Raw genomic sequence first — 55,312 nt, forward strand, 5'->3', positions numbered from 1 at the left:
ACGGCAACTACGACCCCGCGAACCGGCCGGCCGACGGCCAGCGGATCGAGTACATCGTCATCCACGACACCGAAAGCGTGCCCAGCAGCACGGCGAGCCCGTACGACCAGGCCATCGCCGCCTTCCAGAACCCGGCGACGCAGTCGAGCGCGCACTACGTGATCCGCTCGTCCGACGGCCAGGTGACGCAGATGGTGCCCACGAAGGACATCGCCTACCACGCCGCCAACTGGACGGTGAACGAGCACTCGATCGGCATCGAGCACGAGGGCGTCGCGGCGCAGGGCGGCACCTGGTACACCGAGCAGATGTACCGCGCGTCCGCGCAGCTGGTGAAGTACCTCGCGGCGAAGTACCACATCCCGCTGGACCGGGAGCACATCCTCGGCCACGAGGACATCTCCCGCGAACGCACCAGGAACTTCGCGGCCGCGCACTGGGACCCGGGCCCCTACTGGGACTGGAACCACTACATGGGCCTGCTCGGCGCGCCGAGCAGGCCCACCGGTTCCCCGGCCGGCCAGGTCGTCACGATCAAACCCGACTACGCGACGAACCAGCCGCCGATGACCACCTGCACCGGCACCACCTGCACGCCGCTGCCGGCCCACGGCACGAACTTCGTCCCGCTGCACACCGCACCGGACGCCGCTTCGCCGTTGCTCACCGACCCCGTCGTGCACCCGGACGGCTCGCCCGGCACGACCGCGATCGACGACTGGGGCGACAAAGCGGTCGCGGGCCGCTCCTACGTGCTCGCCGGTGAGCAGGACGGCTGGACGGCGATCTGGTACGGCGGCCAGAAGGCGTGGTTCGAGAACCCGGGGCACCGGGCGACCGTGCCCGCGCACGCCCGGCGGGTGACCGCGGCCACTTCGGTGCCGTTGTACGGGCGGGCCTTCCCCGAGCAGTCCGAGTACCCGGCCGAGATCCCGTTCGACGCGGTCTGGACGGTCGCCCCGATCCCGTGGACGCTGCCCGCGGGCCAGAGCTACGTCGTCACCGGCGAGTTCACGGCGGAGAACTACTACGCCCGCTTCGACCCGGCGGGCGTGCCGGCCAACCACACCCTGGTCACCGGCGCCACGAAGTACCTCCAGCTCTCCTACAACCACCGGGTCGTCTACGTGAAGGCCGCCGACGTGCAACCCTGCTGACCTGCGCGGGTATCGTGAGGGCGTGACGGACAAGCCCCGCATTCCGAACGTGCTCGCCGCCCGCTACGCCTCGGCGGAGCTGGTCTCGCTCTGGTCCCCGGAGCGGAAGGTCGTCCTGGAGCGAGAGCTCTGGATCGCCGTCCTCAAGGCGCAGAAGGACCTCGGCGTCGCCGTCCCCGACGGCGTCGTCGAGGCCTACCAGCGGGTCGTCGACGACGTGCGGCTGGACTCGATCGCGGAGCGCGAGCGCGTCACCCGCCACGACGTCAAGGCGCGGATCGAGGAGTTCAGCGACCTCGCCGGGCAGGAGCACATCCACAAGGGCATGACCTCGCGCGACCTCACCGAGAACGTCGAGCAGCTGCAGCTGCTCCGCTCGCTGGAGCTCGTGCGCACCCGCGTCGCCGCCGTCCTGGCGCGGCTGGCCACCCTCGCCGTCGAGCACGCCGACACCGTGATGGCCGGGCGCTCGCACAACGTCGCCGCGCAGGCCACCACCCTCGGCAAGCGGTTCGCGAGCGCGGCCGACGAGCTGCTGGTCGCCTTCGAGCGGCTCGACAACCTCATCGAGCGCTACCCGCTGCGCGGCATCAAGGGCCCGGTCGGCACCGCGCAGGACATGCTCGACCTGCTCGGCGACGAGTCCACTTTGGACCAGCTCGAGGACCGCGTCATGCAGCACCTCGGCTTCAACCGGCGGTTCGTCAGCGTCGGCCAGGTGTACCCGCGCTCGCTCGACTTCGACGTGCTGTCCACTGTGGTCCAGCTCGCCGCGGCGCCGTCGAGCCTGGCCAAGACGATCCGGCTGATGGCGGGCCACGAGCTCGTCACCGAGGGCTTCAAGCCCGGTCAGGTGGGCTCGTCGGCCATGCCGCACAAGATGAACACCCGCTCGTGCGAGCGCGTGAACGGCCTGGCCGTCGTGCTGCGCGGCTACCTGTCGATGATCGGCGAGCTGGCCGGCGACCAGTGGAACGAGGGCGACGTCTCCGACTCGGTCGTCCGCCGGGTCGCGCTGCCGGACGCGTTCTTCGCGCTCGACGGCCTGCTGGAGACGTTCCTCACGGTGCTCGCCGAGTTCGGCGCCTTCCCGGCGGTGATCGAGCGTGAGCTCGATCGCTACCTGCCGTTCCTCACCACGACGAAGGTGCTCATGGCGTCGGTCCGCGCGGGTGTCGGGCGTGAGACGGCCCACGAAGCGATCAAGGAGCACGCGGTCGCCGTCGCGCTCGAGATGCGCGAAGGCCGTGCCGAGAACGACCTCCTCGACCGGTTCGCCGCCGACGAGCGCATCCCGCTCGACCGCGGTGAGCTGGACAAACTCCTCGCCGACCGGATCTCGTTCACCGGCACGGCCGGGCGGCAGGTCACGCAGGTGGCCGAGCGCGTCACCCGCGTCCTCGAGCGGTTCCCCGAGGCGGCGGGCTACGTCCCGCAGCCGATCCTGTGAGCTGACCCACCCGTCCACGGAGTGGAACGAATCCACACGAACGGGCGAAATCCCTAATCTCGATCGCACGAAACCGGAGCGTCAGGACGTCTACCCAGTGACCTGACGTGCTTTCCTCGCGCCTTGCGCGCCAACCTCTGGAAGAAGCGATGAGATCCACGCTGTCGAAAATCGCCGCGGTCGTCACCGCGGGCGCGCTGACGCTGACCCTGGCCGCCTGCGGTAGCTCGGGCACCTCGGGCTCTTCGGGCACGTCGGCCGCGGGGCAGACCCTCCGCGTCGGAACGCTGAGCGACGCCCCGCCGTCGATCTACCTGGAAAACGGCCGGTTCACCGGCTACGACAACGAGCTGCTGCGCGACATCGCCAAGCGCGAAGGCTTCGAGGTCGAGTTCGTCGGCACCGAGTTCTCCAGCCTGCTCGCCGGCGTCGCGGGCGGCAAGTTCGACATCGGCAGCTCGACGATCTCCAGCACCGAGGCGCGGAAGAAGACCGTCGCCTTCTCCAACGGCTACAACACCGGCTTCACCACGGTCGTCACGGCGAAGGGCGCGAACCTCAAGGAGGCCGGCGCGCTGGGCGGGAAGCGCCTGGGCGTGGTCCAGGGTTCGGTGCAGGACGAGTTCGCGGGCAAGGTCGCCGGGGCCCAGGTCGTCCGCTTCCCGGACTACAACGCCGGCTTCGCGCAGCTGAAGAACGGCACGCTGGACGGCTGGGTCGTGCCGCAGGACATCGGCCAGAAGTACCTGGACCAGAACCCGGGTGTGCCGCTGGAGCTCGGCTACACCGTCGAGGACAAGGACACGCCGTCGGCGTTCGCGGTGGCCAAGAAGAACACCGACCTGCTGAACAAGCTCAACGACGGGCTGGCGAAGGCGATCGCGGACGGCACGGTCGCCCGGATCTACGCGCAGTTCTACAAGAACACCCCGCTGTCGAAACAGCTCCAGCAGGGCGGCCCCGGCCTGCCCGTGAAGAACCTGGGTGCGTGACATGAAGAAGCTGATCGTCACCGTACTGGCCGCCGTCCTGACCCTGACCGCCTGCGGTGGTGGCTCGGACAGCGCTTCCTCCGCCACCCTGCGGGTCGGCACGCTGAGCGACGCGCCGCCGAACATCTACCTCAAGGACGGCAACTACACCGGCTTCGACAACGAGCTGCTCAAGGCCATCGCGGCCAAGCAGAACCTGAAGCTGGAGTTCGCCGCCACCGACTTCTCGGCGCTGCTCGGGCAGGTCGCGTCGGGCCGCTACGACATCGCCAGCTCGGCGATCGCGCAGACCGACGAGCGGAAGAAGACGGTCGACTTCTCCGCGGCCTACGACTTCGAGACGATGAGCATCCAGGCCAAGCAGGGCACGCCGGTCACCGACGAGAAGGGGCTGGCCGGCAAGCGCGTCGCCGTCATCCAGGCCACCGTCGGCGACCACTGGCTGACCAGCACGGTCCCGACGGCGCAGGCCGTGCGGTTCCCCGACTACGCCGCGGCGCTGACCGCCCTCAAGAGCGGCGCGGTCGACGCGTACATCCTGGACCAGTCCATCGCCGAGAAGAACGTCACCGACAACCCGGACGCCAAGCTGGTCGTCGTGAAGAGCTTCGTCACGGACGTGCCGCACGGTTTCGCCGTGAAGAAGGGCAACGCCGAGCTCCTCGGCAAGATCAACGACGGGCTCAAGCAGGTGATCTCCGACGGTACCTGGCTTAAGCTGCACCAGCAGTTCCTGCCGACCGCTCCGGTGCCGGCCGGGTTCCAGGGTTAGGAGAAGCATGAGGAAGACACTGGTCACGGCGCTGACCGCCACCCTGCTGGCCGCGCTCGCGGCGTGCGGTGGTGGCTCGGACAGCGGTGACGGGAAGACCCTGCGCGTCGGCACGCTCAGCGACTCCAAGCCGAACGCCTACCAGGAGAACGGCAACTACACCGGCTTCGACAACGAGCTGCTCAAGGCCATCGCGGCCAAGGAGGGCCTGAAGCTCGAATTCGCCGCGACGGAGTTCTCGGCGCTGCTCGGCCAGGTCGCGAACGGCACGTTCGACATCGGCAGCTCGGCCATCTCCCAGACCGACGCCCGCAAGAAGACCGTCGACTTCTCGGCGCCGTACAACTACCAGGCCCTCGGCATCGAAGCCAAGGAGACCGCCGGCATCACCGACGAGAAATCGCTGTCCGGCAAGCGGATCGGCGTCGTCCAGGGCACGGTCTCGGACACGTGGCTGGGCTCGAACGCGCCGACGGCGCAGGCCGTCCGGTTCCCGAACGACGCCGCCGCGCTCAACGCCCTCAAGACCGGCGCGATCGACGGCGCGGTGTTCGACCAGGCCACCGCCGAGGACTACGCGAAGAACAACGCGGACGCGAAGCTCAAGGTGACCAAGGCGATCACCACGACCATCCCGCACGGGTTCGCCTTCAAGAAGGGCAACACGGACCTGATCAACAAGATCAACGACGGCTTGAAGAAGGTCATCGCGGACGGCACCTGGGTCAAGGTGCACGACCAGTTCGAGCCCACCGCGCCGGTGCCCGCCGAATTCAAGCCGGGGCAGTAGTCCACTGTGAACGACTTCATCAACACGTTCCTCAGCTGGGATTACATCTCCCAGGTCCTGCCGGACCTGCTGAAGACCGGGCTGCTGAACACGCTGATCCTGTCCGTGTCCTCGGCGCTGATCGGCACCGTGGTCGGCATGGTCCTGGCCGTGATGGGCCTGTCCACCAAGTGGTGGCTGCGCTGGCCCGCGCGGGTGTACACCGACATCTTCCGCGGGCTGCCGGCGATCCTGACGATCCTGCTGATCGGCCAGGGTCTCGGCACGCTCGCGCGGGACGTCGTCGGCACGAACCCGTACCCGATGGGCATCCTGGCGCTGTCGCTGATCGCCGCCGCCTACATCGGCGAGATCTTCCGGGCCGGCATCCAGAGCGTCGACAAGGGCCAGCTGGAGGCCAGCCGGGCGCTCGGGATGAGCTACACCAAGTCGATGCTGCTGGTGATCATCCCGCAGGGTGTCCGGCGGGTGCTGCCGGCGCTGGTGAACCAGTTCATCGCGCTGGTCAAGGACTCCAGCCTCGTCTACGTGCTCGGGCTGCTGTCCGGCCAGCGCGAGCTGTTCCGGATCGGCCAGGACCTCGCGGCGAACACCGGCAACCTCTCGCCGCTGGTCGCCGCGGGCGTGTTCTTCCTGGTGATCACCGTGCCGCTGACGCACCTGGTCAACTACATCGACAAGAAGCTCCGGACCGGCCGCAAGGTGCGCGCGGACGAGCCGGGCGACGGAGACGAGCTGGACCTGGTCGCCAGCGGGAAGGTCGGCTCGTGACGACGGCGGTGCGTTCGTCCAGTGTGGAGCTGCGGGACATCCACGTCAGCTTCGGCACGCTCGAAGTCCTGCGCGGAGTGGACCTCCGCGTGGAGAGCGGCAAAACGACGTGCATCATCGGCCCGTCCGGCTCCGGCAAGTCGACGCTGCTGCGCTGCGTCAACCGCCTGCAGGAGCCCGACTCCGGTGACCTCCTGCTCGACGGCGAATCGGTGATCAAGTCGGACCCGGACGAGCTGCGTCAGCGCGTCGGCATGGTGTTCCAGCACTTCAACCTCTTCGGCCACCGAACGGTGCTGGACAACATCGTGCTCCCCCTGCGCAGCGTGAAGAAGCTCAGCAAGGAGGAAGCGGCGGCGATCGCCCGGGCCCGCCTGGCCGAAGTCGGCCTGGCGGACAAGGCGCCGTACCGGCCCAGCGCCCTGTCCGGCGGCCAGCAGCAGCGCGTCGCCATCGCCCGTGCGCTGGCCATGGACCCCGAGGTGATGCTCTTCGACGAGGCCACGAGCGCCCTGGACCCGGAACTGGTCAAGGGCGTGCTGAACCTGATGGCGGGCCTGGCTTCCCGCGGCCTGACCCTGATCGTGGTGACGCACGAGATGGGGTTCGCCCGCAGCGTGGCGGACGAGGTGGCCTTCATGGACGCGGGCCGCATCGTCGAGCAGGGCGCCCCGGCGGAGATCTTCGACGAGCCGCAGAGCCCCCGGCTGCAGCGGTTCCTCTCTCAGGTCCTCTGAAAACCGGGCGCTTCACCGCCACGCCCGCGGGTAGCCTGCGGGCATGGCGAAGATCGCGCGGTTGACGTACTACCCGGTCAAGGGGTGTGCCGGCACCGATGTCCCGTCGGCCGAAGTCACCCCGGCCGGGCTGGCGCACGACCGCGCCTTCCAGGTCGTCGCGCCCGACGGCGACTTCCGCAGCCAGCGCCGCTACCCGGTGCTGGCGTCGGTCCGCCCGCGGGTGCTCGGCGCGCGGCTCGCGCTGTCCGCGCCGGGCCGGGACGAGCTAGTCCTCGACATCCGGCGGGACGGCCCGCGGCACCCGGGGTCGACGTTCTCCTGGCAGGGCGAAGGCATCCACCAGGGCGCCGAAGCCGCCGAGTGGTTCTCGGACCTGCTCGGCCTGCCGTCCATGCTCATCGGCGTCGCGCCCGACCACGAGCGCGTCACCGGTGGCGAGACCCCGGGCACGGCCGCCTTCGCCGACGGGCACGCGCTGCTCGTCGCCTCCGAGTCCTCTTTGGAAGGACTGAACGACCGCATCCTCGAACGCGGCGGCGAACCCGTGCCGATGGATCGCTTCCGCCCCAACGTCGTCATCTCCGGCTGGCTCGAACCGCACCGGGAGGACGAAGTTCGCGCGATGCGCGCGGGCACGGCGGAGTTCGGCTACGCCAAGCAATGCGTGCGCTGCACCGTCCCGATGGTCGACCAGGGGACCGGCGAGAAAGCCGGCCCGGAGCCGATCCGCACGCTCGCGACCTACCGCCGTCACGCGGAGGGCGGGGTCACGTTCGGCATGAAGGCCGCCGTGCTGCGGCCGGGTCAGGTCGCCGTCGGTGACGAGGTGATCGTGCACTCCTGGGCCGGCCCGAGCCCGAGCACGGCCGCCGCCGAGCCGCCGTTCACGGCGACCGCGAGCCGGCCCGCCGAGTCGGTGTAGAGCACCGAGGCGCCGGCGGGCACGTCGGCGAACGTCCGGCCGAGCACCGTCGTCACCGCCACCCGCTCGCTGTGCACGGTGACCGCACCGGACAGGCCCGACAGTTCGAGGTCCGCCGGGGTCGCGGCCAGCTGGACGTTGCCGAAGTGGTCGACCGTCAGCACCTCCGACACGAGCTTCCCGGGGAAGGCGGCCACGAACGGCTCGGGCATCGCCACCAGGTCGGCCACCGGGTCGCCGAAGTCCGCCGGCGCCACGCCCAGCGCCAGGTGCGCGGCCGCCGGCGCGAAGACGTCCCGGCCGTGGAACGTCGCCGACGTCGCCGGCAGCCGCAGCGACGGCTCCGCCAGCTCGTACGCCGCCCGGACCCCGCCCAGCGCGTGCGCGGCCGGCAGCAGCAGGCCGTTGTCCGGCCCGACCAGCAGCCCGTCCGCCGCGACCACCACCACGCCGAGCCGGTCCGTGCCGACCCCCGGGTCGACCACGGCGACGTGCACCGATTCAGGCAGGTAGGGGACGGTCTGGGCCAGCGCCATCGCCCCGTGCCGGATGTCCTGGGGCGGTACTTCGTGCGTCACGTCGATCACCCGCACCGCGGGCGCGAGCCGCGCGATCACGCCGTGGCAGGCCGCCACGAAGCCGTCGCGCAGGCCGTAGTCGGTCGTCACCGAGATCCAGTCGTACGCCATGCGAGCATCATCCATGGTGGCGGAGGGTGCCCGTTAGGGTTCAGCGCGTGACACCCCTCCCCGCGCTCGAGCGGCTCGCCACGGGCAAGGTCCGCGACCTCTACGCCGTGGGCGACGACCGCCTGCTGGTCGTCGCCTCCGACCGCATCTCCGCCTTCGAGCGCGTCTTCCCGACGCCGGTGCCCGGCAAGGGCCGCGTGCTCACCGCGATGAGCGTGTTCTGGTTCGGCGAGCTCGCCGACGTCCTGCCGAACCACCTCGTGGCCTGGGACGGGCCGCTCGTCCCCGAGGCGGTCCGCGGTCGCGCGCTGCTGGTCGAGCGGCTCGACATGCTGCCGGTGGAGGCGGTCGTCCGCGGCTACCTCACCGGCCGCGGGTACGCGGACTACCGCAGGTCGGGAGCGGTGTGCGGGCTGACGCTGCCGCCGGGCCTCGCCGAGTCGGCGCGGCTGCCCGAGCCGATCTTCACGCCGTCCACCAAGGCGCGCCCCGGCGACAAGGACGAGAACATCGACTTCGACACGTGCGTCTCCGTGCTCGGCCGCGCGCTCGCCGAGGAGGTCCGGGAGGCATCGCTGGAGCTGTACCGCCGGGGTGCCGCGCGCGCCGCGGAGCAGGGCCTGCTGCTGGCCGACACGAAGTTCGAATTCGGCATCGGCGCCGACGGTGGCCTCGTGCTCGCCGACGAGCTGCTGACGCCGGATTCGGCGCGCTACTGGCTCGCCGAGGGCCACCAGCCCGGCGTCGGGCAGCCGTCGTTCGACAAGCAGCACGTGCGCGACTGGCTGGTCGACCCCGCGTCCGGCTGGGACTGCGTGTCCCCGCTGCCGCCGTTGCCGCCCGAAGTGGTGACGGCCACCCGTGACCGGTACGTCGAGGCGTACCAGCGCATCACCGGGCTTCCGCTGGCAGACTGGCTTCGTGATCCTGCTGATCTGCGGCAGCCTGCGAGCCGGCTCGGCCAATGCGGCGGTGCTGGGGACCGTCGCGACCCTCACCGCGAGCAAGACGTACACCGGCCTCGCCGATCTGCCGCACTTCAACCCCGATGACGACCGCGAGCCGCTGCACCCCGAGGTCGCTTCGCTGCGGGCCGCGCTCAGGGAAGCCGACGCGGTCCTGATCTGCACGCCCGAGTACGCGGGCGGCCTGCCGGGCTCGTTCAAGAACCTCCTCGACTGGACGGTCGGCGGCGGCGAGGTGTACGGCAAGCCGGTGGCGTGGATCAACGCCTCCTCGATCGCGGCCCCGACCGGCGGCCGGGACGCGCACGACTCGCTGCGCAAGGTCCTGACGTACGCGGGCGCGAAGATCGTCGAGGAAGCGTGCGCGCGGATCCCGGTCTCGCGGGCCGACGTCGCCGACGGCCAGGTCGCCGACCCGGACCTGCGTGGCCGGATCGCGGTCGCCGTGCAGCGGCTGCGCGAGGGCGGCTGACCCTTCCGGCAACGGTCGCCCGCCCGTTCTGCGCAGTTCACGGGAGTTTCAGACGCGTGCGCGCCAATGGGGGCGTGGACGCTCGCTTGCTGGTTTCGCTGTCGGGAATCACCCCGCGCACGCTGCACCGGTGCGCCGACCTCGCGGCCGAGCTCGACCGCCGCAGAGTGCCGCTCTCGGTGCTCTACGCCGCCCGCACCGGCGAAGGCCCGGTGACGGAGTGGGTGCGCACCCGCGCCCGCCGCGGTGATTCCGTGCTGCTGCACGGCTACGACCACACCGTCACCCCGACGCACCGCACGGTGTACCTGGGCAAGCGGGCGGAGTTCGCGACGCTGCCGGCGCACGAGGCCCGCTTGCGGCTGATCGCGGCGAAGGCGGCGTTGGAGAACGCGGGTCTGGCCGTCGACGGCTTCGCGCCGCCGCGCTGGATCGCGTCCCAGGGCACCCTGCAGGCACTGGCCGAGCACGGGTTCCGGCTGTGCGCGGACCTCGGCGCGGTCCGTGACCTCGTCACCGGCGAAGTGCGCCGCGCCCGCGTCCAGGAATTCACGAGCCAGTCGCACCGCACGGAGACGGTGCGCTGCTTCGCGCTGGTGCTGGCGGCGGCGCGCGCGGCTCGCCGGGGCGGGCTGGTCCGGCTGGGGGTGGACGCCACGGACCTGACCCGCCCCGGCCTCCGCCAGGCCCTGCTGGACGCGGTGGACGTCGCCCTGGAGAACCGGGCGTTCGGCGCGACCTACGGTTCGCTGCGCGCGGTGGCGGCCTAGAACTTCGCGGGTTCGCCCCGGTCGAGCACCTTGACCTCGGTGCCTTCGGGCGCGAGGTTGCCGAACAGGCCGTAGTGCATGGCGGGGTTGGCGAGCACGGCCTCGTGGATGGGCACGGCCACCCGCGGTGCGACGGCCCGCAGGTAGTCGACGGCCTCCCCGGCCTTGAGCCACGGCGCCCCGGTGGGCAGCCCGAGGACGTCGATCCGCTGCTCGGGCACGAAGAACGAGTCGCCGGGGTGGAAGAAGGCGCCGTCGTCGAAGACGTACCCGATGTTCGGGATGACCGGGATGTCCGAGTGGATGACGGCGTGCTCCCCGCCGACGGCCTTGATCGAGGTGTCCCCGACGGCGAAGGCGTCCCCGACGTCGGCGACCTCGAACTCGAGGCCGAGCTTCTCGGCTTCGGGAGCGGACCCGGGATCGACGATCAGCTTGGCCCCGGGGTTGGCTTCGAGCACCTTGGGCAGCCGTTCGACGTCGAGGTGGTCGAAGTGCTGGTGCGTGACCAGCACGGCGGACAGCTCCCGCTCACCCTCGAAGCCGGTGGAGAAGACGCCGGGGTCGATCAGGATCCGCTCGGAACCGGTCTCCAGCAACAGGCAGGCGTGTCCGAAATGGACGATACGCATCGATGGTTCTCCTTCACGGGTGGTCGTTTCCAGCCTAGTCCCGCTCAGAGCTTCCCGGTCAGCAAAGCGTCGCCCAGTTCCGTGCGCCGGTACAGCACCCGGTGCCCGCGCCGCTCCGAAGCCAGCAACCCCGCCGCGCGCAACGCCGTCAGGTGGGCCGAAACCGTCGCCGGGGCCAGTCCGTGCCGCCCGGCCAGCTCGGTCGTCGCCGCCGGGCGGTCGAGGGTGGTCAGCAGGAGCGCTCGGGTCCGGCCGAGCACCTCCGCCAGCGGTTCGGAAGGCTCGGGGGCACTCCACAGCGAAGCCACGCCCCGAGCCGGGTACAGCAGCGAAACCTGCCACGGTGGCACCGTCACCACACCCACGTTCGGCCACGCGAACACCGCCGGGATCAACAGCAAGCCGCGTGAGTCGATCGAAAGCCGCTCCCGGGCCCGGACGTCGACCAGCACCGACGTCCCCGAAAGCCGGACGCGCGGGTGCAGCTCCGCCAGCATCGTCGCGAGGCCACCCGAACCGAGCAGCCGGGTCCGGTGCGCGATGTCCGCCGCGAGCAGTTCGCGCAGGCGCGGCCACTGCGGGGCCAGCACCGCCTGCCACACGGTTTCCAGCTGGCCGGCGAGCAGGTCGCGCGCGGCCGCCGGGTCGCCGGGCAGCGCGGACAGGTCCGCGTCGACCATGCCCAGCTCCAGCGCCACCTGCGCGGGCGGCGTCGCGCGAACCACCTCGAGCTGCGCTTCGGCGGTCGTCTCGGGACCGCCGGGCGGCGGGCTCAGGAACTCGGTGATGTAGTGCCGGGCGCTCAGCACCGCCATCAGTTCGGGCACGTCGGGCACGTCGGAGAGCCACGGCAGGGGCGCGGGGTGCCGCCGGAGGCCGAGCAGCGTCTGGACCGCGCCCAGCACCTCCTCCAACGGCGAAATCGCGAAGCGGACGCGCTGGCTCCCGGCCGCCGTCAGGGCCAGCTCGATCACGGTTGATTCGCTCTCACCCGAATCAGTATGCCGCGGACGTGCTCCAGGAGAGCGTGACGGCATGTCGTTGTTCACCCATCGCGCGTACTGGCGCTGGTCGGCCGGTGTCCAATTCGCCCGGCTCCCGGCGACCATGGCGCCGCTCGCGTTCACCCTGCTGACCACGGCCACGACCGGTTCCTACCGGCTGGGCGGCGTGCTGATGTCGGTCTTCGTCGCCGCCGAGGTGGTGTGCGCGGTGCCGGTCGGGCGGCTGCTCGACCGGGTCGGCCCCGCGCGGGGCCTGCCGGCGCTGCTGCTCCTGACCGCCGCCGGGTACGTCGTGCTCGCGCTGGCCACCCACGCGCCCGCCCTGGTCCTGGTCGCGCTCGTCCTGCTGCCCGGCGTCTCGGCCGGCGCGTTGTCGGGTGCGTTCCGGACGCTCTTGGCCGAGACGGTCGACGACGCGCTGCTCCCGCGGGCGCTCTCGGTCGACGCGATGATCCTCGAAGGCGTGCTGATCGGCGGCCCGGCACTGGTGGCGCTGCTCGACCTCGCCGGCACGTTCGTGCCGCTCGCCGCCATGGCCGTCGCCTGCGTGGCGGCCGCCGTGCTGGTCCCGCGCCGCACGGGGGAGCCCGATCGGGTGGAATCCCGCGACGACGTCCCGGCGCCGCGCCTGGCCACGTACCTGCCGTGGCTCGGCTGCGCGTTCACCGTCGGGCTGCTGCTTTCGACGATCGAGGTGGCGCCACTGCCCCTGGTCCAGCGGCTGGGCGCGCCCGCGACCGCGGCGCCCGTCGTGATCGCCGTGCTGAGCGGGGCGAGCATCGCGGGCAGTGCGCTCTACGCGTGGCGGGGCAAGACCGGCGACCCGCGGCTGTTGCTCGGCGGGTTCGTCGCCGGCGGGCTCACCCTCGCCGCCGGTTCCGGGTGGCCGGGATTGCTGGGGTCGGTGGCCTTGATCGGCGCCTGCACGGGTCCGCTGGTGGCCGCCACCTCGGTCAACCTGCAGCGCGTGCTGCCGAAGAACCGCAGGTCGGCGGGGTTCTCGTTGAGCTTCACGGTCCAGGCCGCCGGCTTCGGGCTCGGGTCACTCGCGGTCGGCGTGCTGCCGCTGTGGGTCACGCCGTTGTTCGGTGTCTTTGCCGCGGCGATCGCCGGTGGAATGCTGGTGCGGAAGCCCGCACGAGCTATTGGCGCAACGTCAGTAACGTCGTAACCTGGGCTGACCCTCGACCTACGGGAGACGCCGATGACTGCCGTCCAGCCGAAGCCGACGACGGTCGGCGAGACCTTCGACTCGCTCAGCCCGGCGACCGACGAGGTGGTCGGGACGTACCCGATCCACACGGCCGAGGACGTCGAGGCGGCCGTCGAACGGGCGCGCGTCGCGGCGGAGTGGTGGGCGGGGCTCGGCTTCGCCGGGCGCGCCGAGCGGCTCCGCGGCTGGAAGGGCGTGCTGACGCGGCGGCTGCCGCAGCTGTGCCAGGTCGTCCGCGACGAGACCGGGAAACCGATCGCCGACGCGCAGCTGGAGAGCGTCCTGGCCATCGAGCACATCGCGTGGGCGGGCAAGCACGCGCGCAAGGTGCTCGGGAAGCAGAAGCGGTCGGCGGGGCTGCTGATGTCCAACCAGGCGGCGACGGTGGAGTACCAGCCGCTGGGCGTGGTCGGCGTGATCGGCCCGTGGAACTACCCGGTGTTCACCCCGCTGGGCTCGGTCGCGTACGCGCTCGCGGCGGGCAACGCCGTGGTGTTCAAGCCCAGTGAGTACACGCCGGGCGTCGGGAAGTGGCTGGTCGACGCGTTCGCCGAGATCGTGCCGGAGCAGCCGGTGCTGCAGCTGATCACCGGCTTCGGCGAGACGGGCGCCGCGCTGGTGCGGGCCGGGGTCGACAAGATCGCCTTCACCGGCTCGACGGCAACGGGCAAGCGCATCATGGCCGCGGCGGCCGAGACGCTGACCCCGGTGGTCATCGAGGCGGGCGGCAAGGACCCGGTGCTGGTCGACGCGGACGCCGACCTCGACGCCGCCGCCGACGCGACGGTGTGGGGCGCGTTCTCCAACTCGGGGCAGACCTGCATCGGCGTCGAGCGGGTGTACGTCCACGAGAAGGTCCACGACAGTTTCGTGGCGAAGGTGGTCGAGAAGTCGAAGGACGTCCGCGCGGGCTCGGACGAGGCGGCCCAGTACGGCCCGGTGACGATGCCGTCCCAGCTGGGCGTGATCAAGCGCCACATCCAGGACGCACTGGCCCGCGGCGGCCGGGCGGTCCTGGGCGGCGAAGAGGCGGTCGGCGACCGCTACGCGCAGCCGACAGTGCTGGTCGACGTCCCGGAGGATTCCGAGGCGGTGACGGAGGAGACGTTCGGCCCGACGGTGACGATCGCCAAGGTCCGCGACATGGACGAAGCGGTCGAGCGCGCGAACAACACGAAGTACGGCCTGGGTTCGACGGTGTTCTCGAAGTCCCGGGGCGTGGAGCTGGCGGAGAAGCTGCGCACGGGCATGACGTCGATCAACGCCCCGCTGTCCTTCGCCGGAATCGCGTCACTCCCGTTCGGCGGCGTCGGCGACTCCGGTTTCGGCCGCATCCACGGCCCGGAGGGCCTGCGCGAGTTCGCCCGCACGAAGGCGATCGCCCGCCAGCGCTTCACGGCCCCGCTGACGTTGACGTCGTTCAACCGCAAGGAATCGACGGACGCCCTGGTGGCCAAGCTGGTGACGATCCTCCACGGCAAGCGCTGAGGATCGCCGGGGTTGTGGACAACTCGAGTCCACAACCCCGGGAACGCCCCGGAATTGTCGGTGCGCGCCGGTAAACTGGATACCGGGGGGCCGAGGGCCGCCCTAAACCGACCGCCCCCGGATCAGGTCCGCCGCCTTCTCCGCCACCATGATCGTCGGCGCGTTCGTGTTCCCCCGCGGCACCACCGGCATCACGGACGCGTCCACCACCCGCAGCCCGTCCACCCCCTGCACCCGCAGCTGCGGATCCACCACCGACCCGATCGCGCACGTCCCCACCGGGTGGTACAGCGTCTGTGTGTTCTCCCGGACGTGCTCGGCCAGCTCGGAATCGCTCAGGTCGTGCCGCGCCGGCAGGAAGGGCTTGTCGAGGAACCGCCGCAACGGCCCCGCCTGCCCGATCTCGATCAACGCCCGCAACCCGGCGATCATCGTCTCCATGTCCCGCGGCTCCGCGTAGTACGCCGGGTCGATTTCCGGCTTCCACAACGGGTTCGCCGACTTCAGCCGCAGCCGTCCGCGGCTCGCGACGTCCACCAGCGTCGCCGCCGACGTGAACCCGGACACCGTCGGCTCGCGCAAACCGTTGTCGTAGAACAACGTCGGTGCCACGTGGATCTGCATGTCCGGCGCGGGCAGGCCGTCCGTGGTCGGGTAGAACGCGCCCGCCTCGCCGATGTTCGACGTCAACGGGCCGCGCCGGGTCAGCTGGTACCGCGCCAGACCGAACAGCGAGGCCGCGTCGACCAGGTCGGTCGTGTCGCGAGTGGACCAGATGATCCCGCACGCCGGGTGGTCGTGCAGGTTTTCGCCGACGCCGGGCAGTGCGGCGACGACGTCGATGCCGTGCTCGCGCAGGTGTTCGGCGGGCCCGACACCCGACACCATCAGCAGCTGCGGCGAGTTGACCGCCCCACCCGAAAGAATGACCTCGGCCGAAGCCCGGACAGCCCGCTCGACCCCACCCTCCAAATAGGACACACCCACCGCGCGCGTGCCTTCGAAGACGACCCGGGTGGCCGGCGCGAGCGTCTTCACCGTCAGGTTCGGCCGCGGGAGCGCCGGGCGCAGGTAGGCGTCCGCCGTGGACCAGCGGCGGCCCTTCTTGCACGTCACCTGGTAGACGCCGGCACCCTCCTGGCTCTCGCCGTTGAAGTCGTCGGTGCGCTTGAGGCCCCACGCGACGGCGGAGTCGACCCAGGCGTTCGACAGCTCGTGGGTGAACCGGCGGTCTTCGACGTGCAGCGGGCCGTCGGTGCCGTGCAGCGGGCCGCCGAGCCGCTGGTTGCCTTCGGCGCGCTTGAAGTACGGCAGGACGTCGTCCCAGCCCCAGCCTTCGGCGCCGTGGGAATCGCGCCAGCCGTCGTAGTCGGCGCGGTTGCCGCGGATGTAGATCATCGCGTTGATCGACGAGCAGCCGCCGAGCACCTTGCCGCGCGGCCAGTACGACGTCTTGCCCGTGTGCTTCTGCTCGACGGTCTCGTAGTTCCAGTCCCACCTGGTCTTGAACAGCGACGCGAAGGCGGCCGGGATGTGGATCTCGTCCGCGGTGTCCTCCCCGCCCGCTTCGAGGAGCAGGACCTGGGCGGACGGGTCCTCGGTGAGGCGGTTGGCGAGGACGCACCCCGCGCTGCCGGCACCGACGATGACGTAGTCGTAGGACTCCTGGACGGCCACGGTGCCTCCTGTTGGCGAGATGTCAACGACTCATCATGGCGCAGCGCCGCGCCCTCGGCCAGTCTAGGTTTCCCGGTGGGCCCCGCCAGGGGTTCGAGAGGGTGAACTATGCTCGGGAGGTACCCACGACCTGCGTGAATAAGGAGCAGCCAGCCGTGGCCCGAGTTGTCGTCGACGTCATGCCGAAGCCCGAAATCCTCGACCCGCAGGGACAGGCCGCGCTCGGCGCCGCCGGCCGCCTGGGGTTCACCGGGATCAAGGAGATCCGCCAGGGCAAGCACTTCGAGATCGAGGTCGACGACACGGTCGACGACGCGACGCTGGAGAAGATCGCCGAAGGCTTCCTCGCGAACCCCGTCATCGAGCAGTGGACGATCACGCGGGTGGACGCGTGAGCGCGCGCATCGGGGTCATCACCTTCCCGGGCACGCTCGACGACGGCGACGCGGCCCGCGCGGTCCGCTACGCCGGCGGCGAGGCCGTGCCGCTGTGGCACGCGGACGAGGACCTGCGCCAGGTCGACGCCGTCGTCGTCCCGGGCGGCTTCTCCTACGGCGACTACCTGCGCGCAGGCGTGATCGCCCGGTTCGCGCCGGTCATGACGCCGGTGATCGAGGCGGCGCGCGCGGGCATGCCGGTGCTCGGCATCTGCAACGGGTTCCAGATCCTGTGCGAGGCCGGCCTGCTGCCGGGCGCGATGATCCGCAACCAGGGCCTGCACTTCATCTGCCGCGACCAGTGGCTGCGGGTGGAGAACACCGACACGGCGTGGACGACCCGCTACGACGCCGGCGCGGAAATCCTCATCCCGATGAAGAACATCGACGGCTGCTACGTGGCCGAGCAGTCCACTTTGGACGAGCTCGAGGCCGAGGGCCGCGTGGTGTTCCGGTACGTCGGCGGCAACCCGAACGGCTCGCGCAACGACATCGCCGGCATCCGCAGCGAGAACGGCCGGGTCGTGGGGCTGATGCCGCACCCGGAGCACGCGATCGACGCGTTGACCGGCCCTTCGGACGACGGCTTGGGCATGTTCTTCAGCGCCGTCGACGCGCTCGTGAAGGCGTGAGGGCGGGCCGCGCCCCCCGGTAGTTCATGCTACCGGCGGGCACCGACAGTTCCGGGGCGGTGGACGCGAGTTGTCCACAGCCCCGGACCACGTCAGCTCTTGCTCTGGTCGTTCGACAGCCACTTCTCGGGCCGGACCCGGACCAGCACCGACCGCTCGCCGAGCGCCGAATCGACGTACGCCGTGGCCTGCTCCTCCGGCCAGTACCGCTTCGCGATCCGCAACGCCTGCTCGCGCGTCGGCGGCTCGTCGTTCGCCACCACCGGGCCCTCGACCGTCACGTACTTGTACGGCGGGTTCTCGTCCTGCGCGACCAGGCTCAGCCGGCCCGCCGCGCGGATCGACCGGTCCTTGACCGTGTCGCGCTCCATCCAGATCAGCAGCTCACCGCCGGGTTCGTAGTCGTACCAGACCGGCACGGCCAGCGGCGCCCGTCCGGCGCGCTCCACGGCGAGCACGCCCACGTGCACCCCGCTCAGGAACGCTTCCCGCTCGGCCACGCTCATCACGAACGACGACATGTCACTCCCCAGGTCGATGGTCATCCACCGGGGAGCAACATGCCGCCCGCTCCGGACATTCCGGACCGGCTCGGCGCCGGGCCGGTTCAGCTCGCCGCCGCCACCAGGCGGGCGTACGAGCCGCCCGCCGAGAGCAGTTCCTCGTGCGGGCCCAGCTCGGTGATCCGGCCGCCCTCGACCACCGCGACGCGGTCGGCTGCCGCCGCCGTGTGCAGGCGGTGGGCGATCGCGATCACCGTCCGGCCCTCGAGCACGCTGTTCAGCGAGCGCTCCAGGTCCCGCGCCGAGCCCGTGTCCAGCAGCGACGTCGCTTCGTCGAGCACCAGCGTGTGCGGGTCCGCCAGCACCACCCGGGCCAGCGCCAGCTGCTGCGCGATCGCCGCCGGCACCGGGTGCTCGCCCGGCCCGAGCTTCGTGTCGAGCCCGGACGGCAGCGTGGCGACCCAGTCCGACGCGCCCGCCGACGCCAGAGCCGCCGTCAGCTCCTCGTCCGTCCAGTCGCCGCCCGCGCGGCGGGCCGGCAGGGCCAGGTTCTGCCGCAGCGTTCCGGAGAACACGTGGTGCTCCTGGGTCAGCAGCAGCACCTCGCCGCGCAGCACGTCATCGGCCAGCGAGGAGACGTCCTGGCCACCGATGCGCACCGAACCTTCCGACGGCGCCGCGATGCCGGCCAGCAGCCGGCCGAGCGTCGACTTGCCCGCGCCCGACGGCCCGACGATCGCCAGCCGCTCGCCGCGCGGGACCCGCAGGTCGATGCCGTGCAGCACCTCGCGGTCGGCGGTGTAGCTGAACCGGACACCGTGGACGTCGATGTCCCGCCCGCGCGGCACCTCGGCCACCTTCGCCGAGCCCTCGACCGCGACCGACCGGACGCCCAGGATCCGGCGCGCCGCGGCCGCCGCGACCTGCAGGTCCTCCAGCCAGAACAGGGCCTCGTTCAGCGGCGCCGCCATGCCCTGCACGTACAGCAGCATCGTGGTGATCTCGCCGAGCCCGGCCCACCCCTGCGTGTACGCGAGCAGGCCCAGCAGCAGCATCACCGCCAGCGGCAGCACGTAGCTGATCTCCAGCGACGGCAGCCAGCGCAGCTGCAGCGCCCGCATCCGGCGCTCGCCGTAGATGCTCTGGTCCAGCGCGTCGTACGCGGCGCCGATGCGCCGCTCGGTCAGCCCGAGCGCCTCGGTCGTGCGCGCGCCCTCCGCGGTCTCGTGGACGCTGGTGGTCAGGTCGGCCCAGCGGTCGAGCATCCACTGCATGACCGGCGGGATCCGCCGCTGGTACCAGACGGTCACCGGCACCAGCAGCGGCAGTGCGACCAGCAGGCCCAGCGACAGCAGCGGCGACGTCACCACCATCGCGACGATGGTGAACACCACGGTCACCGCCGCGACCAGGATCTCCGGCGCCGCGAACCGCGCCGCGTGGTCGATCCGGCCGAGGTCGGTGGTGGCCCGGCTGAGCAGGTCACCGGTGCCCGCCGCCTCGACCGTGCCGAGCGGCAGCTGCAAGGCCGTCCCGACGAACTCCTCGCGCGTCTCGGCCAGCACCAGCTCGCCGAACACCGCGCCGCGCATCCGCGCGATCTTGCGCGCCAGCGCCTGCAGCAGCAGGATGCCGACGAACGCGACCGCCAGCAGGTCGACGTGCCCGGTCGTGGTGCCGGCCGCGACGTCGTCGACGAGCGAGCCGAGCAGCTGCGGGCCGGCCAGGCCGATCAGCGTGGCCACGGCCAGCGAGCCCAGCAGCAGGCCGAACTCGCGCTTGTGGACCCGCGCGGTCCGCAGGGTCCAGCGGCGCACGTCCCGCCGGTCCGCCGTGGGAAGCCGCTTCACACCGTCACCTCCTTCGCCGTGAAGACTTCGTCCGCCACATGTGTCCACAGAGGACTCTGACTGAACACCACCGTCGTCTTGCCGCGCCGCAGCGCGGCGACGCGCTCGGTGATGCGGGCCTCCGTGTGCGCGTCCACCGCCGACGTCGGCTCGTCGAGGACCAGGACGTCGGCGTCGGTCGCCAGCGCGCGGGCCAGGTTCAGCCGCTGCCGCTGGCCGCCGGACACCTCGCGGCCGCGCTCGCCGATCACCTCGTCGACACCGTTGGGCAGCGCCTCGACGATGTCGTCGGCGTCGGCCGCGTACAGCGCTTCGGTGATGCTGACGCCGCCCGGCCGCGCGGGGGCGAGCTGCTCGCGCAGCACGCCCGAGAACCAGATGTCCTGGTTGTGCGCGTAGACGATCCGCCGCCGCAGCTCCGCGAGGGCGACGTGGTCCGCGCGGACGCCGCCGACCAGCACCGCTTCGCCCTCGGCCGCATCGGCGAACCGCGCCAGCCGGTCGGCCACCGCTTCCCCGCCGGCGCCGAAGTCGACGACCGTGAGCCGGCCGGGCGCGACGCGCACGCCGGATTCGGTGTCCACCAGCTCCAGCGGTCCGCCGGGCAGCGGCACCGGCGTTTCCGGGTCCGCCGGCTTCGGGTGGATCGCCAGCAGCGCCACCACCTTCCGCGACGCGACCAGGCCCGACGTGATCGACCCGACGGCCTCCGTCGCGGCGTTGACCGGCCAGATGAGGAACGCCGAAACGCCGTAGAAGGCCACCAGCTGGCCGACGTCGATCGAGCCGGCCACGGCCAGCCGCGCGCCGAGCCAGGTGATCACCACGGTGACCAGGCCGGGCAAGGCGATCTCCGCGGCGGCCAGCCACGCCTCGGCCTCGCCGACCTCGACGCCGGCCCGCCGCACCCGCTGGCTCGTCTCGCGGAACCGGGCGAAGAACCGCCGCTCGCCGCCGATGCCGCGCAGGATCCGCAGGCCGGACACGATGTCGGCGCCGAGCGCGTTGACGTCTCCGCGCTTTTCACGCTGCTTCGCCTTCCGCTTCTGCAGCGGAGCGAGCAGCGGCCCGATGCCCAGGACGGCGACCGGCACGCCGACCAGCGCGACCACGCCGAGCAGCGGCGACGTCGAAATCAGCCAGACGGCGACCACGACGAACGCGAGCAGCGAGCCGAACGCGCGGCCGGTCATCTCGACGGTGTTGCCGATGTGGTTGATGTCCGTGGTAGCGATCGCGACGAGGTTGCCGGTGGTGGTCCCGTCCCGCAGCCCGGCGCCGACGCGCGTGGTGTGCGCCGACACGACCCGCTGCGTCGAGCCGGCGCCGTGCAGCCACAGGCCGTAGTTGAGGAAGTGCAGCCAGGTCCCGAAGAGGGTTTGCACAACCCCCAGCGCGGCCGCGACCAGCGCCCAGCGCGCGACGGCGGCACCGTCGTGCGCGCCGATGGCACCGATGCCCTGGCCGACGACCAGCGGCAGCAGCGCACCGGGCAGCGCCCACACGACACCGATCGCGGCCGCCCCGAGCACCGTGCCGAGCCGGGCCCGGAACACGGCGAGCAGGAAGCGGCCCGCGGTCGGCCGCGCGGGCAGCCGCAGCGGCGGAAAGGGATAGGTGGCGGAAAGCACGATTCCCGACGGTAAGCCGCCAACCACCCGAAGGCGACCGATTTTCCGGCGCGCACACCCCGCTGCCGACGGCCGCCGCCGCTCGGGGGACCCCCGGTTTCAACGTTACTCGCGGCCACCGATAATTCCGGCCCCGCGCGCAAGCCACACCCCGAGTTGTCCACAACGCGCGCCCACTCCCCGAGTTGTCCCCAGCCACCTAAGCGCCCGAAGGCCGCCTTGGGTGCGCCTGACGCACCGAAGGCCACATTGGGGCGCTTGCGGCCGTCCCGATGTCGCCCCGGTCACACCCGCGTGGGCCCGTCCGTTTTCGGCGGCCCACCGTCCGGCCCACCTCCGGGCGGCACGTATCCTGACGGCCGTGGCGAACCCTGACACGGACACCGTGACCAGCACCGTTGACACCACCGAGCGCGCCGGGGCGACCCCGGACCACAGCCAGCCCTACCGCGAACTGGGCCTCGCCGACGACGAGTACGCCCGCATCCGGGAGATCCTCGGCCGCCGGCCCACCGACGCGGAGCTGGCGATGTACTCGGTCATGTGGAGCGAGCACTGCTCGTACAAGTCCTCCAAGAAGCACCTGCGCTACTTCGGGGAGACCGCCACCGACGAGATGAAGGCCAAGATGCTCGCGGGCATCGGCGAGAACGCGGGCGTCGTCGACATCGGCGAGGGCTGGGCGGTCACCTTCAAGGTGGAGAGCCACAACCACCCGTCCTATGTGGAGCCGTACCAGGGCGCCGCGACCGGTGTCGGCGGCATCGTCCGGGACATCATGGCCATGGGTGCGCGGCCGCTGGCGGTCGCCGACGCGCTGCGCTTCGGCCCGGCCGACGCCCCCGACACCAAGCGCGTGCTGCCCGGTGTCGTCGCCGGTGTCGGCGGCTACGGCAACTGCCTCGGCCTGCCGAACGTCGGCGGCGAGCTCGTGTTCGACCCGTCCTACTCGGGCAACCCGCTGGTCAACGCCCTCTGCGTCGGCGCGATGCGCGTCGAGGACCTGCACCTGGCGTTCGCCTCCGGCACCGGCAACAAGATCATCCTGTTCGGCGCCCGCACCGGCCTCGACGGCATCGGCGGCGTTTCCGTCCTGGCGAGTGACACCTTTTCGGGTGACGAGTCGTCGGGCGGCCGCAAGAAGCTGCCGAGCGTCCAGGTCGGCGACCCGTTCACCGAGAAGGTGCTCATCGAGTGCTGCCTCGAGCTGTTCGCCCAGAAGCTCGTCGTCGGCATCCAGGACCTCGGCGGCGCCGGGCTGTCCTGCGCGACGTCCGAGCTGGCCGCGGCCGGCGACGGCGGCATGCACATCTACCTCGACCGCGTTCCCCTGCGCGCCACCGGGATGACGCCCGCCGAGGTGCTCTCCAGCGAGTCGCAAGAGCGCATGTGCGCGGTCGTCTCGCCGGAGAACGTCGAGGCGTTCATGGCCGTCTGTCGCAAGTGGGACGTGATCGCGACCGACATCGGCGAGGTCACCGACGGCGAGCACCTGGTCATCACCTGGCACGACGAGGTCGTCGTCGACGTCCCGGCGCACACGGTCGCCCACCAGGGCCCGGTGTACGACCGGCCGATCGAGCGACCGTCGGATCAGGACGCGCTGATCGCGGACACCTCGGCGAAGCTGCCGCGTCCGTCCACTCCGGACGAACTGCGCGCGGACGTCCTCAAGCTCATCTCCTCGCCCAACCAGGCCTCCAAGGAATGGGTGACCTCGCAGTACGACCGGTACGTGCGCGGGAACTCCGTGCTGGCGCAACCGTCGGACTCGGGCATGATCCGGATCGACGAGTCGAGCGGCCGCGGCGTCTCGGTGGCGACGGACTGCAACAGCAAGTTCGTGTACCTGGACCCGTACCGCGGCGCGCAGCTCGCGCTAGCGGAGGCGTACCGCAACGTGGCGACGGGCGGCGCGACGCCGGTCGCGGTGTCGGACTGCCTGAACTTCGGCGCCCCGACCGACCCGGGCGTGATGTGGCAGTTCGAGCAGGCCGTGCACGGCCTGGCGGACGGCTGCGTCGAGCTGGGCATCCCGGTCACCGGCGGCAACGTCAGCTTCTTCAACCAGACCGGCGACACGGCGATCCTGCCCACCCCGGTGATCGGCGTCCTCGGCGTGATCGACGACGTCACCCGCCGCATCCCGACGGGCATCGGCGCGGAGGCCGGCGAAACCCTGCTGCTGCTTGGCGAAACGCACGACGAGCTGGACGGCTCGGCCTGGGCCCGCGAGCTGCACGGCCACCTCGGCGGCGTGCCGCCGCGCGTGGACCTGGCCCGCGAGAAGCTCCTCGGCGAGATCCTGGTGGCGGGCTCCCGCGACGGGATGATCTCCGCGGCCCACGACCTGTCGGACGGCGGCCTCGTCCAGACGCTGGTGGAGACCGTCCTCATCGGACAGTGCGGGGCCCGGGTGTTCCTCGACGCCGACCAGGACCCGTTCGTCCAGCTGTTCTCCGAGTCGGCGGGCCGCGTGCTGGTGGCGGTCCCGCGCACGGAAGAGCTGCGCTTCACCGAGATGTGCACCGCGCGCGGCCTGCCGTGGCGCAAGACCGGCGTGGTCGACCCGGAGTCGGGCACGCTGGAGCTGCAGGGCATCACCGAGTTCACGCTCGACGAGCTGCGCGAGGCCTGGGAGAGCACCCTTCCGGCCCTCTTCGGCTGACGGCGGACCCCCGGCCCTGCCGAAGCAGGGCCGGGGTCAGAGCCAGCCGCGCTCGTCGGCCACCCGCAGGGCTTCCATCCGGTTGCGGGTGCCGGTCTTGGTCGTGGCGCCGGACAGGTAGTTCCGCACGGTTCCTTCGGCCAGGTACAGCCGGGCCGCGATCTCGGCCACGGTCGCGCCGGAACGGGCCGCGATCAGCACGTCCCGTTCGCGGGCGGTGAGCGGCGACTCGCCCGCCGCCAGCGTCGCCGCGGCCAGCGCGGGGTCGACGACCCGCTCGCCGGCCGCCACCCGCCGGACGGCGTCGGCGAGGGTGTCGGCCGGGGCGTCCTTGACGACGAACCCGACGGCACCCGCCTCCATGGCCCGGCGGAGGTAGCCGGTGCGGCCGAAGGTGGTCAGGATGATCACCCGGCAGCCGGGCGCCTGTGCGGTGAGCACGGCGGCCGCGGCCAAGCCGTCCAGCCCGGGCATGTCGATGTCCAGCAGCGCCACGTCCGGGCGGTGTTCCAGGGCCGCGGCCGTCACCTCGTCGCCGCGGCCGACCGAGGCCACCACCTCGAAGTCCGGTTCGAGGTCGAGCAGCGCGCGCAGGGCCTGCCGGATCAGCGCCTGGTCGTCGGCGAGCAGCAGCCGGATCGTCATGCCGGCGCCTCCACCCGCAGCGACCACCCACGCGGCTGCGCGGGGCCGGCGGTCAGCACGCCACCGGCCGCGCTCACCCTGGCGCGCAGGCCGTCCAGCCCGGACCCCGCGCCCGCCGGGCCGCCGGTCCCGTCGTCGCGCACCTCCACCGAGGACGCGGTGAGCTCCACCGTGCACCGGCCGGCGCGTGCGTGTCGCACCACGTTCGTCAACCCCTCCCGGACCACCCAGCCGAACAGTTCCTGCCGCTCCTGCGGTACCTCGTCGTAGGCGGTGGGCAGGTCGGCGACCACGCCCGCCGCGCGAAGCAGTTCCCGGCCACGGGCGAGCTCGCCGGCCAGCGTGACCTCCCGGTACCCGGACACCGCCGCCCGCACGTCGGCCAGTGCCTGCCGGGACAACTGCTCCACGGACTCCATCTCGGCCAGTGCCGCGGGCGGTGCGCCCGCGGCCAGCCGCCGGGCCAGGGTGCTCTTCACGGTGATGGCGGTGAGCGAGTGGCCGAGCAGGTCGTGCAGATCGCGGGCGATCCGGTTGCGCTCGGCTTCGGAGGCCAGCCGGGCCACTTCGGCCCGCGCCTCGCGCAGCTGCTGGTTGGCCGTGGCCGTGCGGCTGAAGGCGTGGACCAGCAGCGTGGTGAACACGACGGCCACCGCGTAGTACCAGCTCGGGCCGGTGTTCCAGCCGGGCACGACCAGCGGCACCACCACGCACGCCGCGGCGCCCACGGCCACCAACGTCGCCTCCGCCCAGGCGGCGACGCGTGTCGCCGCCGACGGCACGATCACCGCGACGAGGATCAGCGAGTACTCGTGGGCCAGCGGCGTGACCAGCAGGGCCAGCGCCGTCAGCACCGATAGCAGCCACCAGTAGCGCCGCCACGCCGAGCGCATCGCGGCCACCACCATGGCCAGGTAGCACCCGGAGACACCGGCCAGCAGCAGGTACCCGGCGACGAGGCCGGGGCCGCGCGTGTACTGCGCGAGGCCGGCACCCGCCAGGAACGGGTAGCAGAGCATGCCCAGGGAGAGCAGCAGCCGGCGTCGCTCGTCCAGGCCGCGCAGGTCCGCGGCTCCCCGCCCGTCGTCCACGTCGGTGACCGTACCGCCGGCCGCGTGCGGCCGGCCGGAGCCCGAGCTCACCGCGCGGCGAACGTGGCGCGCACGGACCGGGCGAAGGTCAGCAGGACGACGATGATCAGCAGTGCGGCGCAGACGCCGTTCTCGATCTTGAACCAGATCGGGAAGGAGCCGGGAATGGCTTCGATCACCAGGATCGCCACCACCTGGACGCTCGTGATGATCCGCACCCGGCGGTAGTTGTTCCGCGCGCCCTTGGCCATGGACACCCCGAGCGCGAAGGTGATCGGCGCGGCAACGGCGAGGATCGCGCCGCGCACCCACACGGCGTCGGTGACGAGGTCGGGATGGCCGCTGAACACCACGATCGCCAGGAGGGTCAGCACGCTCACAGTGGCGTAGCCACCGAGCAGCACCTTGGCGATGTGCAGCTTCTCGCGGGCGTCGGAGTCGGTCACGGTCACGGTCGGGCTGGTCTGCTTCGTCATGCCCTGAATCCTGCTGGAGCACCGTTTTCCCTGGTAGCGACGTTGTCCACAGGCTCGTCGTGACATCTGTCAGAAGCCGGACACCGCCCGCGCGCGAACAAAAACTGTCGGCCCCCTCCGCTAGGGTGGAAACCGGGGGCTGCTCAGCCCGCCTTGGCCACCACCCGCGCGTCCCCGTCGCGCAGTTCCTCGAGGTCCCAAGCCGCCGGCAGCCGCACCTCCTTTTCGGTGCGCACCAACGTGTTGTACAGCGAAACCGACTCCGGCAGCGAAGCGAACCGCAGGTCGGTCTGCCCGCCGAACCGCGCCCGCCGCAGGTCCAGCGAGTCCCGCACGTGCGCCCCGGTGAACTCGACGTCGCCCGCGAACTTCGCGTCCTTGAAGTTCGCCGGGCCGCCGAACGTCGTGTCCGTGAAGTCCGCCGCTTCGGCGAACTCCGTCCCGCTGAACCACGCGCGGTCTTCGAAAACCGAGCCACGGCAACGGAAGTAGCCCACCTGACGACCGGATTCGGTACCCGCGGCGGTGAAGTACACCTGGCCCGTGAAGCGGCAGCCGCTGAGGTGGGTGCTGCTGTGCAGCGACGCGTACCGCAGCAGCAGGCCGCCGATCAGCTTGCCGGAAAGGTCGAGGTACTGCAGCCGGGCGCCGGTCAGGTCCAGGTCGTACGCCGGGCCCGGGGCGTCGCGGGCCGGCAGCAGCTCGGTGATCAGCCGTTGCGCCGTGAGCCGGACCGTGAGCTCGCGCTCCTCGTCCGGGTCGGGATCCGAGGTGCGGGAAAACGGGCGCCGCAGGTAGGAGCACAGCACGTCCAGCACCGTCTGCGTGTAGTCCGGCCTGCTGCGCGCCAGCCCCGCCAGCGCGTGCAACGCCCCGACGCGAACCTGGTCGGCAGCGTGCCCGAGCAGCTCGACCGACTTCGCGAACCGCTCGTCGGCGACCCGCTCGCGGTCCTGTTCCGCGCGCTGCGCCTCGAGTTCGTGCCGTTTCCGCTCGACGTCCTGGCGGCTCTCCTCGACCCGGCGCCGCCGGTCGTTCAGCCACAGCGCGTACAGCGCCACGACCGCGCCGCCCGCCAGCCCGCCCGTCTTCAGCGCGTCACTGCGGCTGGTGGCGGGGTCGGACAGCAGCCAGCCGCCGACCCCGAGCAGCAGCACCACCGACGCGAGGAACGTCCACGCCAGCGGCGATCGCCACGGCTTCACCGGCTCAGGACACCAGCATCGTGCTGACGCAGAAGCCCTTTTTGTCGAAGTTGGTCGCGCTCAGCGTGCCCTTGACCGGCTTGCCGGCGGACGTCCCGGTGACCGCGCCCTCGACCAGGTACTTGTCGGCGGGCACGTCACCGAGCTGCAGCTGCAGCGGCGGCTTGAGGAACGTGTCGAGCCACGAGCTGAGCAGCTCCTTCGAGTCCGCGCAGCCCAGCGCGACGGCACCGGCGTTGTCGCCCGCGTTCAGCTTGTCGATGAAGCCCTGCAGCACGGTCTTGGCGTCCGCGCCGCCTCCGCCACCGCCGTCGGACGTCGACGGCGGCGTGGCGGGGATCGTCGGCTTCTTGGCCGTCGGCTTCGACGTGGACGGCTTGGGTGCCGAGCTCGACGACGGAGCCGCGGCCGTGTTCGTGTCGTCCTTCGAGAGGAAGAACCCGGGCGCGACGAACCCCGTGATGCCGACCAGGGCGAGGATCACGACCACGGCGGCGCCGATGGTGATCCACAGCCCGGTCTTGCTCTTCTTCGGCGGCGCGGGCGGCCCGCCGAAACCCTGCGCGTAGCCGCCGGTCGCCGGGTCCCAGCCGGACACCTGGCCGCCCGCGTTCGGGTCCCACGCCTGCTGGCCGTACTGCTGCGCATTGGGGTCGGCCCACGCCGACTGCTGCTGCGCGTTCGGGTTCGCCCACGCCTGCTGCGTGGCGGGGTCGCCCCAGGCCTGCTGGTGCTGTTGCGGCGCGTACGGGTCGCCCCACGTCGGCTGCGGGTTCGCCGGGAAGCCGCCCGAGGCCGGCGGGTGGCCCTGCTGGTTCGGGTCCCAGCCCTGCGGGTACTGCTGCGTCGGGTACGGCTGTTGCTGCTGGTTGGTGTCCCACCCGCCCTGCTGCTGGAAGCCACCGGACTGCGGCTGGCCGTACGGGTCGGGCTGGCCGGGCTGGCCCGGCTGAGGCGGGTAGGTCATCTCTCGTGCCTTCCGGGCGCTGGAGGTTCGTGCGCTTCCGACGTCCGGTGGGCGCGTGCGGTTCCCCCATGACGTGGCTGCAGCATTCTGCAAGCTCGGACGGTACGGCATGAAACCGGCTCCCGGATGTGTCCGGCGCGAAGCCGTCACGATCCGGGAGCCGGAGCTGGAGCCGGGTGGGGTGGATCAGCCGTTGGCGAGGGCCTGGAGCCGGTCGTAGGCACCGTTGAAGGTGTCCTGGTCGAGCGGGCTCGAGGTGTACTGCCAGACGGTGTAGTAGCCCCAGTTGTAGGGCAGGGTGCCCACCGACGACGCGTACCGCGCGACCCACAGCGGCGCCGTGCTGGAGAAGTCACCGCTCACGCAGGTGCTCCACCAGTTCGTCGACGTGTAGATCGCCGGGTAGCGGCCGGTCAGGGCGTGGTAGGTGTCGTGGAAGTCGAGGATCCACGACGTCATCCCGGCCTTGCTCAGCCCGTAGCAGGTCGCGCCGTACGGGTTGTACTCCATGTCCAGTGCCCCGGGCAGCGTCCGGCCGTCCCTCGACCAGCCGCCGCCGTGGGCGACGAAGTACTGCGCCTGCGCCGCGCCGCTCGAGGTGTTCGGGGTGGCGAAGTGGTAGGCGCCGCGGATGAAGCCCTGGTTGTAGGAGCCGTTGTACTGCTGGGCGAAGTACGGGTTCGTGTAGTTGGTGCTCTCCGTGGCCTTGGTCCAGACGAACCGCATGCCCTGGTTCCACCAGCTCGCCCAGTCGACGTTGCCCTGGTAGCTGGCGACGTCCATACCGGCCACCGTGGCCAGCACCTGGTTCGGCACGGCCTGGCCGGGCTGCGGCTGCTGCGCCGACTTCTGCGTGTCCGGAGTCGACTTGTCGCCTTCGACGCGCCGGATCTGCGACCCCAGCTCGTGGTTGTGCTGCGCGATGTCCGCGTTGATCGCGGCCACGGGGTCGACTTCGGGGGAAAGCGTCGTCGCCTGCGCCGTGCTGCCGAGCAGGAGCAGCGTGGCCGGGACGATCAAGGCAGCGAACAGCCGCCCTCTTCGGGGAGTGGACATCGTTGGATCCCTTCACAGATACCCTCGCGACGAGCGGCTTACTGCAGGTAGGCGCTCGAACACGATTGTTGAGGACGAAGTGGCGTTTGTCACTCAGTTCCGTGAAATTGGGTATACGTGTGGGTGATTTTCTTCGGAAGATGATCGTTAATTGGTGACGAGTTAACACCTATTATTCGACGGTTGGGCCGTTCAGCCCAGCGCGAGGGCCAGCAGCTCGGCCGCCGGGCCGTTGAACCAGTTCTGGTCGCCGGGAAGGGTGCCGCGGTCGGCGAACTGCCAGATCGCGTGCGTGCCCCAGCCGGACGGCAGCTCGCCGATGAACGTGTTGTAGCGGGCGATCCAGAGCGGGTTGGCGCCGAACCCGCCGTTGTTCGCGGTGCACCGCTTCCACCAGCTCGTCGACGTGTAGATCGTCGGGTGCCGGCCGGTCGCCGCGCGGTAGGTGTCGGAGAAGGCGCGGATCCAGGCGACCATCCCGGCGGCGTCCTTGCCGTAACACGTTTCGCCGTACGGGTTGTACTCCGCGTCGAGCGCGCCGGGCAGGGTCCGGCCGTCGGCCGACCACCCGCCGCCGTGGGCGAGGAAGTACCGCGCCTGCGAAGCGCCGTCGGAGATGTCCGGCCGCGCGAAGTGGTAGGCACCGCGGATCAGGCCGACCTGGTAGGAGCCGTTGTACTGCTGGGCGAACTGCGGGTTGACGAACCCGGTGCCTTCGGTCGCCTTCACGTAGACGAACTTGGCGCCCGCTCCCGCCGCGCCGGGCCAGTCGACCGGGCCCTGGTGCCCGCTGACGTCGTGCCCGAGCAGCTGGTCGTCACCGCCGTACACCACGTCGGGGCCCTCGCCGACACCTTCGACCTTGGCGATCTGCGAACCCGCGTAGTGGTCCTCGGCTCCGGCGTAGCTGTCGACGGCCTTCGCCGGCGCCTGCCCGGCCACGAGGAGGGCCGAGGCGAGGACGGCGGCGAAGGGCAGCGAACGTCGTTTCACCCTCTTGCTCCCCACCGATCTCGTCAGACTTCTTCAGCCTCACGATGCCCCGGCGTCGCCGGATCGGCGACTCGGTGCTCACTCGATGGGGTGGGATCCGCAGGTCAGCGTCGCTCGTCGGCGATGGCCTTCACCAGGTGCTCCGCCGGCACGACGGCCGTGATGAGGTCGTGCGGGTTGATCGCGACGGGGTGCCCGCCGAGCAGGTCGACGATGTCGCGGCCGACGACGGCCCGCGCGTGCGGCCACTCGCGCGGCACCAGCGACTTGCGGGTGTAGGCCGGCACCATGACCCGGCCGTCGGTGTTGTGGAACCCGATGACGGTCCGCTGCACCGGCGACATCGCGTAGACGAACAGCGTGGCGTCCAGCACGACCTTCGGCAGGTCCGACGGCGGCCGGTGCTCGGTGCGGACGAGCTGCAGCAGGTGCTCGAGGTCGTTCGCCGGGTCCGGGAAGCCGAGCGCCTTGGGCGAGGGCCGGTAGCGGTCGTTGGGGTGGAAGTCGGCGACGACGTCACCGGCGCCGTTCACCGGGTACGCGCCGACGACCGCCCACGACGGCACCGGGCCGTTCGGGTCGAAGGCCTCGTCGATGACGTAGAGCCAGCTGTTGGGGTTGGCGCGGGCGTTCGCGCGCATCTCCGCGGTGATCTCGGGCGTACCGTGCTTGCCGGAGCGGCGGGCCTGCTGGCCTTCGCGCCGCGCGGCCCGGTTGTGCTTGCCGTGTCCGCCGGGGCGATCGGCTCCGCTTCCGGTGGGCTGCTGCGAAACCATCCGATCCGCCTCGTCCCGCTGCGCCATCGTCATCCCCACGTTCTCGGGTGTACCTGCCAAGTCTTGGTGCGCCACTCTACTGTTTGCCCATGGCCTCTTCGCGTTCGGTCGACCCCGGACAGTTACGTGCGGCGGTGCTGGCGATTTCCCCGTGGTTGCAGGGCGATGCGCCCGCTCCGGCGCGTCCGGAACTGGCCGCGGCGGTGCGGCTGTCCCTGCGCGCGCTGGCGGCGGACGCGCCGGGCCGGACGGTCGAGGTGCGGGTGCCGCCCTTCGCCGCGGTGCAGTGCGTGGAGGGCCCGCGGCACACCCGCGGCACCCCGCCGAACGTGATCGAGACCGACCCGCGCACGTGGCTCGAACTGGCCACCGGACGACTGGACTGGACCACGGCCGTGGCGGACGGCCGGGTGTCCGCATCGGGCACCCGGGCCGACCTTTCCCACTGGCTCCCGCTGCTCCGCGTCTGACGGACGGGTGCGCGGGCTACGGCTTGCGGCCGACGCCGCCGGCGATGGTCCGCTGTGCGACGTTGAGCTCCTTGAGCCGCGGGCCGTCCGGCCACCAGTCGGCGCACCGCACCACGCCCGGGGGCACCATCTCGAGCCCGGGGAACAGCTCCTCGATCTCCTTCTGCGTGCGGAAGGAGCCCGAACCCATCGGGCTGTGCACGAAGAAGTCCTCCATGCGGCGCGCGGTCTCGGAGTCCTCGTTCTCCGGGTCGAAGAAGTGGCTGAGGCCGACGAAGGAGCCGGACGGCAGCGCGTCGACGTACTCGCGCATGATCTCGGCCGGCCGGGCGTGGTCGCCGTTGTAGTGGTGCAGCGTCCCCATCTGCAGGAGGACGAGCGGCTGGCTGAAGTCGATGTGCTCGCGGACGATCTCGTTCTCGATGATCTTCTGCGGGTCGAAGATGTCTTCGGCGACGAAGTGGGTGTGCTCGTTCTCCTCGAGCAGGGCCCGGCCGTGCGCCAGGACGACCGGGTCGTTGTCGACGTAGACGACCTTGGTCTCCGGGTTGATCCGCTGGACGACCTGGTGGGTGTTCTCGGCGGTCGGCAGGCCGGAGCCGAGGTCCAGGAACTGGGTGATCCCGGTCTGGCCGGCGAGGAACCGGCAGACGCGGATGAGGAAGCCGCGGTTCTCGAACGCGAGGTCCTGGGCTTCCGGGGCGGCTTTCTGCACCTGCTTGAGGACCTGACGATCGATTTCGTAGTTGTCCTTGCCCAGCAGGAAGGCGTCGTAGACGCGCGCGATGCTCGCCCGGGTCGGGTCGACCCCGACAGGCACTCGTTCGGTGGTCGCGGCGTCCGGCATGATGAACCTCGCAATTTGTGTGTTGTAAGTCTCGTGCTCTCCGTACAGTAGGACGACGCGCGCATGGGGTAAACCGGGTCACCCCTTTGCGCAAGACGGCTTAACGTGTACTTTCGGTAGTCGGGCTAGAACCCCCTGGTGACGTGAGCGCGGAAGGTCCGGGAATGAACGCGGTGAACGCGTCCGCAGGTGAACAGAACATCGGCCCCACGGCGCGCCGCATGATCCTGGGCTCGCAGCTGCGGCGCCTCCGTGAAGAGGCCGGCATCACCCGTCAGCAGGCCGGTTACAACATCCGCGGCTCCGAGTCGAAGATCAGCCGGCTCGAACTGGGCCGGGTCGGCTTCAAGGAACGCGACGTCACCGACCTGCTGACCATGTACGGCGTCGACGACCCGACCGAGCGCAAGACCTTCCTCGACATGGTCAAGCAGTCGAACGAGCCGGGCTGGTGGCGGCGCTTCGGCGACACCATGCCGAACTGGTTCACCGACCTCGTCGGCCTCGAAGAAGCCGCCGCGCGAATCCAGATCTGGGAGCCGATCTACGTGTCGGGACTCCTGCAGGTCGAGCCGTACGCGCGGGCGATCTTCAGCCACGGCCGCCCGGAGATGGCCGACGAGCGGGTCGACCAGCTCGTCGCGCTGCGGATGCGGCGGCAGAAGATGTTCAGCAGGCCGGACGCACCCCGCGTGTGGATGGTCCTCGACGAGTCGGTGCTCCACCGGCCGATCGGCGGCGTCAAGGTCCTCAAGCAGCAGATCGAATACCTGCTGGAGATGAGCGCGCTGCCCCACGTGTCGATCCAGGTGCTGCCGTTCTCGCGCAGCGGGCTGTCCGCGGAACACGCGTTTTCGCTGCTGCGGTTCGGCGAACCGGAACTGCCGAACATCGCCTACGTCGAATACCTGACCGGCGCGCACTACATCGAGAAGCGCGAAGAGATCGAAAAGTACAGCCGCGCGCTCGACATGCTGGCCGTCGACGCGGAGACGCCGGAGCGGAGCCGTTCGATGCTCGCCAAGCGGCGGCAGGAGATTTAGAAAGCCTGGTCCAGCAGCGGTCCGAGGGCACCGTTATGCCCCAGTGATCGGTGACTGAAGGTAATTATTAGGCCGAACGGGTGGCTACCCATCACTCGATGGGTTAACGACTACCGCCGTTTCCTTTACCGTCCGCGAACTTTGCAAGAAATTCTGCACGTGCATTTACCGCTGCAAGCGAACGTGCTAGCCTCCGATACGCGGGCAAATGCACATGCAGATGCATCGGCCTGAAAGATCTTCCACATCGAGGAGTGGGACCATGGCTGAGCGATTCGAGAACGGTATCCCGGCCGATCGGCTGTCCGGTGCGCAGTGGCGCAAGGCCAGCTACAGCGGTGCCGTCGGCAACTGCGTGGAAGTCGCGCCGCTGACCACCGGCGAGATCGCGATGCGCAACTCGCGCTTCCCGACCGGCCCGGCGCTGGTCTACACGCGCGCCGAGATGGCCGCGTTCCTGGCGGGCGCGAAGGACGGTGAATTCGACGATGTCCTCGGCTGAGGCCGTCGCCCCCGTCTTCGACATCGAGACCGGACTGCAGGAACTGGTGGCCCGCGGCTACCAGTTCGTCCACCCCGCCGACGAGCGCGGCGAGATCCTCGCCGTCGTCGGCGTGCGGGTGCACGATGACGTGGTCGACGTCGTCCGGCTCAACGCCGAGGACGACGTCGTGGCGACCAGGATGCCCGGCTCCGAAGAGAACATCTTCGAGCCGGAGCGGTGGCTGTGGCGCCGCCGCGGCGAAGGTGCGCAGGTGCTGACGGAGATCCTCGCCCTGCCGGATGCGTGCTGAGACGTGCAGGCTTGCGGGCCCCGTCCGAAGTGGTCAGAACCACGTCGGGCGGGGCCTCGCTCATGTCTGCACCGTCTACACTGAAAATCGGCCTGACCACGTCTTCCCAGGAGCTCCTCGGTGGTTTCCGACCCGCAGCTCGTGTCCGACCAGCCCGAACCGGAACCCCGTGAGGAGTGTGGCGTCTTCGGCGTCTGGGCTCCCGGGGAAGAAGTTGCGAAGCTGACCTACTACGGCCTCTACGCCCTGCAGCACCGGGGCCAGGAGGCCGCCGGCATCTCCGTCTCCGACGGCTCGCAGATCGTGGTCTTCAAGGACCTCGGCCTGGTCAGCCAGGTGTTCGACGAGCAGATCCTGCAGTCGCTGCAGGGCCACATCGCCGTCGGGCACTGCCGGTACTCGACGACCGGCGCGACCATCTGGGAGAACGCCCAGCCGATCTTCCGCACCACCGAGACCGGCAGCGGCCTGTCCTTCGCCCACAACGGCAACCTCGTCAACACGGCGGAGCTGCGCGAACGCACCATCGAAGCGGGTCTCAAGCCGCACGCGGGCCTGACCGGCTCGTCCAGCGACTCGGACCTGATCTGCGGGCTGCTCGCCGCGACCGCCGCCGACAAGGGCATCGAGGCCGCGGCCATGGAGCTGCTGCCCACCCTGAAGGGCGCCTTCTGCCTGGTGTTCTCGGACGAGAACACGCTGTACGCGGCCCGTGACCCGCACGGCGTCCACCCGCTGGTGCTCGGCCGGCTGGAGCGCGGCTGGGTCGTCTCCAGCGAAACGGCGGGCCTCGACATCGTCGGCGCGTCCTTCGTCCGCGAGGTCGAGCCGGGCGAGCTCATCGCCATCGACGCCGCGGGCCTGCGCTCGTCGCGGTTCGCGAACCCGGACCCCAAGGGCTGCGTCTTCGAGTACGTCTACCTGGCCCGCCCCGACACCACGATCGCCGGCCGCGGCGTGCACGCCACCCGCGTCGAGATCGGCCGCCGCCTCGCGTCCGAGCAGCCGGTCGAGGCCGACCTCGTGATGCCGGTGCCGGAGTCGGGCACCCCGGCCGCGATCGGCTACGCGCAGGGCTCGGGCATCCCCTACGGCACCGGCCTGGTGAAGAACGCCTACGTCGGGCGCACGTTCATCCAGCCGTCGCAGACCATCCGCCAGCTGGGCATCCGGCTCAAGCTGAACCCGCTGCGGGACGTCATCCGCGGCAAGCGCCTGGTCGTGGTGGACGACTCGATCGTCCGCGGCAACACCCAGCGCGCGCTCGTGCGGATGCTGCGCGAGGCCGGCGCGCTCGAGGTGCACGTCCGGATCGCCTCACCGCCGGTGCGCTGGCCGTGCTTCTACGGCATCGACTTCGCCTCGCGCGCGGAGCTGGTCGCGAACGGCGTCGACCTCGACGGCATCCGGCGCTCGATCGGAGCCGACTCGCTGGGCTACATTTCCCTGGACGGCCTGGTCGCGGCGGCGGAGCAGCCGAAGTCGCGGCTGTGCACGGCGTGCTTCTCGGGTGAGTACCCGATCCCGCTGCCGGAAGACGCGCTGATCGGGAAACACCTGCTCGAAAGCCTCGACGCGGTCAATGGCGCGGCGACCCCCGTCAGCCCCGCCGGGTACGGTGCCGAAGACGCCGTCCGGCGTCCCTGAGTTCCTTCCAGTAGGGAGTCCGTCCACCGTGAGCGAGTCCACGAGCGCCACGTACGCCGCCGCCGGGGTCAGCATCGACGCCGGCGACCAAGCCGTCGAGCTGCTCAAGCCGCACGCCCAGCGGGCCACGCGGCCCGAGGTCCTGGGTGGCGTCGGCGGTTTCGCCGGGCTCTTCTCCCTGAAGCTCGACAAGTGGAAGGAGCCGGTGCTCGCGTCGTCGACCGACGGCGTCGGCACGAAGATCGCGGTCGCGCAGGCGCTGGACAAGCACGACACGGTCGGCATCGACCTGGTCGCCATGGTGGTCGACGACCTGGTCGTGACCGGCGCCGAGCCGCTGTTCCTGCAGGACTACATCGCCGTCGGCAAGGTGCACCCGGAGAAGATCGCCGCGCTGGTCGGCGGCATCGCCGAGGGCTGCGTCCAGGCCGGCTGCGCGCTGCTGGGCGGCGAGACCGCCGAGCACCCGGGCCTGATGGGCGAGCACGACTACGACATGTCGGCCACCGGCGTCGGCGTGGTCGAGGCGGCGCAGCTGCTCTCGCCGGAAAAGGTCCGTCCGGGTGACGTCGTCCTCGCGCTGGGCTCGTCCGGATTGCACTCGAACGGGTACTCCTTGGCCCGGCACGTGCTGCTGGACATCGCGCGGATGCCGCTCGACGGGCACGTCGAAGAGTTCGGCCGCACCCTCGGCGAGGAGATGCTGGAGCCGACGCGGATCTACGCGAAGGACTGCCTGGCGCTGGCCGCCGAGACCGAGGTCCGGACGTTCGCGCACATCACCGGCGGCGGCCTGGAGGCCAACCTGGCCCGGGTCATGCCCCGCGGCCTGGTCGCCCGGCTCGACCGCGGCACCTGGAACCCGGCGCCGGTGTTCGCGCTGATCGGGCAGCGCGGCAAGGTCGAGCGGGCCGAGCTGGAGAAGACGTTCAACATGGGCGTCGGCATGGTGGCGATCGTCGGCGCCGAGGACGTCGACCGGGCGCTGGCCATGCTGACCGCGCGGCACGTCCCGGCGTGGGTGCTGGGCGACGTCCAGCCGGCCGACGACGTCGACGGGCCGCGCGCGGTCCTCTCGGGCGACCACCCGCGGTTCTGATATCCGGTTGGCCGGGCTGTCACACTTGACGTCGTGGCAGCCGAAGACGTGGTGGTCGGCTCCCGGTTCACGATCCCGGGAGCCGAATTGAGCGAGCGCTTCTCGCGCTCGTCCGGCCCGGGCGGGCAGGGTGTGAACACCACGGACTCGCGCGTCGAGCTGTCCTTCGACGTCGCCGCGTCGCCGTCGATCCCCGAGCACCTGCGCGACCGCGTCCTGGCCGGACTCGGCTCGCGGCTCGTCGACGGCGTCCTGACGATCGCGGCCAGCGAACACCGGTCCCAGCTGCAGAACCGGGAGGCCGCGCGCGGCCGGCTGGCGAACCTCCTGCTCGACGCCTCGGCCCCGCCGCCCGCCAAGCGGCGTCCCACGAAGCCGTCCCGCGGTTCGAAGGAACGCCGCCTGGCGTCGAAGAAGCGCCGGAGCGACGTGAAGAAGGGCCGCTCCGGCCGCTTCGACGACTAGCGCACCGACAGGTGCACGCACTCGCCCGCCGGCCGGTAGCCGACGCGGGCGTAGACGTGCCCGATCCCCAGGTCACCGGGGGTGAGGAACGCCGTGTGCGCCCCGGCCTCGTGGACCTCGCGGGTCAGCCGGGCGGTGAGCGCCGCGGCGATCCCGCGGCCGCGGTACGGCTCGAGCACGGCGATCCCGGCGATCTCGGTGGTGCCGTCGACGATGTCGAGGGCGACCCCGCCGCCGACGACCACGCCGCCGACGACCACGCCGCCGGCTTCCGCGAGCAGGTGCCGTCCGCCGGACTTCAGCTGTTCGACCTCGTCGTCGCCGACCTCCGCGGGTTCGCCGAACGCCGTGTTCTGCGCTTCCCGCATCCGCCGCAGGTCGTCGTCGGACTCCGGCACCCGCAGCCGGACGCCCGACGGCACCGGCCGGTCGACCCGCGCGGCCGGCGCGCAGGTCATCAGCGGCACCCGCCGTTCGAGCTCGTACCCCGCCCCGGCCAGGAGTTCCTCCAGCTCGGGAGCGACGTCGGTGAAGTACTCGAGCCGCGGGAGCAGGCCCCGCCGCCGGTAGGCCGCGGTGAGCGCGTCGATCTCGGCCGCCGTCGGCTGCGCGCCGTCGTCCGGGATCGCGTAGTTGAGCATCGGGTGCGGTGTGCCCGGCGAGTAGGTGGCGAGGAACGGGCCGACCCGCTCGGTCTCGCGGCCGCGCGGTGCGGTCGCGCGGACGTAGGCCTGGATGGCAGACATGTGAGCCTTTCGAAGAGCACGTCAAGGAACCGCGGCCGCGGAAGGGCCTGCGGGCGGGGCGCTGGGCGTCGGGCCTAGCGGGGGCCGACGCCGGGGACGGCGCCAGGCATAGGCGGTCATTCCTTGAGGTCGGACGGGCTCTTCCCGGTCATGATCGCACGGCGGGCAAGCGGTTTACGGCGTTGCGGCTCGCCCGGCAGACCGCCTTATCCGGTGATCTTTCCGGTGGCGCCGTTTGTCGTCCCGTGGTTCGCTCAGGGGACCACACTGTCCACAGTGGAAGCTGTGGACAACCCTGTGGATGGATTCTGGGGACAGGTGTGAAAGCCCTGTCGTGCATGGAAAAAGCGTGAACCAGCCCTGTGTACTACTTCGCGGCGAGGTCGCGCGCCTGCTCGAGCAATTCCTGCAGGTGCAGACCGCGCCGGACGTCGCAGGGGTGCGTCGTCGTGCCGCTGGCGATCATCGCCGCGAAGTCGTCCAGCAGCGCGGTGTAGGACTCCTGCGCCGAGCCCGGTTTGCGACCGAGCGTCCGGTACCCGTGCTCGCCCCAGACCGCGACCTCGACGACGGTCGGCTGCACCGGCAGCCGCAGCGAGAGCGTGGCCGTGCTGACCACGCCGTCCTCGTGGGCCAGCATCAGGTGCCAGAGGTCGCCGGGGCTCTGCCGGGCCGCCACCACCTCGGTGATCGGGCCGAGCGCCGCGTCCAGCATGTCGAGGGCGTGCGGGCCGATGTCGAACAGCGCGCCGCCGTCGTCCTGGCGCCACGCCGAGCCGGCGTACTGGCCGCCGAGCAGCGCGCCGGACAGCCAGCGCGCCCCGCCGCCCGCCCAGCCACCCGCTTGGGCCAGGCCGGCGAGCCACTCCTGCGTCTGGGCGGAGTAGCGCAGGGTCAGCACGACCAGCGCGGCCACGTCGGCAGCGGCGACGGCGTCGGCCAGCCGCCGCGCACCGGCGAGGTCGGCGGCGATCGGCTTCTCCAGGATCAGGTGCTTCCCGGCTTCGGCCGCACGCACGCCGAGCTCGGCCTGGATCGACGGCGGCACGGCGAGCGCCACCGCGTCCACCTGCTCGAACAGCTCCTCGACGCTGGCGGCGGTGGCCGCGCAGTGCGTCTCCGCAAGCGCTTGCGCCGCTTCCGGCCGCCGGGCCCAGACCGCGGTCAGCGCCGTACCGGGGTGATCGGCGATTCCGGGCGCGTGGATCGTCGTCGCCCACGGGCCGGCGCCGATCAGGCCGACGCGCAACTGTCCGTCCGCGATGAGCTGTCCCACGCCCGCAGTCTAGGTGTGTCCCGCGTCGCGCCGGAACCGCACCTTCGGCGGGTGCCGTCCTGGTTAAGGTGCCTGCATGATCGCCTCCCGCTTCGCCGTCGTCTGCGCGCTCCTGTTCGGCGCCGCCTTCGTGGGTGCCGCGCCCGCGTCGGCGGCGGGCACGGACGGGCCCTGCCCCGAGGGCGGCGGCGTGACGGTGGTCGTCGACTTCGGCGATCTGGGCCCGGCGCCGGTGGTCCGCTGTGCCGCGGGCACGCCCGCGAACGGCATCGCCGCCCTGCAGGAGGCCGGAATCGAGGTGGCGGGCTCGCAGAAGTACGGCCTCGCCGTCGCCTGCCGGATCAACGGCAAGCCCGGCCCCGACGTCGAGTCCTGCGCGGGGATGCCGTCGGCGACGGCGTACTGGAGCTACTGGCACGCCCCCGCCGCCGGGGGGACCTGGACGTCGAGCCAGGAAGGCGCGCAGACGGCGAAGCCGGCCCCCGGTGGGTTCGAGGGGTGGGCGTTCGCGCGCCCGAAGTCGGCGAACGACCTGCCGGCACCGCCGCGGGTGCCGCCGGCGCGCCAGGCCGCTTCGCCGGCTCCCGCCGCCCCCGCTGACCAGGGCGGTTCGTTCCCGTGGGGCGTGGTGCTCGGGGCCGTGGTGATCGTGCTGGTCGGCGGCGCGGCGATCGTCGTCGCCCGGCGCCGGCGTGCGCAGTAGGGCGCTGCACCCCGGCGCCTGGTGGGCCTGGGCGCTCTCGCTGGCCGTCGCGGCCAGCCGGACGACGAACCCGCTGCTGCTCGGCCTGATCATCGCCGTCGCCGGGTTCGTCGTCGCGAACCGGCGCAGTGACGCGCCCTGGGCGCTGGCGTTCCGGCTGTACGTCTACGTCGGCGCGGTGATCGTCGCCTCCCGCGTGCTGTTCCGGATCCTGCTCGGCGGCGAGGACGGTGGCCACGTGCTGTTCACCCTGCCCCGCATCCCGCTCGCCGCCGGGTTGGCCCTGTTCGGCCCGACGACGGCGGAGGCGCTGCTCGGCGGCCTCTACGACGGCCTACGGCTGGCGACGATGGTCGTCTGCGTCGGGGCGGCGAACGCTCTGGCCAACCCGAAACGCCTGCTCAAGGCCGTGCCGGGAGCGTTGTCCGAGGTGGGGACGGCGGTGACGGTGGCGTTGACGGTCGCGCCGCAGCTCGTCGAGAGCGTCCAGCGCGTGCGGCGGGCCCGCCGGCTGCGGGCGGGGCCCGCGCGCGGGCTGCGCGCGGTGAAGGGCATCGTGGTGCCGGTGCTGGAGGATGCGATGGAGCGGTCGCTGCGGCTGGCGGCCGCGATGGACTCCCGCGGCTACGGCCGCCGGGCGTACCTCGGCGTGCGGCTGCGGGCGCTGATCGCTGCCTGCGTCCTGGCCGGGCTGGCCGGCGTGTGCGTCGGCGTCTACGGCGTGCTCGACGGGACGTCGTCCTGGCTCGGGCTGCCGTTGCTGGCGGCGGGGCTGGCCGTGGCCGTCGCGGGGTTCGTCCTCGGTGGCCGCCGGGTGCGGCGGACGGCGTACCGGCCGGACCCGTGGGGCTGGCCCGAGACGCTGGTCGTCGCGGCCGGCGTCGGCGCGTGCGTGCTGCTGTTCGCGACCGCCCGGGTCGACCCGGGCCGGCTGTTCCCCTCGCTGAGTCCCTTGCGCTGGCCGGAGGTGTCCTGGGTGCACGCGTTGTCGTTGCTGGTCGGGGCGCTGCCGGCGGTTCTGGCGCCGCCGGTTCGGGAGGTCGTCCGGTGATCGAGTTCTCGCGGGTCACGGTGACCTACCCGGACGCCTCGCGGCCGGTGCTGTCGGACGTGTCCCTGCTGGTCGAAGAAGGCGAGTTGTGCCTGGTCGCGGGCCCGACGGGAGCGGGCAAGTCGACGTTCCTCGGCGCGATCAACGGGCTCGTCCCGCACTTCACCGGCGGCCGGCTGGCCGGCCGGGTCGTCGTCGCCGGTCTCGACACGTCGCTCCACCCACCGCGTGAGCTGGCGTCGGTCGTCGGTGTCGTCGGGCAGGACCCGCTCGCCGGGTTCGTGACGGACACCGTCGAGGAGGAGCTCGCGTACGCGATGGAGCAGCTGGCGGTACCGCCGGACGTCATGCGCAAGCGCGTCGAGGAGACGTTGGACCTGCTCGGCATCGCGGACCTGCGCAACCGTCCACTTCGGACGCTGTCGGGCGGGCAGCAGCAACGCGTCGCGATCGGCTCGGTGCTGACGACGCACCCGTCCGTGGTCGTGCTCGACGAGCCGACGTCCGCGCTGGACCCGACGGCCGCCGAGGACGTGCTCGCGGCGATCACGCGGCTGGTGCACGACCTGGGGACGACGGTGATCGTGGCGGAGCACCGCATGGAGCGGGTGGCGCAGTACGCGGACCGGCTGTTGTACCTGCCTGGCGACGGCTCGGTCCGGTCGGGACCGCCCGCGGAGATCCTGGCGACGTCGTCGATCGCTCCGCCGATCGCCGAGCTGGGGCGGCTGGCGGGCTGGTCACCGCTGCCCCTGTCGGTCCGCGACGCGCGGCGCCTCGCGGGGCCGCTGCGTTCGCGGCTCCAGAAATTGTCGGTGGTGGGTCGTAGTCTCTCGGTGACCGGTTCGGCACTGGATGTGAGAGGGGTGGTGGTCCGATACGGAGATGTCCTGGCGGTGCGCGGGGTCGACCTGCGTGTCGGACCGGGCGAGGTGGTCGCGCTGATGGGACGCAACGGCTCCGGCAAGTCGTCGCTTCTCTGGGCGGTGCAGGGCAGTGGCCCGAGGTCGGCGGGGAAGGTCGACGTCGGCGGCGCGGACCCGGCATCGCTCAAGCCACGAGTGGCCCGTCAGCGCGTGGGTCTGGTCCCGCAGACCCCGGCCGACCTGCTGTACCTCGATTCGGTGGACGCCGAGTGCGCACAGGCGGACACCGAGTCGCAGGTACCGGCGGGAACGGCCCGGGCCCTGCTGGACAGGCTCGCCCCGGGAGTAGCCGGTGAAGCGCACCCCGGCGACCTCTCGGAAGGGCAGCGACTGGCGTTGGTGCTGGCGGTCCAGCTGGCGTCGGCCCCACCGCTGATCCTGCTCGACGAGCCGACCCGTGGCCTCGACTACCACGCAAAACGGCGCTTCGCCACGGCCCTGCGAGAGCTGGCCTCGCAGGGCCGGGCGATAGTGCTGGCCACCCACGACGTCGAGTTCGTGGCGACGGCGGCCACCCGCGTGGTGGTGCTGGCCGACGGCGAGGTGGTGGCCGACGGCCCGACGAAGGACGTGGTCGTGGCATCCCCGGCATTCGCACCGCAGGTCGCGAAGATCCTGGCCCCGGAGCGCTGGTTGACGGTGGACGAGGTAGCGGAAGCGCTGACATGAGGAGGCAGGCGGCGGAGGAGGGGTGGAGGGGGGCGGGGGCGGGGGCCCAGGGAAGTCGAGTGCGGCCCGCACGACCCGCTCGGCAAACTTTGCCCGGGCACCGGGAACGCAAGCGCCACATCGCGGCCCGCACGACCCGCTCGGCAACCTCTGTCCGGGCACGGGAACGCCTGCGCCACCTCGCGGCCGCCGATGCCGGACGGACGCGCAGCGGCGCTCGCGACCGGCGGTTGGCCCGTGTGCCGCGCGCTTGCGTTGGTTCGCGGTGGGCGTTGCCGGTTGGGCGCACAGCGGCGCTTGCGACCGGCGGCTGGCCGGTGCCCGGCGGGTGCGCAGTGGTGCCTGTGTTGGTCGGCGGTTGGCGGTGTCGGATGGATGCACAGCGACGCTCGCGGCTCGGCAGTGCCCGGCGGAGGCGCAGCGGTCGGCGGTGCCCGATGAACGCGCGGGAATGCTCGCGGCTGACGATCGGCCGGTGCCCAGCGGGCCTGCGTTGGTCCGCGGCGCGCGGTCGGCGGCGCCCAGTAAGCCCGCAACCGTTCCGCCGCCCACCAGCCATCGCCGAGCACCGCAGCTCCCGAGACCTCGCCCGTCACCAGACCTTGAGCCGGCGGTGAACCCGGCATGACCGACTTCCTCCGCCCGCCGTCCCGCGCCATCCGGCTCACCCCGCGGCCCGCGCTCGTCCTCACCGTCGCGAGCCTGCTCGGGCTGGCCATGTTCTGCTGGCCCCTCTTCGCCCACCCTCAGCCGACCGCTGCCGCGCACACCGCGGATGCGCCCTTCGTCTTCATGGCGACCCTGCCGGTGCTGATCCTCGTCGTGCTCGCCGAACTGTCGCGAGGGGGCATCGATGCCAAGGCGCTCGCGCTCCTCGGCGTGCTCTCGGCCGTCAACGCCGGGCTGCGGCCGCTCGGGGCCGGGACCGGGGGTGTCGAACTCGTCTTCTTCCTGCTCGTCCTCGCCGGGCGGGTCTTCGGGCCCGGGTTCGGGTTCGTGCTCGGCTCCACGTCGCTGTTCACCAGCGCGTTGCTCACCGCCGGGGTCGGGCCGTGGCTGCCGTTCCAGATGCTTGCGTCTTCGCTGGTCGGGCTCGGGGCCGGGCTGCTGCCGCGGAAACCGCGGGGCAAAGCCGAAATCGGCCTGCTCGTCGGGTACGGCGTCTTCGCGGCCTACTTCTTCGGGCTGCTCATGAGCCTGTGGTCGTGGCCGTTCCTCGCCGGGGACAGGACGCAACTCGGCTTCGTGCCCGGCGCGCCGCTGCTCGACAACCTCCGGCGGTTCGGCGCCTACACCGTCCTGACCTCGACCCTCGGGTGGGACACCGGCCGCGCGATCACCAACGTCGTCGCCATCGCCGCGCTCGGGCCGGCCATCCTCACCGTGCTGCGGCGGGCCGCCCGGCGCGCCGCGTTCGACGCGCCGGTGACCTTCGATCAGCCGTAGGAGTAGAAACCCCGGCCGGTCTTCTTGCCGAGGAGGCCCGCGTCCACCATGCGCAGCAGCAGCGGCGGCGACGAGTACAGCGGCTCCTTGAACTCCGCGTACATCGAGTCCGCGATGGCCTTGATCGTGTCCAGCCCGATCAGGTCGGACAGCCGCAGCGGGCCCATCGGGTGGGCGGTGCCCAGCTCCATGCCGCGGTCGATGTCCTCCGCGGACGCGAAGCCGGACTCGATCATCCGGATCGCCGAGAGCAGGTACGGCACCAGCAGCGAGTTCACGATGAACCCGGCGCGGTCCTGCGAGCGGATCACGGTCTTGCCCAGTGCCGTCGTCGCGTGCTCCTCCGCGCGGCGGGCGGTTTCGTCGCTGGTCAGCAGCGAAGGCACCAGCTCCACCAGCGGCAGCACCGGGACCGGGTTGAAGAAGTGGATGCCGACCACCTGCTGCGGACGGCTCGTCGCCATGCCCAGCTTCATGATCGGGATCGACGACGTGTTGGACGCGAACAGCGCGTCCTCGGCTTCGACGATCTTGTCCAGCTGGCGGAAGACGTCGACCTTCGCCTGCTCCTGCTCGAGGATCGCCTCGATGACCAGTTCGCGGTCGGCGAACTCGGCGATGTCCGTCGTGAACCGGAGCCTGCCGAGCGCCGCGTCGGCGTCTTCGGCGCTCAGCTTGCCGTTTTTGACGCCGCGTTGCAGCGACTTCTCGATGCGCGCCTTGCCCGCGTCGAGCGCCGGCTGGTTCACCTCGGTGATGACGACGTCCAACCCGGACCGTGCGTGCACCTCGGCGATGCCGGACCCCATGAGGCCCGCCCCGACGACTCCAACCCGACTTACCACCGGCTCACTCCTTGTCGCTTCGCAGCCCAGCGTGCTCTTGTGGACACGATTGTGGGCAGCACGCGACGCGCGAGGGCGGTTGCCGGATGGGCACCACCCTCGCGCGTCTACACGTGCTCAACGACGGTACTCGTCGTACCCGTCGTCGTACGGGTCTTGATCATCGCTGTCGGACTCCTCGTAATGACTACTGGAGGAGCTACTCGACAGCTCGCGCTGCAAAGCATCGAAGTCGGTCTCGTGCGAGCTGTACTTGAGCTCACGCGCCACCTTCGTCTGCTTGGCCTTAGCCCGGCCGCGCCCCATGGCTCGACCCCCTCGCACAGGGGCGGGGCGGCCGGGGGAATCGGCGGCCCCGCATCGTCTCGACAATTCTTTCCTGCTCACACCGTACCGTGTCCGGGGGGTTCGATGCGACGTGGCACGGTGTGCCGGTCGTGACAGTGTCCGCCGGACACCGGTTACCGGCCGGTCGGTGACGATCGGCGCAGGTAGACGTGCCACGATCTACCTGTGCTCCGTCCCTTTGTGGCTTACCTGCGGGTGTACGAACCCCTGCTCGCCCTGGGCGATCCGCCGGACGAGCGGCTGCGCGCGGCCGTCGCGGCGGCCAAGCTCCAGCGGGCGGACGCCGGGGCGCGCGAGCAGGCCATGTGGCTCAAGTCACAGGTGGCCGCGCCGCGACGGCTGCTGCCCGCCGAACTGGCCGACGGCCGGCCCGCGCCGAGCCTGCTGACCGATGTCCTGGTGCTCGACCCGGCGGAAGTACCGGGCGGTAAGGCCGAGCACGGCCCGCTCGTCTGCCCGTTGGAGCTGCGGGCCCGCTCGGCGGCCGCGCTGGTCACCTTCCTCGGCGACGCGCACCCGGCGCTGAAGAACGTCGTCCTCGACGAAGGCGGGTTCACGCAGGAGACGATCCGCGGGCGGACGAAGTCGGCGATGGCGGACTTGAGCACGACTGCGGCACACACGCTGTCGACGACCTGGACCGTCCCGCTGCCGTGGTTCGTGCTGATCGAGCCGGAAGAACGGCGGCTGGTGCTCGGCGAGGGCCGCGCGGATTCCCGGCGCGAGCTGTCCTGGCGCGCCACCCTCGCCGACGCCCAGCACCGCGCCCGTGAGGCGGGCGAGCTCCTGGAGCAGACGTTCGGCGACTCCGGACCGGGCCGCGTGCTGTTCGAGACGCGCCGCTGGCTGGACAACTTCCACCCGGACTCGGTGGTCGAACTCGACTACGGCGGCCTGGTGCAGCTGTTCACGGACCCGGTCCTGGAGGCCGACAACACGGCCGACGAGGTCCACGACATCCTGGACGCGCTGCGCTCGGGCAACGTCGAGGAGCTGGCCGAACTGTTCTCCGACCTGCGCGAGTTCTGGGGCGACGTGGCCGCCCGCGAGCGCGCCAACTAGTGGACAACCGGACGGCCCAGCGGGCTGCCCGGCCCGAAACCGTCGGTACCTCCCGGTAGCGTGGAAAACGGGGGCTGCTCAGGCACGAAGGCGGCGCCGGCCGAGCCGGTCAGTGCAGCTCCGGGACCCGGATTTCCCCGACCGGACGCCCGCCGCCCCGGACTTCCGGGCGAGCCGGCTCCGAAAGCCCGGACACGTCCACCCCCAGGTACCGCAGGGCCTCCACCGCCAGCGGTGCGCACGCGCGCTTCGCGCCGTCGTCCATCTTCATCGCCACCGCGAACCCATCCGGCAACGCGAACGCCTGGACGCCCTCCGCGCCCGCCTTCGCCAGCAGACCCTCCACACCGGACATCAGCACCGTGTCCTCGCGGCCCGTGCCCGCCACCAGCCACGGGTGCGACCGCATCGCCGAGGCCACCTCCGCGCACGCGCCACCGGAAGTCGCAACACGGCCGAACGCCCGGGCCAGCCCCGTCAGGGAAAACGCGAACAGCGGCGCGCCGCACCCGTCGACTCCCGTGTGGGCGATCGGCTCGCCGGTCAAGGAGGCGACGGCCGAAGCCAGCGCCTGCTGCAGCGGGTGGTCCGGCGCCGCGTACCCCGCCACCGGCCAACCCGCCCGGAGGCACGTCGTCAGCATCGCCGTGTGCTTGCCCGAACAGTTCATCGTCACGCGCCGCGGCTCGGCTGCGTCGCGCATGCTCGGTTCGTGCAGCGGGAAGTCCGGCGGGCACGCCAAATGCTCTTCGCGCAGGCCGGCCGCCTCCAGCAGCTCCAGGACCCGCTTCACGTGCCCCGGCTCGCCCGAGTGGGACGCGCAGGCCAGCGCCAGGTCCTCGCCCGTGAAGTCCAGGCCCGCCCGCAGCATCCCGACCGCCTGCAGCGGCTTGTTCGACGACCGCGGGTACACCGGCGAGACCACGTCTCCCAGTGCCAGCCGGACCGCACCTTCCGGGCCGGTGATCACCAGCGCGCCGCGGTGGACGCTTTCGACGAAACCGGACCGGACGACTTCGGCCAGCACGGGGTTGGTCACTCGGCGCGGCCGCCTTCGTTCTCCAGCAGCTCGTCCACTGTGGCCGAGCCCTGTTGGTAGCGCTTCGCGATCTCCGCGTTCAGCGTGTCCATCACGCCTTGGACCTCGCGGCGGAACGACGACACCGAAAGCTCTTCGCGCGCGTACGTGTCCAACGCGGAGGCGAGCTTCTCGTCCGACAGGGACCCGACGTCGGTCAGGTCCGTGTCGCCGATCAGGGCTTCCGCGTGCCGCCGGTGCTCGCCCGCGCGGGACGGCTCGAGCTGCTGGTGGCGTCCCGAACCCGCCGCCGGGCCCAGCGCGTTGTCGGCCAGGATCGTGGCCAGCTGGTCGACGATGCTCGCTTCGCCGCCCGAACTGCGCCGGGCCTGCTCCGCGCGCACGATGTCGATCCGGGCGTGCAGAAGACGGCGCAGGTAGGACAGGTCGGTCTCTTCCTGCGCGGCTTCGTCGCGCCGCTCGCGCAGCACGTTCAGCGGCAGTTCACCCAGGCCGCTGAGGTACCCCGAGCCGAGCACGCGGTCGATCCGCCGCCTGCCACCGGGCCGCACTTCGATCACAGCGCAGTTTATCCCGGTCGAGCGTGATCTCGCTGTCAGGGCCGCTGGTTCAGCCGCGGAGTTGGGCGGCCGCCGCACGGCCCGGCGCGGGCTGTTCCGCGGGCACCGAATCGGGGTCGATCGCCGCCTGGACGAGGTTGTCCTCCGACCCCGCCAGCAGCTCCGCGCCCACCGGTGTCGACCGCTTGACCAGCGCCAACGCGATCGGGCCGAGCTCGTGGTGCTGGATCACCGTGCCGATCCGGCCGACCGGCCGGCCGTCCAGCAGCACCGGGTCGCCGGTCTCCGGGGTGACCTCGGGCGAGCCGTCGAGGTGCAGCAGGAGCAGGTTCCGCGGCGGACGTCCCACGTTGTGAACCTTCGACACCGTTTCCTGGCCGCGGTAGCAGCCCTTCGCCACGTGCGCCGCCGACCCGACCCAGCCCACCTCGTGCGGGATCGTGCGGTCGTCGGTGTCGACGCCCAGCCGCGGCCGCACCGACTCGACGCGCAGAGCGTCGAACACCCAGCTGCCCGCCGCCCGCGCGCCCGCGTCGGTGAGCCGCTTCCACCAGTCCACCAGTGCGGCCCGCGGCACCGCCAGATCGACGCTGGAGCGGCCGGGCCACGGCATCCGCCGGACGAACCCGCCGCCCGGTAGCGCCGCGACGGCGTACGGCTCCGGGCCGACCTCGGCGCCGACCGCGCTCAGCACGCGCTCGGCGTCCGGGCCCAGCACGGTGAGCAGCGCGAGCTCGCCGGACGCGTCGCGGATGTCCACCTTGGACCAGAACTTCATCGCTTCGAGGTACTCGCGCAGCGTCTGGGGGCCGCCCTTGGGCAGCGCGCTGGTCACCTGCGGTTCCGGGTCCGAGTCGAGGTAGACCGTGCCGTCGAGGTGCGCGAGCACCATGTGCGTCTCGACGCGGCCCTGGCTGTCCAGCACCAGCGCCTCGGTGCCGGAGCCTTCGGCCAGCCCGGTCACGTGCTGCGAGATCACCAGGTGCAGCCACGACAGCCGTTCTTCGCCGGTGACGGCGATGAATTCGCGGTGCGAGCGGTCGATCACGACCACGCTGCGCGAGGCTGTGCGCTGCTCCGCGAAGGGGTCTCCCCAGTGCCAGGGCACTCCGGCTTCGGGATGGTCGTCAGGAGCGGGGATCGATCCGGGCACGTCCAGCAGCGGCGAGCGGTACGGCATACCACCCAGCCTAGGTGAGTACGGTGTCCGCATGCGCGTGCTCGTCTTCCTCGACGGAACCCCGGCCGACCCCGACGTGGCCCAGATCAAGGTCGACGACCTCGGGCTGATGCGCGGCGACGGCGTCTTCGAGACGATCTTGGTCGTCGACGGCAAGCCCCGGGAACTGCGGCCGCACCTCGAGCGGCTGGCTCGTTCGGCGGCCATGCTCGACCTGCCGGAGCCCGACCTCGCGGCCTGGGAGCGGGTCGTTTCGCTGGTCCTCGAAAGGTGGGCCGGCAGACCCGAAATGGTGCTGAAACTGGTGTACACGCGGGGATCCGAGGGCGACCCGGCCGCGGTGCCGACCGGTTTCGCGCTCGGTTCGGAGGTCGCGCCGGCGACGCTGAAAGCGCGTGCCGACGGCGTCGCCGCGATCACCCTCGAACGCGGTTTCCCGCCGGATCTCGCCGAGCGCGCGCCGTGGCTGCTGCTCGGTGCGAAGCCGCTGTCGTACGCGATGAACATGGCCGCGGTCCGCGAGGCGGGCCGCCGCGGTGCCGAAGATGTGATTTTCACCGCGGCCGACGGTTCGGTGTTCGAAGGCCCGACGTCGACCGTGGTGCTCGCGAAGGGCCGGACGCTCTACACGCCGCCGTCGAGCATCGGGATCCTGCCGGGCACCACCCAGGCCGCGGTGTTCCGCGGCGCCGAGAAGGCGGGCTGGGCGGTCAAGGTGGAGCCGCTGACCGTGCGCGACCTCGTCGAGGGCGACGGTGTCTTCATGGCCTCCAGCGTCCGCAAGCTGACCCGGGTGCACACGCTCGACGGCGAGCGCCTGCCCGGTTCCGAAGCCGTGTACGCCGAGCTGCTGGCGGCCTACGAGGGCGAATACGCCTGACCCTGGCTGATCCGGACGACGGCGGGGGCGACCTCTTCCGCGCGGTAGGCGGCGATCTTGTGGTGACCGTCGATGATCAGCTCGCGTTCGCCGTCGGCCAGCAGCACCGCGACCGGCCGGTGCCCGCTGCGGATGGCCGTCCGGTAGTAGCCGACGCGGGCCTCGTCCGACGGCGGCCAGGCGTCGGTCGGGGTGAGCTCCTGGCCGGACGGCAGCCGTTCCGGGCCGCTCACCCGGTAGTCGCCGTCGACGAGCAGGTCGAGGACCGGGCCGAGCGTGGTGGCCAGCGGACGGCGCAGCTGCCCGGTGGCCAGCGCGATCCGCAGCGACTGCGGCAGCTCCGCCCGCGCCCGCGCGTTCACGTCGAGGAAGCCCGTGCCACCGCTGATCGTCACCTGTTCCACGCTTATCAGGACGGGTGACGGCGCGACATGGTTCCGGCCGCTACCCGGACGGGTGCACGCGTGATGCCGGTCTCACCCGCGTGGCGGTACGCCTTGCTCAGGAAGGCCGGAACCGGATCCGGGTACCCGGCCGAGCCTGCGCGAGGGCGGGCAACGCGGCCGTGCCGACGACGGCGGCGACCGGATAGCCGCCGGTCGTCGGGTGGTCGGCGAGGAACACCACCGGCAGCCCGCTCGGCGGCACCTGGATCGAGCCGGTGACGACGCCTTCGCTCGGCAGCTCGCCTTCGACGGTCCGGCGCAGCGGCGTCCCGTCCAGGCGCAGGCCGACGCGGTTCGACTCGGCCGTGACCGTCCAGCCGGCCGCGAGCCCGCCCGCCGGGTCGGCGAACCAGTCGTCGCGGGGCCCGAGCGTCACGGGCACCACGAGCTCGCCCGGTGCTCGCGCGGGCACGACGACGTCCGCGCCCGCGGGAATGCCGGGGCGGCCCAGCGGCAGGACGTCTCCGGCGCGCAACGGCTCCGGGCCGATGCCGGACAGGACGTCCCGGGAGCGGCTGCCCAGGACCGGCTCCACCGCGATCCCGCCGGAGACGGCCAGGTAGCAGCGCAGCCCCGTCGACGGCGTGCCCAGCGTCAACGTCTGCCCGGCGCGCACGGCCAGGGCCGCGTGGGAGCCGGCGGAACGGCCGTCGAGCCGGACGTCGACCGCCGGGCCGGTGACCGCCGCCGTCACCGCGGCGGTGAACCGCACGGAGAGGCCGCCGAGCAGGGCCTCGATCCCGGCGGCGCCCTCCGCGTTGCCGGCGAGCCGGTTGGCCAGCCGCAGCGACGCCTGGTCGAGGGCACCCGAAGGCGCCACCCCCAGGTGGGCGTAACCGGTCCGGCCGAGGTCCTCGACCAGCGCGTGCCGCCCGGGCTCGAGCACCTCCAGCGCCCTCACCGCACGCTCCGGAAGCGGACGCGGTCTCCCGGCGCGAACAGCGCGGGCGGGTCGGCGTGGGGGTCGAACAGCGTCGCCGACGTGTGCCCGAGCAGCCGCCAGCCACCGGGCGATTCGCGCGGGTAGACGCCGGTGAATTCGCCGGCGAGCCCGACCGAACCGGCCGGGACGCGGGTTCGCGGGGTTTCCAGGCGAGGCTGCTGCAGCTGCGCGGGCAGTCCGGTCAGGTAGCCGAAGCCGGGCGCGAACCCGGTGAACGCCACGGTGTAGACGGCTTCGGTGTGCAATTCGACGACGGCGTTCGGGGAAAGCCCGGCGTCCGAAGCGACCAGCGCCAGGTCCTCGCCGTCGTAGCGGACGTCGAGGGTGACTTCGCGGGGCTCGCCCGCGGGCGGGTGCGTGAGGTCGGCGGCTCCGAGCAGGGCGCGGACGGCCGCCACCCCGCCGACGACGAGCAGGCTGCGCGCGCCCGGCACGAGGTCGACGACTCCGGTCGGGCGCGCGGCCAGCACGGTGGCGTGAGCGGCCCGCACCTGCTCCAGCGAGTCGCAGTCGAGCAGGGCGGCGTCCTCGCCACACCGCCGCCAGCGCACGGCGTCAGCCGACGACGCGGTGCAGCAGCGCCGAGGTGTGCGGCTGCATCTCCTGGCCTGCCATCGCCCGCTCCTCGACGTAGCCGAGGGAGCCTTCGATCAGGCCGTACAGGCGCTGGGCCGCGGTGACGTCCTTGGCCGTGGCCGTGCGGATCACCGCGTCCGTGCCGAGCTCCCAGGACGTCTGGTTGCGCGGCTTGCCGTAGTACAGCTCGACGATGCCGGTGTTGTGCGTGAGCAGCAGCTCGAGCGTGTCGTCCGCCTGGGGGCGCCAGAACCCGGACTCGCGGGCGGCGGGCCGGATGACCTTGCCGTCGGCGTCCAGCAGCCACGAGCGCGACTCGTGGATCAGGAACGGGCGGCCGTCGTGGGAGATCGTCAGCTGCTGCGCGAACTTGTACGGGCCCTCGATGGTCGGGTAGTCGACCTCGCCCTCACCGCGCCAGACGCCGACGAGCGGCAGCAGCGCGAGGCAGGCGTCGTTGAGGTTCGGGCCCTCACGCAGGTTCGCGGTGTCGTTCGGGATGGGCAGGTCGTCCCACAACGGGAGGTTGCGCGCGCGAGTGCTCTCCGCACGCTTTTCCGCTGCCACGATGGCTTCGTCGCCGCTGGCGGTCATGGGTCAGCGCTGGTCCGCGTACAGCCGGTAGACGACGTACACGGCGAACCAGGTGATCGCGATGCCGGCGAGGACCAGCAAGGTCGTAAACAGTGCTTCCACACCGGCAGAATAGTCCGCCCGCTCCCGGAAGGCCTTGCGCAGGGTCGCTGCGGTGAGCACGGTCACCCGGCCGGAAACGCCGCGAGGGCCTCCCCGCCGAAGCAGGAAGGCCCTCGCGGGATGGAGACTCAGGCGACGGAGATCGCCAGCTGGTGCAGGCCCGGGCCCTCGGCCTTGACCGAGGCTTCGCCGTTGCCGGTGCGGTGCAGGGCGCGGACCGTCCACTCGCCCGGCGCCGCGTAGAAGCGGAAGTCGCCGTCGGCCGAGGAGACCACCTCGCCGGTGAAGTCGCCGCCGCCGTCCAGCAGCCGGACGAACGCGCCGCCGACCGGCCCGTTCGCGCCCGTCACCTTGCCGGCGAGCACGACCTGCCCGCGCGTGTCGAAGTCCGCCGGCGTGGCCTCCTGGACCGGTGCGCCGCAGCTGTCGTCAACCGCCATCACTTGGCTCCCAACTCGACCGGCACGCCGACGAGCGAGCCGTATTCCGTCCACGAACCGTCGTAGTTCTTCACGTCCTGGTAGCCCAGCAGCTCGTGGAGCGCGAACCACGCGATCGAGGAGCGCTCGCCGATGCGGCAGTAGGCGATGGTGCCCTTGCCCTCGTCGATGCCCTCGTCCTTGTAGAGCTCGCGGATCTCGTCCTCGGTCTTGAAGGTGCCGTCCTCGTTGGCGACCTTCGCCCACGGCACGTTCAGCGCGCCGGGGATGTGGCCGGGGACCTGGGACTGCTCCTGCGGCAGGTGCGCCGGGGCGAGCAGCTTGCCGGAGAACTCGTCCGGCGACCGCACGTCGACGAAGTTCTTCGACCCGATCGACTGGACGACCTCGTCGCGGAACGCGCGCAGCGACAGGTCCTGGTCCTGGGCCCGGTACTCGGTGCGGTCGCGCTTGACCTCGTCGGAGTTGAGCTCGCGGCCGTCGAGCTCCCACTTCTTGCGGCCGCCGTCGAGGAGCTTGACGTTCTCGTGGCCGTAGAGCTTGAAGTACCAGTACGCGTACGCGGCGAACCAGTTGTTGTTGCCGCCGTAGAGGACCACGAGGTCGTCGTTGGAGATGCCCTTCTCCGAGAGGAGCTTCTCGAAGCCCTCCTTGGAGACGAAGTCGCGGCGCACCCCGTCCTGCAGGTCGTTCCGCCAGTCGAACTTCACCGCGCCCCGGATGTGGCCGGCGTCGTAGGCGGTGGTGTCCTCGTCGACCTCGGCGAACACGACGCCGGGGGTGTCCAGGTTCTCCTCGGCCCACTGGGTGGTGACCAGGACGTCTTCACGGCTCATGGACTTGGACTCTCTTTCTGGGGTTGAACTTCTCAGGACGCGCGGGCGGGGCTGAAGCGCTTGATGAGCAGGTACATCTCGCAGCCGAGGCAGAAGTTGAAGGCCGCGTTGAGGAAGGCGGCGAACAGCGCGAACGCCGTCGCGACGATGCCGAGCGGGGTGACGCCGAGCGCGAACCCGATCGTGCCGACCAGCGCGAACACGAACCCGACGGCCTGGGCGAACCGCAGCGGTGCCGCGTCCTCGCGTTCGGACGTCGGGCCGAGGCGCGGGGCCACCAGGGCGCGGTAGAGGATCGAGTACGGCGCCGGCTTGAGGCCGACGAACGCGCCGATGGCGAAGACGACGGTCTGGACCGCCAGCAGCGGCCACCACTGGGTGACCAGCACGACCGCGAGCACGATCGTGGTCAGGATGGCGGCGAACCGCGGGCCACGCGGGTCGACGGCCGGTCCGGCGGGCATTCGTTCCTCCAGCTGGAGCAGAGGGAGTGCGTGCGAACGGCACGCTTCAGCGGCATCGGGGCTGGCTGTGTCCGGACGTCGTTCAGCGCCCGGTCGGGTGAGCGCGACACAGGCTGCTGCGGACGCGGCAGAGGTCCACTGCGCGTCGCTGCGTCAAGAAGAAGCTGGTCAGCCCGGTCACGGGTGCGAGGGTACCCAGTGCTCCCTCAGAGTGGGAACCACGTTCATACCTTGGGACGATTCCCGTTTTCTGGGACAACGCCCAGGTCAGGACGTCCGAGTGGTGAGATGCGGCCGCAGGGCGTCCAGCAGCTCGGGGCCCTTGGGGACGCCGCCGACGCGCAGGAGCTCCCGGCCGTCCGGCGTCAGCGCGATCGTGGT

At 71.6% G+C, this 55,312-nt stretch carries 60 protein-coding genes (2 of these 60 only partly in view); 29 read left to right on the forward strand and 31 right to left on the reverse strand.

What is annotated here, in order from left to right:
* The 8 genes from ACLJPY_RS37605 to ACLJPY_RS37640 all read left to right on the forward strand — a co-directional run.
* Positions 1-1,157: the 3' portion of an N-acetylmuramoyl-L-alanine amidase gene (locus ACLJPY_RS37605; protein WP_410595763.1), read on the forward strand. It extends 181 nt beyond the left edge of the window; only the last 1,157 of its 1,338 coding nucleotides appear in the window; the start codon falls outside the window, past its left edge; it ends in the stop codon at positions 1,155-1,157.
* Positions 1,158-1,179: 22 nt separating this feature from the next.
* Positions 1,180-2,607 (forward strand): adenylosuccinate lyase, encoded by a 1,428-nt coding sequence (gene purB, locus ACLJPY_RS37610; RefSeq protein WP_410595764.1) that lies wholly within the window; start codon positions 1,180-1,182, stop codon positions 2,605-2,607.
* Between the two features lie 149 nt (positions 2,608-2,756).
* A complete protein-coding gene (locus ACLJPY_RS37615) occupies positions 2,757-3,599 on the forward strand; it encodes a transporter substrate-binding domain-containing protein (protein WP_410595765.1) in 843 nt (280 codons plus the stop codon).
* A 1-nt stretch (position 3,600) separates the two neighbouring features.
* Positions 3,601-4,371: a transporter substrate-binding domain-containing protein gene (locus ACLJPY_RS37620; protein ID WP_410595766.1), complete on the forward strand. Its 771-nt coding sequence runs from the start codon at positions 3,601-3,603 to the stop codon at positions 4,369-4,371.
* A gap of 7 nt (positions 4,372-4,378) precedes the next feature.
* Positions 4,379-5,161, forward strand: coding sequence for an ABC transporter substrate-binding protein (locus ACLJPY_RS37625; RefSeq protein WP_410595767.1), 783 nt, complete (start codon positions 4,379-4,381; stop codon positions 5,159-5,161).
* 6 nt (positions 5,162-5,167) lie between these two features.
* Positions 5,168-5,932: an amino acid ABC transporter permease gene (locus tag ACLJPY_RS37630; protein WP_410595768.1), complete on the forward strand. Its 765-nt coding sequence runs from the start codon at positions 5,168-5,170 to the stop codon at positions 5,930-5,932.
* Complete coding sequence (locus ACLJPY_RS37635) at positions 5,929-6,669, forward strand: amino acid ABC transporter ATP-binding protein (RefSeq protein WP_410595769.1); 741 nt, start codon at positions 5,929-5,931, stop codon at positions 6,667-6,669. The genes ACLJPY_RS37630 and ACLJPY_RS37635 overlap by 4 nt, the downstream gene beginning before the upstream one ends.
* A 43-nt stretch (positions 6,670-6,712) precedes the next feature.
* Positions 6,713-7,594, forward strand: a complete 882-nt coding sequence (locus ACLJPY_RS37640) for an MOSC domain-containing protein (RefSeq protein WP_410595770.1) — start codon at positions 6,713-6,715, stop codon at positions 7,592-7,594.
* On the opposite strand, the gene ACLJPY_RS37645 is transcribed toward ACLJPY_RS37640, so the two are convergent.
* A complete protein-coding gene (locus tag ACLJPY_RS37645) occupies positions 7,477-8,283 on the reverse strand; it encodes an S-adenosyl-l-methionine hydroxide adenosyltransferase family protein (RefSeq protein WP_410595899.1) in 807 nt (268 codons plus the stop codon). The two genes, ACLJPY_RS37640 and ACLJPY_RS37645, sit on opposite strands and share 118 nt — an antisense overlap.
* A 47-nt stretch (positions 8,284-8,330) precedes the next feature.
* Between ACLJPY_RS37645 and ACLJPY_RS37650 the strand changes: the two genes are divergently transcribed.
* The 3 genes from ACLJPY_RS37650 (at position 8,331) to ACLJPY_RS37660 (ending at position 10,490) form a co-directional block, all read left to right on the forward strand.
* Positions 8,331-9,335 carry a phosphoribosylaminoimidazolesuccinocarboxamide synthase gene (locus ACLJPY_RS37650; protein ID WP_410595771.1) on the forward strand — a complete coding sequence of 335 codons (1,005 nt, stop codon included), beginning with the start codon at positions 8,331-8,333 and terminating at the stop codon, positions 9,333-9,335.
* The gene (locus ACLJPY_RS37655) at positions 9,256-9,720 is read left to right on the forward strand and encodes an NADPH-dependent FMN reductase (RefSeq protein ID WP_410595772.1); all 465 of its coding nucleotides are present in this window, start codon (positions 9,256-9,258) and stop codon (positions 9,718-9,720) included. The genes ACLJPY_RS37650 and ACLJPY_RS37655 overlap by 80 nt, the downstream gene beginning before the upstream one ends.
* Positions 9,721-9,794: 74 nt before the next feature.
* Positions 9,795-10,490, forward strand: coding sequence for a DUF2334 domain-containing protein (locus ACLJPY_RS37660; protein WP_410595773.1), 696 nt, complete (start codon positions 9,795-9,797; stop codon positions 10,488-10,490).
* On the opposite strand, the gene ACLJPY_RS37665 is transcribed toward ACLJPY_RS37660, so the two are convergent.
* The gene (locus ACLJPY_RS37665; protein WP_410595774.1) at positions 10,487-11,122 is read right to left on the reverse strand and encodes an MBL fold metallo-hydrolase; all 636 of its coding nucleotides are present in this window, start codon (positions 11,120-11,122) and stop codon (positions 10,487-10,489) included. The two genes, ACLJPY_RS37660 and ACLJPY_RS37665, sit on opposite strands and share 4 nt — an antisense overlap.
* A 44-nt stretch (positions 11,123-11,166) precedes the next feature.
* Entirely contained in the window at positions 11,167-12,096 is a 930-nt protein-coding gene (locus ACLJPY_RS37670; RefSeq protein WP_410595775.1) for a DUF5937 family protein, read from the reverse strand.
* Between the two features lie 61 nt (positions 12,097-12,157).
* Between ACLJPY_RS37670 and ACLJPY_RS37675 the strand changes: the two genes are divergently transcribed.
* Entirely contained in the window at positions 12,158-13,297 is a 1,140-nt protein-coding gene (locus tag ACLJPY_RS37675; protein WP_410595776.1) for an MFS transporter, read from the forward strand.
* A 33-nt stretch (positions 13,298-13,330) separates the two neighbouring features.
* Positions 13,331-14,827, forward strand: coding sequence for an aldehyde dehydrogenase family protein (locus tag ACLJPY_RS37680; protein WP_410595777.1), 1,497 nt, complete (start codon positions 13,331-13,333; stop codon positions 14,825-14,827).
* Positions 14,828-14,929: 102 nt separating this feature from the next.
* Here the strand turns inward: ACLJPY_RS37680 and ACLJPY_RS37685 are convergent, their stop codons facing one another.
* The gene (locus ACLJPY_RS37685) at positions 14,930-16,504 is read right to left on the reverse strand and encodes a GMC family oxidoreductase (protein ID WP_410595778.1); all 1,575 of its coding nucleotides are present in this window, start codon (positions 16,502-16,504) and stop codon (positions 14,930-14,932) included.
* Positions 16,505-16,659: 155 nt separating this feature from the next.
* Here ACLJPY_RS37685 and purS point away from each other — a divergent pair, with 155 nt between their 5' ends.
* Both purS and purQ read left to right on the forward strand, forming a co-directional pair.
* Entirely contained in the window at positions 16,660-16,899 is a 240-nt protein-coding gene (purS, locus tag ACLJPY_RS37690; protein ID WP_086675945.1) for a phosphoribosylformylglycinamidine synthase subunit PurS, read from the forward strand.
* Positions 16,896-17,573 (forward strand): phosphoribosylformylglycinamidine synthase subunit PurQ, encoded by a 678-nt coding sequence (purQ, locus tag ACLJPY_RS37695; protein ID WP_410595779.1) that lies wholly within the window; start codon positions 16,896-16,898, stop codon positions 17,571-17,573. The genes purS and purQ overlap by 4 nt, the downstream gene beginning before the upstream one ends.
* 92 nt (positions 17,574-17,665) lie before the next feature.
* On the opposite strand, the gene ACLJPY_RS37700 is transcribed toward purQ, so the two are convergent.
* The 3 genes from ACLJPY_RS37700 to ACLJPY_RS37710 all read right to left on the reverse strand — a co-directional run bounded on the left by ACLJPY_RS37700 (position 17,666) and on the right by ACLJPY_RS37710 (position 21,557).
* Complete coding sequence (locus tag ACLJPY_RS37700) at positions 17,666-18,094, reverse strand: pyridoxamine 5'-phosphate oxidase family protein (RefSeq protein WP_410595900.1); 429 nt, start codon at positions 18,092-18,094, stop codon at positions 17,666-17,668.
* A gap of 86 nt (positions 18,095-18,180) precedes the next feature.
* On the reverse strand, positions 18,181-19,926 hold the full coding sequence (locus ACLJPY_RS37705; RefSeq protein ID WP_410595780.1) for an ABC transporter ATP-binding protein: 1,746 nt from the start codon (positions 19,924-19,926) through the stop codon (positions 18,181-18,183).
* A complete protein-coding gene (locus ACLJPY_RS37710) occupies positions 19,923-21,557 on the reverse strand; it encodes an ABC transporter ATP-binding protein (protein ID WP_410595781.1) in 1,635 nt (544 codons plus the stop codon). The genes ACLJPY_RS37705 and ACLJPY_RS37710 overlap by 4 nt, the downstream gene beginning before the upstream one ends.
* A 361-nt stretch (positions 21,558-21,918) precedes the next feature.
* Between ACLJPY_RS37710 and purL the strand changes: the two genes are divergently transcribed.
* Positions 21,919-24,225, forward strand: coding sequence for a phosphoribosylformylglycinamidine synthase subunit PurL (purL, locus tag ACLJPY_RS37715; RefSeq protein ID WP_410595782.1), 2,307 nt, complete (start codon positions 21,919-21,921; stop codon positions 24,223-24,225).
* Between the two features lie 36 nt (positions 24,226-24,261).
* Here purL and ACLJPY_RS37720 read toward each other — a convergent pair whose 3' ends face one another.
* The 8 genes from ACLJPY_RS37720 to ACLJPY_RS37755 all read right to left on the reverse strand — a co-directional run bounded on the left by ACLJPY_RS37720 (position 24,262) and on the right by ACLJPY_RS37755 (position 31,467).
* Entirely contained in the window at positions 24,262-24,870 is a 609-nt protein-coding gene (locus ACLJPY_RS37720) for a response regulator (protein ID WP_410595783.1), read from the reverse strand.
* On the reverse strand, positions 24,867-25,961 hold the full coding sequence (locus tag ACLJPY_RS37725; protein WP_410595784.1) for a sensor histidine kinase: 1,095 nt from the start codon (positions 25,959-25,961) through the stop codon (positions 24,867-24,869). The genes ACLJPY_RS37720 and ACLJPY_RS37725 overlap by 4 nt, the downstream gene beginning before the upstream one ends.
* Before the next feature lie 47 nt (positions 25,962-26,008).
* On the reverse strand, positions 26,009-26,437 hold the full coding sequence (locus tag ACLJPY_RS37730) for a hypothetical protein (RefSeq protein WP_410595785.1): 429 nt from the start codon (positions 26,435-26,437) through the stop codon (positions 26,009-26,011).
* A 143-nt stretch (positions 26,438-26,580) separates the two neighbouring features.
* Positions 26,581-27,642, reverse strand: coding sequence for a pentapeptide repeat-containing protein (locus tag ACLJPY_RS37735; RefSeq protein WP_410595786.1), 1,062 nt, complete (start codon positions 27,640-27,642; stop codon positions 26,581-26,583).
* 4 nt (positions 27,643-27,646) lie between these two features.
* On the reverse strand, positions 27,647-28,609 hold the full coding sequence (locus tag ACLJPY_RS37740; RefSeq protein WP_410595787.1) for a hypothetical protein: 963 nt from the start codon (positions 28,607-28,609) through the stop codon (positions 27,647-27,649).
* 186 nt (positions 28,610-28,795) lie between these two features.
* Positions 28,796-29,665: a lysozyme gene (locus ACLJPY_RS37745; RefSeq protein WP_410595788.1), complete on the reverse strand. Its 870-nt coding sequence runs from the start codon at positions 29,663-29,665 to the stop codon at positions 28,796-28,798.
* 192 nt (positions 29,666-29,857) lie between these two features.
* Positions 29,858-30,658 (reverse strand): lysozyme, encoded by an 801-nt coding sequence (locus ACLJPY_RS37750; protein ID WP_410595789.1) that lies wholly within the window; start codon positions 30,656-30,658, stop codon positions 29,858-29,860.
* A gap of 104 nt (positions 30,659-30,762) precedes the next feature.
* Complete coding sequence (locus ACLJPY_RS37755) at positions 30,763-31,467, reverse strand: type VII secretion system-associated protein (RefSeq protein WP_410595901.1); 705 nt, start codon at positions 31,465-31,467, stop codon at positions 30,763-30,765.
* A gap of 56 nt (positions 31,468-31,523) precedes the next feature.
* Here ACLJPY_RS37755 and ACLJPY_RS37760 point away from each other — a divergent pair, with 56 nt between their 5' ends.
* Positions 31,524-31,904: a sterol carrier family protein gene (locus ACLJPY_RS37760; protein ID WP_410563392.1), complete on the forward strand. Its 381-nt coding sequence runs from the start codon at positions 31,524-31,526 to the stop codon at positions 31,902-31,904.
* 16 nt (positions 31,905-31,920) lie between these two features.
* Here ACLJPY_RS37760 and ACLJPY_RS37765 read toward each other — a convergent pair whose 3' ends face one another.
* On the reverse strand, positions 31,921-32,751 hold the full coding sequence (locus ACLJPY_RS37765) for an SAM-dependent methyltransferase (RefSeq protein WP_410595790.1): 831 nt from the start codon (positions 32,749-32,751) through the stop codon (positions 31,921-31,923).
* A gap of 164 nt (positions 32,752-32,915) precedes the next feature.
* On the opposite strand from ACLJPY_RS37765, the gene ACLJPY_RS37770 reads away from it, so the two are divergent.
* From ACLJPY_RS37770 to arfB, 6 genes are all read left to right on the forward strand, one after another.
* The gene (locus ACLJPY_RS37770) at positions 32,916-33,794 is read left to right on the forward strand and encodes a helix-turn-helix domain-containing protein (protein ID WP_410595791.1); all 879 of its coding nucleotides are present in this window, start codon (positions 32,916-32,918) and stop codon (positions 33,792-33,794) included.
* A 262-nt stretch (positions 33,795-34,056) separates the two neighbouring features.
* Positions 34,057-34,296: a DUF397 domain-containing protein gene (locus ACLJPY_RS37775; protein WP_247059172.1), complete on the forward strand. Its 240-nt coding sequence runs from the start codon at positions 34,057-34,059 to the stop codon at positions 34,294-34,296.
* Positions 34,283-34,588, forward strand: coding sequence for a hypothetical protein (locus ACLJPY_RS37780; protein ID WP_410595792.1), 306 nt, complete (start codon positions 34,283-34,285; stop codon positions 34,586-34,588). The genes ACLJPY_RS37775 and ACLJPY_RS37780 overlap by 14 nt, the downstream gene beginning before the upstream one ends.
* A gap of 120 nt (positions 34,589-34,708) precedes the next feature.
* On the forward strand, positions 34,709-36,235 hold the full coding sequence (purF, locus tag ACLJPY_RS37785) for an amidophosphoribosyltransferase (protein WP_410595793.1): 1,527 nt from the start codon (positions 34,709-34,711) through the stop codon (positions 36,233-36,235).
* Between the two features lie 28 nt (positions 36,236-36,263).
* A complete protein-coding gene (gene purM, locus ACLJPY_RS37790) occupies positions 36,264-37,334 on the forward strand; it encodes a phosphoribosylformylglycinamidine cyclo-ligase (protein ID WP_410595794.1) in 1,071 nt (356 codons plus the stop codon).
* A 48-nt stretch (positions 37,335-37,382) separates the two neighbouring features.
* The gene (gene arfB / locus ACLJPY_RS37795; protein ID WP_410595902.1) at positions 37,383-37,799 is read left to right on the forward strand and encodes an alternative ribosome rescue aminoacyl-tRNA hydrolase ArfB; all 417 of its coding nucleotides are present in this window, start codon (positions 37,383-37,385) and stop codon (positions 37,797-37,799) included.
* Here arfB and ACLJPY_RS37800 read toward each other — a convergent pair.
* Both ACLJPY_RS37800 and ACLJPY_RS37805 read right to left on the reverse strand, forming a co-directional pair.
* Positions 37,796-38,545, reverse strand: coding sequence for a GNAT family N-acetyltransferase (locus tag ACLJPY_RS37800; protein WP_410595795.1), 750 nt, complete (start codon positions 38,543-38,545; stop codon positions 37,796-37,798). The genes arfB and ACLJPY_RS37800 overlap by 4 nt on opposite strands.
* 367 nt (positions 38,546-38,912) lie before the next feature.
* Positions 38,913-39,821, reverse strand: coding sequence for a Gfo/Idh/MocA family protein (locus tag ACLJPY_RS37805; RefSeq protein ID WP_410595796.1), 909 nt, complete (start codon positions 39,819-39,821; stop codon positions 38,913-38,915).
* Between the two features lie 76 nt (positions 39,822-39,897).
* On the opposite strand from ACLJPY_RS37805, the gene ACLJPY_RS37810 reads away from it, so the two are divergent.
* The 4 genes from ACLJPY_RS37810 (at position 39,898) to ACLJPY_RS37825 (ending at position 44,616) form a co-directional block, all read left to right on the forward strand.
* Positions 39,898-40,524 carry a hypothetical protein gene (locus ACLJPY_RS37810; RefSeq protein WP_410595797.1) on the forward strand — a complete coding sequence of 209 codons (627 nt, stop codon included), beginning with the start codon at positions 39,898-39,900 and terminating at the stop codon, positions 40,522-40,524.
* Entirely contained in the window at positions 40,514-41,575 is a 1,062-nt protein-coding gene (locus ACLJPY_RS37815) for a CbiQ family ECF transporter T component (protein ID WP_410595798.1), read from the forward strand. The genes ACLJPY_RS37810 and ACLJPY_RS37815 overlap by 11 nt, the downstream gene beginning before the upstream one ends.
* Positions 41,572-43,170: an ABC transporter ATP-binding protein gene (locus tag ACLJPY_RS37820; protein ID WP_410595799.1), complete on the forward strand. Its 1,599-nt coding sequence runs from the start codon at positions 41,572-41,574 to the stop codon at positions 43,168-43,170. The genes ACLJPY_RS37815 and ACLJPY_RS37820 overlap by 4 nt, the downstream gene beginning before the upstream one ends.
* Before the next feature lie 624 nt (positions 43,171-43,794).
* Positions 43,795-44,616 carry an ECF transporter S component gene (locus ACLJPY_RS37825; protein ID WP_410595800.1) on the forward strand — a complete coding sequence of 274 codons (822 nt, stop codon included), beginning with the start codon at positions 43,795-43,797 and terminating at the stop codon, positions 44,614-44,616.
* On the opposite strand, the gene ACLJPY_RS37830 is transcribed toward ACLJPY_RS37825, so the two are convergent.
* Together ACLJPY_RS37830 and ACLJPY_RS37835 are read right to left on the reverse strand one after the other, a co-directional pair.
* Positions 44,607-45,461: a 3-hydroxybutyryl-CoA dehydrogenase gene (locus tag ACLJPY_RS37830; RefSeq protein ID WP_410595801.1), complete on the reverse strand. Its 855-nt coding sequence runs from the start codon at positions 45,459-45,461 to the stop codon at positions 44,607-44,609. The genes ACLJPY_RS37825 and ACLJPY_RS37830 overlap by 10 nt on opposite strands.
* Positions 45,462-45,578: 117 nt before the next feature.
* Positions 45,579-45,767, reverse strand: coding sequence for a DUF3073 domain-containing protein (locus tag ACLJPY_RS37835; protein ID WP_410595802.1), 189 nt, complete (start codon positions 45,765-45,767; stop codon positions 45,579-45,581).
* A 207-nt stretch (positions 45,768-45,974) separates the two neighbouring features.
* Between ACLJPY_RS37835 and ACLJPY_RS37840 the strand changes: the two genes are divergently transcribed.
* Positions 45,975-46,871 carry a hypothetical protein gene (locus ACLJPY_RS37840; RefSeq protein ID WP_410595803.1) on the forward strand — a complete coding sequence of 299 codons (897 nt, stop codon included), beginning with the start codon at positions 45,975-45,977 and terminating at the stop codon, positions 46,869-46,871.
* Positions 46,872-46,980: 109 nt separating this feature from the next.
* Here ACLJPY_RS37840 and ACLJPY_RS37845 read toward each other — a convergent pair whose 3' ends face one another.
* The 3 genes from ACLJPY_RS37845 to ACLJPY_RS37855 are packed head-to-tail and all read right to left on the reverse strand — an operon-like array spanning position 46,981 to position 49,650.
* Positions 46,981-47,910, reverse strand: coding sequence for an asparaginase (locus ACLJPY_RS37845; RefSeq protein WP_410595804.1), 930 nt, complete (start codon positions 47,908-47,910; stop codon positions 46,981-46,983).
* Positions 47,907-48,470, reverse strand: coding sequence for an aerial mycelium formation protein (locus ACLJPY_RS37850; RefSeq protein WP_410595805.1), 564 nt, complete (start codon positions 48,468-48,470; stop codon positions 47,907-47,909). Before ACLJPY_RS37850 ends, ACLJPY_RS37845 begins: the two co-directional genes overlap by 4 nt.
* A gap of 49 nt (positions 48,471-48,519) precedes the next feature.
* A complete protein-coding gene (locus tag ACLJPY_RS37855; protein ID WP_410595806.1) occupies positions 48,520-49,650 on the reverse strand; it encodes a YgfZ/GcvT domain-containing protein in 1,131 nt (376 codons plus the stop codon).
* Between the two features lie 31 nt (positions 49,651-49,681).
* On the opposite strand from ACLJPY_RS37855, the gene ACLJPY_RS37860 reads away from it, so the two are divergent.
* Positions 49,682-50,530 carry an aminodeoxychorismate lyase gene (locus ACLJPY_RS37860; protein ID WP_410595807.1) on the forward strand — a complete coding sequence of 283 codons (849 nt, stop codon included), beginning with the start codon at positions 49,682-49,684 and terminating at the stop codon, positions 50,528-50,530.
* Here the strand turns inward: ACLJPY_RS37860 and ACLJPY_RS37865 are convergent.
* From ACLJPY_RS37865 to ACLJPY_RS37900, 8 genes are all read right to left on the reverse strand, one after another.
* The gene (locus tag ACLJPY_RS37865; protein ID WP_410595808.1) at positions 50,509-50,934 is read right to left on the reverse strand and encodes a hypothetical protein; all 426 of its coding nucleotides are present in this window, start codon (positions 50,932-50,934) and stop codon (positions 50,509-50,511) included. The genes ACLJPY_RS37860 and ACLJPY_RS37865 overlap by 22 nt on opposite strands.
* A gap of 97 nt (positions 50,935-51,031) precedes the next feature.
* Complete coding sequence (locus tag ACLJPY_RS37870) at positions 51,032-51,862, reverse strand: biotin-dependent carboxyltransferase family protein (protein ID WP_410595903.1); 831 nt, start codon at positions 51,860-51,862, stop codon at positions 51,032-51,034.
* An 11-nt stretch (positions 51,863-51,873) separates the two neighbouring features.
* Positions 51,874-52,470, reverse strand: coding sequence for a 5-oxoprolinase subunit PxpB (gene pxpB, locus ACLJPY_RS37875; protein ID WP_410595809.1), 597 nt, complete (start codon positions 52,468-52,470; stop codon positions 51,874-51,876).
* A gap of 4 nt (positions 52,471-52,474) precedes the next feature.
* A complete protein-coding gene (locus ACLJPY_RS37880; RefSeq protein WP_410595810.1) occupies positions 52,475-53,089 on the reverse strand; it encodes an FABP family protein in 615 nt (204 codons plus the stop codon).
* Between the two features lie 230 nt (positions 53,090-53,319).
* The gene (locus ACLJPY_RS37885) at positions 53,320-53,631 is read right to left on the reverse strand and encodes a DUF1416 domain-containing protein (protein ID WP_410595811.1); all 312 of its coding nucleotides are present in this window, start codon (positions 53,629-53,631) and stop codon (positions 53,320-53,322) included.
* Positions 53,631-54,467: a sulfurtransferase gene (locus ACLJPY_RS37890; protein ID WP_410595812.1), complete on the reverse strand. Its 837-nt coding sequence runs from the start codon at positions 54,465-54,467 to the stop codon at positions 53,631-53,633. The genes ACLJPY_RS37885 and ACLJPY_RS37890 overlap by 1 nt, the downstream gene beginning before the upstream one ends.
* A 32-nt stretch (positions 54,468-54,499) precedes the next feature.
* Positions 54,500-54,931 (reverse strand): DUF4395 domain-containing protein, encoded by a 432-nt coding sequence (locus ACLJPY_RS37895; RefSeq protein ID WP_410595813.1) that lies wholly within the window; start codon positions 54,929-54,931, stop codon positions 54,500-54,502.
* Between the two features lie 267 nt (positions 54,932-55,198).
* Positions 55,199-55,312, reverse strand: partial view of a TlpA family protein disulfide reductase gene (locus ACLJPY_RS37900; RefSeq protein ID WP_410595814.1) — the 3' portion only. 312 nt of this gene lie beyond the right edge of the window; the window shows 114 of its 426 coding nt (coding positions 313-426); its start codon lies off the right edge, out of view; it ends in the stop codon at positions 55,199-55,201.

It is taken from the genome of Amycolatopsis sp. lyj-23 (assembly GCF_046549135.1).
Taxonomy (GTDB): Bacteria; Actinomycetota; Actinomycetes; order Mycobacteriales; family Pseudonocardiaceae; genus Amycolatopsis.

Coding starts and splice junctions, on each gene's coding strand:
- ACLJPY_RS37855 (WP_410595806.1), bottom strand. CDS start 49,650: ATGCCGTACCGCTCGCCGCTGCTGGACGTGCCCGGATCGATCCCCGCT.
- ACLJPY_RS37860 (WP_410595807.1), top strand. CDS start 49,682: ATGCGCGTGCTCGTCTTCCTCGACGGAACCCCGGCCGACCCCGACGTG.
- ACLJPY_RS37800 (WP_410595795.1), bottom strand. CDS start 38,545: ATGTCTGCCATCCAGGCCTACGTCCGCGCGACCGCACCGCGCGGCCGC.
- ACLJPY_RS37770 (WP_410595791.1), top strand. CDS start 32,916: ATGAACGCGGTGAACGCGTCCGCAGGTGAACAGAACATCGGCCCCACG.
- ACLJPY_RS37700 (WP_410595900.1), bottom strand. CDS start 18,094: ATGTCGTCGTTCGTGATGAGCGTGGCCGAGCGGGAAGCGTTCCTGAGC.
- ACLJPY_RS37755 (WP_410595901.1), bottom strand. CDS start 31,467: ATGACGATGGCGCAGCGGGACGAGGCGGATCGGATGGTTTCGCAGCAG.
- ACLJPY_RS37620 (WP_410595766.1), top strand. CDS start 3,601: ATGAAGAAGCTGATCGTCACCGTACTGGCCGCCGTCCTGACCCTGACC.
- ACLJPY_RS37740 (WP_410595787.1), bottom strand. CDS start 28,609: ATGACCTACCCGCCTCAGCCGGGCCAGCCCGGCCAGCCCGACCCGTAC.
- ACLJPY_RS37730 (WP_410595785.1), bottom strand. CDS start 26,437: ATGACGAAGCAGACCAGCCCGACCGTGACCGTGACCGACTCCGACGCC.
- ACLJPY_RS37645 (WP_410595899.1), bottom strand. CDS start 8,283: ATGGCGTACGACTGGATCTCGGTGACGACCGACTACGGCCTGCGCGAC.
- ACLJPY_RS37895 (WP_410595813.1), bottom strand. CDS start 54,931: ATGCCCGCCGGACCGGCCGTCGACCCGCGTGGCCCGCGGTTCGCCGCC.
- ACLJPY_RS37775 (WP_247059172.1), top strand. CDS start 34,057: ATGGCTGAGCGATTCGAGAACGGTATCCCGGCCGATCGGCTGTCCGGT.
- ACLJPY_RS37745 (WP_410595788.1), bottom strand. CDS start 29,665: ATGTCCACTCCCCGAAGAGGGCGGCTGTTCGCTGCCTTGATCGTCCCG.
- ACLJPY_RS37720 (WP_410595783.1), bottom strand. CDS start 24,870: ATGACGATCCGGCTGCTGCTCGCCGACGACCAGGCGCTGATCCGGCAG.
- ACLJPY_RS37615 (WP_410595765.1), top strand. CDS start 2,757: ATGAGATCCACGCTGTCGAAAATCGCCGCGGTCGTCACCGCGGGCGCG.
- ACLJPY_RS37890 (WP_410595812.1), bottom strand. CDS start 54,467: ATGAGCCGTGAAGACGTCCTGGTCACCACCCAGTGGGCCGAGGAGAAC.
- ACLJPY_RS37885 (WP_410595811.1), bottom strand. CDS start 53,631: ATGGCGGTTGACGACAGCTGCGGCGCACCGGTCCAGGAGGCCACGCCG.
- ACLJPY_RS37760 (WP_410563392.1), top strand. CDS start 31,524: ATGGCCTCTTCGCGTTCGGTCGACCCCGGACAGTTACGTGCGGCGGTG.
- ACLJPY_RS37810 (WP_410595797.1), top strand. CDS start 39,898: ATGATCGCCTCCCGCTTCGCCGTCGTCTGCGCGCTCCTGTTCGGCGCC.
- ACLJPY_RS37780 (WP_410595792.1), top strand. CDS start 34,283: ATGTCCTCGGCTGAGGCCGTCGCCCCCGTCTTCGACATCGAGACCGGA.
- ACLJPY_RS37765 (WP_410595790.1), bottom strand. CDS start 32,751: ATGCCGGACGCCGCGACCACCGAACGAGTGCCTGTCGGGGTCGACCCG.
- ACLJPY_RS37825 (WP_410595800.1), top strand. CDS start 43,795: ATGACCGACTTCCTCCGCCCGCCGTCCCGCGCCATCCGGCTCACCCCG.
- ACLJPY_RS37680 (WP_410595777.1), top strand. CDS start 13,331: ATGACTGCCGTCCAGCCGAAGCCGACGACGGTCGGCGAGACCTTCGAC.
- ACLJPY_RS37675 (WP_410595776.1), top strand. CDS start 12,158: ATGTCGTTGTTCACCCATCGCGCGTACTGGCGCTGGTCGGCCGGTGTC.
- ACLJPY_RS37640 (WP_410595770.1), top strand. CDS start 6,713: ATGGCGAAGATCGCGCGGTTGACGTACTACCCGGTCAAGGGGTGTGCC.
- ACLJPY_RS37880 (WP_410595810.1), bottom strand. CDS start 53,089: ATGACCGCCAGCGGCGACGAAGCCATCGTGGCAGCGGAAAAGCGTGCG.
- ACLJPY_RS37835 (WP_410595802.1), bottom strand. CDS start 45,767: ATGGGGCGCGGCCGGGCTAAGGCCAAGCAGACGAAGGTGGCGCGTGAG.
- ACLJPY_RS37665 (WP_410595774.1), bottom strand. CDS start 11,122: ATGCGTATCGTCCATTTCGGACACGCCTGCCTGTTGCTGGAGACCGGT.
- ACLJPY_RS37625 (WP_410595767.1), top strand. CDS start 4,379: ATGAGGAAGACACTGGTCACGGCGCTGACCGCCACCCTGCTGGCCGCG.